Below are 57,671 nucleotides of genomic sequence, written 5' to 3'. Positions count from 1 at the left end.
GCAGGGTGTGACAATCAAAGGCCACGATGCTGCTATTCTGGCGTTGCTGAACGGTCAAGTTGATGCGGTAGCTGTTTTCCAGGATGCACGTAACACGGTGAAGAAGGAAATCCCGGATGTATTTGAAAAAACTCGCGTCATTCATTACACAGCTAAAATTCCAAATGATACCGTCAGCGTACGTTCTGATATGGATCAAGCGTGGAGAGACAAGATCAGCCAAGCCTTTATTGACATCGCCAAAGATCCTGCAGGCGGCGAAATCATTAAAGAGATTTACACCCATGTAGGTTATGAAAAGGGCGACGATAAAAACTTCGACTCTGTGCGTGAATACGCCGAAGCCGTTGGTCAAGCGGTTAAGTAATCGGAACAAACAAGGTACTTTAATGAAGTAACAGCTACGAAACAGGCTTTACGAATGACAGGGCAGCACCGTCCATGTATTCATGGCGGTGTTGTTTTCATTCCACCCCATCGGGGGAGAAAGTTGGGAGCATATGATCGAATTCCGTAACGTATCGAAAACATACCCGAATGGCACCAAAGGGTTGAACAATATTAATTTGACGATTCAGGAGGGAGAAATGGTCGTCATTGTCGGCTTATCCGGTGCAGGTAAGTCTACCCTGCTGCGTTCCATTAACCGACTGCATGACATTACGTCCGGCGACATTGTCGTGGGTGGCAGGTCTGTCACGTCTGCTGGAAGCAGCGAGCTACGGCGTATTCGCCGTGATATCGGCATGATCTTTCAAAGCTTCAATCTGGTTAAGCGTTCGACGGTGCTCCGCAATGTACTTTCCGGCCGCGTCGGCTATCATTCAACGCTGCGAACCATTCTCGGCCTCTTTCCGAAGGAAGATATCGAACTGGCACTAACAGCGCTGGAGCGCGTGAACATCCGCGAAAAAGCCTACAGCCGGGCAGATGAGCTGTCCGGTGGCCAACAGCAGCGCGTATCCATCGCCCGTGCTCTGGCGCAGGAGGCTAAAATCATTCTGGCGGACGAGCCTGTCGCATCGCTGGATCCGCTGACCACCCGCCAGGTCATGGATGACCTTCAGCGGATCAACCGTGAAATGCAGATTACGACCATCGTCAATCTGCATTTCATTGATCTCGCGCGCGAATATGCAACGCGGATCATCGGATTGCGCGCCGGGGAAGTGGTCTTTGACGGCACACCGGAGGAGGCTACGGATGAGGCCTTTGCGGAGATCTACGGCCGGGCCATCAAGCATGATGAGCTGCTGGGAGTGGGATCATGAAGCCCGACTCTACTGCCCAGCCGCTCTCTTCGACGCAACCGTCACCGCATGCTGGACCGCCTCAGCCAAGTAAGCCGCCCGCAGGGCCACCGTTGCCAGGACGTTACAAACGTTATGCCACCTGGATGATTTTTATCGTGGTGCTGGTAGCCTGCTCCATTCATACGGATGCCACACCTTACCAGTTGATCGTCGGCTTGCCGGAGATGGGCAAATTGTTGGGGGAAATGTTTCCACCCGACTGGAGCTATCTGCCTACCATCTGGAAACCGATGCTGGAAACGATCCAGATCGCCATTGTTGGCACGACACTGGGAGCCATATTGGCGATCCCTGTCGCGTTGCTGTGTGCCTATAATGTGATGCCGCGCAAACTGATTTCGCTGCCGATGCGCACGATCCTGAATCTAGTACGGACGATTCCCGATTTGCTGTTTGCCTCGATCTTTGTGGCGGTGTTCGGCATCGGGCCGTTTGCAGGGATGCTCGCCCTGCTCTTCTTCTCCTTTGGCATCATAGCCAAGCTGACCTTTGAGGCGATTGAAGCCATTGATCCCGGGCCGCTGGAAGCCATGACCGCTGTTGGCGCGAGCCGCATTCAAGTCATCGCCTTTGGTGTGGTTCCGCAGGCTCTTCCTTATTTTGTGTCGTACTTGCTGTATACCTTTGAGGTTAATGTACGCGCAGCTTCCGTTCTGGGCCTGGTCGGGGCTGGCGGTATCGGTCTGTTGCTTGACCGTTCTCTGGGGCTGTTCCGATATGATCGGGCAAGCATCATTATTCTACTGACCCTCGTCATCGTCCTTGCGATTGATTACGGCAGTAACCTGCTACGGAGGAAATTATTATGAATGATCCTACGCTTCGCAGACCTATTGGCTCCCGCCTGCGCCTATGGGCGATAGCTATTCTGCTAATCATCATTTATATTTGGGCTTTTCGCGGGATGCAGTTTGAAGGATTACAGGGGACGGCTAAAAGTGTCTCTGTCGCTATATTGGACGGCTTCCTTCATCCCGACTGGTCGTTCGTCTACATCCCTGAAGGAGAGGATTTGCTGCGCGGGTTGCTGGATACGCTGGTCATTTCAGTGCTCGGAACCTTCGTATCCGCATTTGTCTGCCTTCCGTTCGCCTTTTGGGCGTCCAGCAATATGACCCGTCTGCGTCCCTTATCGGGTAGTGGGAAATTTGTGCTTAGTGTCATCCGGGTATTTCCCGAAATGATCGTCGCCATCTTGTTTATCAAAGCCGTTGGACCCGGCTCGTTTGCGGGTGTGCTTGCCCTCGGCATTCACTCCATCGGCATGCTGGCGAAGCTTTTCTCGGAAACGATCGAAAGTGTCGATCACGGGCCACAGGAAGCTTTGATCGCGTGCGGTGCCAATCGTTGGCAGGTGATCTTCTTCGCCGTGCTACCACAGGTGATTCCACAGTTTCTTTCGTATTCGCTTTACCGTTTTGAAATTAATATCCGTTCTGCTACCACGCTCGGTCTGGTCGGTGCAGGTGGTATCGGTACTCCGCTACTATTTGCACTCCAAATGCGCAACTGGAACCGTGTAGGCGTTATTTTGCTCGGCATTGTGGTTCTGATCATTTTGACGGATCTGATTTCCGGCTGGCTGCGCAAACGGATCGTATAATTAGAACTCTAAACGCCCAAAAAGCCTCTCCTGTGTAAAAAGGGACATGTCATGCTCCCATTCACTCGGAAGAGGCTTTTGTCGTTCAACATCTCCCTGCCAATTCATCTATGACCCGTCGGACTTCCTCAGCCGTATTGTAAAAATGAGGAGCCACACGGATAACATCCTTTCGTGCTGAAACGATCATATTTTGGCTTCTCAATTTCCTCTCCACAGCCGACACGTCGGCTACTTCAACAGCGAGCAAGCTTGGTAATGTGCCTCCCCTGTAAGGTACACGTATGTGTAACCCTTTGCGCCGTCCATATTCAACGGAAAAATCCAACAACTCACTCATATAGGCCTGAATATTCGTGACTCCGATCTCTAGCAGCAGCTTTAAAGCCGCATTGGCGGCAAAAATGCTAATGAAAGAAGGCAATCCCGTCTCAAAGCGTCGGGCTCCCGCCGCCGGAACCGGGTGAGCAATATCAAACCGGGAAGCGGGCTCCTGCCCAAGCCAGCCTGTAAGACGGGGCTTGAAGCGGTCTATTCGATCCTTGCTTACATAAAGAAAAGCCACGCCCGGAATTCCCAGCATATATTTGCGGGCTCCCGCGACCAAAATATCTACGCCCATTGCCTTAACGTCCACTGGAACGATCCCTGCAGACTGATAAGCATCCACAAACAGCAACGCCTGATTTCGGTGAGCTATATCTGCAATGGATTTTAAATCCTGCTGAAATCCGTTGGTATAGTTCACTTGTGACACCATAACGAGCGCAGTTTTCTCCGTAACATGCTCCTCATACTGCTCTATCGTCACTTCTCCCTCGATGGAGGGGATACAGCAGATGTGATCATGGAACATCTCCTGTGCCTGCCAGATGTGTCCCACCGTCGGAAAGTCGGTGTCCGTATACACAATGCCTTCTTTTCCCGGTACATAAGGAAGGGCTGTAGCCACCCCAGCAATCGCCTCAGAGGCTGAGGACAGGACCGCAATTTCGTCAGGCTCCGCCCCGATGAGCTTGGCAAAATGCCCTCTGGCCTCCTCCAAACGTGCCATAGACAGATCGCCGTTATGACCGTGTTGCAGCAAACTTCGATGATATTCCTCAATGGCAGCGGAAACCGGCCTCGATACAGCCCCCTGTGAACAGCTCCCTACATGGATATGTGAGGACAGCACTGGAAACAGCTGACGGTAGGACTGAAACGGATGTTTCATTTTTCCCTTCGCTCCTCCTGGGCACACCAACGTGCCTTGATATGATCATTTTATTATCCATATAAGCCACCTTAGAACAAGGGCCTCTCTTCCCATCTTCTCGCCGTTAACAGACGATAGACGCAAAGAGAGGCCCTGAGGGATCATATACAAAATCATAAATTAATGCACGCGTTTGCGTCCAAACCAGCTTTTAAGTACCAAGGTTGCCAGAGCAAGTAACAATAACAACGAGGCCACCGCAAAAGATGCCGAGAACTGATATTCGTTATACAAAATTTCTACATGCAGCGGCAGTGTATTCGTCTCTCCACGGATATGTCCAGAAACGACGGACACTGCACCGAACTCACCCATGGCTCGCGCATTACACAAAATGATGCCATACAACAAACCCCACTTGATGTTCGGCAGCGTCACTTTCCAGAAAATGCGCCAACCGCGCGCGCCCAGCATGACAGCCGCTTCTTCCTCCTGCTGTCCCTGATCTTCCATCATTGGAATGAGTTCTCGCGCCACAAATGGAAAGGTGATGAACAGCGTCGCTAAAATAATACCAGGCAAACCAAATATAATTTTAATATCATGCTCGTCCAACCACGGTCCAAGCCAGCCCTGTGCGCCGAACACTAATACATACATCAGCCCTCCGACGACAGGAGAGATGGCAAAGGGTAAATCAATTAAGGTGACCAGCAAGCCTTTGCCGCGAAATTGAAATTTCGTGATCAGCCAAGCGGCAGCTACACCAAATACCGTATTCAGCGGTACCGTTATCGCTGCCACCAGCAGCGTCAACCGCAATGCGGACATGGCATCCGGGTCCCGTAACGCTTCGACGTATACGCCCCATCCTTGCTTGAGTGCTTCGGTAAGCACGACGATTAGCGGCAATACCAGCACCCAGAGCAAAGCTAAAAAAGCAGCACCAATCAGCGTCCACTTCACCCAAGCGGCCTCGGTCGTGACCCTGTTGGGCGGTGCAGATGAAGGCACTGGTGCAGAAGCAAGCTCCTGCCCAGTTATCGCTTGTGACATAATCTATCCCTCCTTAGAACGTGGATATCATGCGCAGCCCTTCATGTTAACATTAGATAGTCACATTAGACAGTTGCGTTTAGGCAGTTACGTTAAACTGCACGGCGCCGTGACCAGCGCTGAATGCTGTTAATCACGAGTAACAGCAAGAATGAAATTACCAACAGCATCAACGCTACTGCCGTAGCTCCTGCATAGTCATTTTGCTCCAGCTTGGACATTATGAGCAGTGGAGCAATTTCCGTCTTCATCGGCATATTGCCAGAGATGAAGACGACAGAACCGTACTCGCCTATACCACGGGCAAAGGCGAGCGCAAAACCCGTCAACAGCGGTGGCACCAGCTCCGGCACAATAACGCTGCAGAAGATACGCCACCTGCCAGCTCCCAGCGTAGCAGCGACCTCCTCCTCGTCCTTATCCAGCTCCTCCAAAACCGGCTGCACTGTCCGTACGACGAATGGAATGCCAATAAACATCAATGCTAGCGTAATTCCCGTCTGAGAGTATGCCAGCCTCCATCCAAGCGGTTCAAACAATGAACCGATCCAGCCGTTCTGCGCATACAGAGCAGTCAAAGCAACCCCCGCTACCGCAGTAGGCAAAGCAAAGGGCAGATCAATCACCGCATCAAAAATTCGTTTTCCCGGAAACTCATAACGCACCAGCACCCAGGCTATCAATAAACCGAGAAACAGGTCGATCAGCGCCGCAGCCGCAGCACACAAAAAGCTTACCTTGTAGGAAGCCAGCACCCTAACATCAGTCGCCACGTCCCAAAATTTCTCCCACGTCAGTCCAGTTGAATTCAGAAGCAGTGCCGATAAAGGCACCAGCACCACCAGACTGAGATACAGCACACTATAACCCATTGTTAACCCGAACCCGGGAAGTACGCGTTTTCGAGTGGCTTGCACTTGACTCATGTTCTGTCCATCCCTCTCTGAATCCATTCACTATGACACTTGCGGCTACCGACCCAATCCCTACACAGTCCACCTATTTTATGAACTGCCGGGTACATAAATCTGGTCAAAAATGCCCTTGTCGCTGAAATGCTTCTGCTGCGTCTCCTTCCATGTCCCGAATACATCCTTCAAGGTCACGAGCTCCAATTTAGGAAATTGATCCTTGAACTTTGCCGTCACGCTCTCCAGTGTTGGGCGATAATAATTTTCGGCAGCAATGGTCTGCCCTTCTTCACTGTACAAATATTTCAGGTATGCGTCCGCCACCTCGCGTGTACCTTTTTTATCTACCACCTTATCAACTACCGCTACCGGTGGTTCCGCCAAAATACTGATCGACGGATACACGATATCGAATTTGTCCGCACCCAGCTCCTTCACCGAGAGCAGTGCTTCATTTTCCCAAGCGATCAGTACATCGCCAATTCCACGCTCTACGAAAGTCGTTGTCGCTCCACGTGCTCCGCTATCCAGTACCGGCACATGCTTATACAGCTCCTGTACAAACTGCTGGGCCTTGGCTTCATCGTTATTGTTCTTCTTGAGCGCATAGGCCCAGGCTGCAAGATAGTTCCAACGTGCTCCACCCGAAGTTTTAGGATTCGGTGTAATAACTTGCACATCGCCACGGATTAAATCGTCCCAGTCCTTAATCCCTTTCGGGTTCCCTTTGCGTACCAGTAACACGATGGTTGAAGTGTACGGGGCGCTGTTATGCTCATATTTACTTTGCCACCCCTCTTTAACGAGTCCTTTTTCCTGTAGCGCATCAATATCATAACCCAGGGCCAGAGTTACCACGTCCGCGTCCAGTCCGTCCTGCACAGAACGACTTTGCTTGCCAGATCCTCCGTGAGATTGCTTGATCGTAACCTTCTGCCCTTTCTCCTTCTCCCAATGGGCGGCAAATGCTTTATTATATGCCTCATACAGCTCACGGGTCGGATCATAAGAAACATTGAGTAACTCCACGTCCTTGGAACCGGCAGCAGAGCTACCATCCGCCTGCGTCCCTCCCTTGCTTGCCCCGCAAGCGCTTAGCATAATCGTTAAAACCAAAGATAGTCCGAGAATAAGTCCACTTTTCCATTGCCTTTTCATCAAGACACCCCGAATTCTATGTAATTTGTATTCATTTACGCCTGTTATTGACAGACATAATCAAAAAAAGAGCGGAGAATTCCCTGATGCAGCCCTGATAGGTCAAACCTGTCACGTGGACAGTGTCTGCCTGCTGTTCCTAGAGGTTCTCCGCCAAAATGGCGAGATCATACATTAATTCTTTAATTCCTACCTGTTTAATGAGTTATATGGATATAATACGAGAGTTTAGGAGTGATGTCAAACCTTTTTTTGGTATGTATCATCTGGACTTTTCTTTCTTTAAGGGGGGGCAGTCAGAAACATTATATATGTTTCCGACCGTTTAGAGGTCATTTACACACGAAGTACGACTTAGTTGGCAACCGTTTCAAGATTAATCGAAAAGACTCCAAAAAGCTTCGGATTGTCCGTAGCTCTTCTCAACCACAGTTCACCCGATCCCACCATGACTCCCTGATAATTAACAAACAAATCATCTGTCTTTTGATTCACCAGCGCCTCGCGAATTGCGTCCGTAAAAATCTGATCATACTTGGCCATAAAATCTTTCTTATTCGGAATCGTTAGCGACTTTTCACTATCATTAACACGCAGAGGGTACAAAATATAATTGGCCACTTTTTCCTTGTCATTGTCGGCAACTGCCTTCTGCAGCGCTTTGAACGTGTTCAAAAACGCTTTAGGATCTTGAATACCTGCTACCTCAAATGGATTTTGCGATGGATTGGAGGTTGCCGGAGAAGAAGATGTATCCGATGAAGCAGATGGAGCCGAAGGAGTTGATTTTTGTGCATCAGTACCGCTGTTTTCTGCACTCTTGCTCTCTTTCGCTGTTTTGTCACTTTGGGCTGAACCGCTACGACTACCACCGGCTCCGTTCTCGATCACGCTTGTACTGCTTCCAGTATCAATGGTTTCAGCATTCTTATCCTGACCACAGCCAGTAAGTGCTACAAAGGTAAGTGTAAGTAAAATGGCTGTGAGTGACAGCCTCCGTGACATCTTTTGATTACCGAATTCATGGTTTTTGGGCACAACGGGTCATCCTTTCTGCTTTCTGCTCTGACCTATTCTGTTCATTAAGTCTTCAACCGTTCTATTGTAACATAAGTAGACTAATGACCGCATGTCGTGCCCTTTCTGGAAGGAGCTTACAGTGTAATATATGCGAAGGTTTTAACGTTTCCTTGCGATCCATCGTCCGTACTTACTTTTAAAATCATCTCTTTTAAGGAGTCATTTGCAGCTTCATCCTGTCCCTCTGGCTTTACAAACACCAGATCGTGGCGTTCTCCCAGCTGCAACGTTCGGCTGGAAAACCCGCTCGTTGACCCTTGCAAGTCTAATCCATTCGCACTATTGAGCTTGTATTGTATGGGTTGCTTACCTGTATTCTTGATACTGATGTACAACTTGCGTTCCTCTCCACCATTTGATTTCCTCCTCTTCTTATCTTTCCTTCAGTCGTCACCGTGATTGCACAGATGGAACGGCTTATCTTCTATAAGGAAGCGATCCAGCCAGGTCATTTTGTATATAAAATCGGGTGCCGATTCGATGAATCCATTCACAATGTCCAAGGAACGCAGATTTTTCAGGTTTTGTAATTCAGGAGGCAACGTACGGATTCCGCTATACTGGACATCCAGATACTCCAGTTGTTGCAGCTCTCCGATTTCAGGAGGCAAATGCCGAAATGCCAGCTCCGCCTTGGGAATCACTTTGAAATCTGGGGCCGGACGATCATAGCATCCACAGCTGATCCTCAGGTTTTTGAGATGGGTTAGCTTGGCAATGTCAGCGGGTAGCTCTTCCAAATCCGCTACTTGTATCGTCAGTGACTCCAACGATTCCAATTCGAACAAAGCGTGCGGTAGTGTTCGTATATCCTGCTCGAAAATAGTCAGATGCTTCAGGGAATACAATTCTCTAATCCGTTCCGGTATCTCCCTCAAGCCAAACCGCATAAGCTCTACTCGATCCGGTTGATGCCGAATAGCATCGTCCAGAAAAATATCTATATTCTGATGATATTCAGGTTTGTGAATAAACACACCGGGGATAAGCTTCTCCAATTCATCCGCTTCTTCTGTAGCCATGTTTAGTCCACCTATTCGTTCGTGAGCTATGTTAATGATCCAATCCCTTCCCTCCGCATTCTGGAAGCACAAATCCTCAGGTAATTGGGGATGTACCCAGGAAAACAAACTAGACGCCGCCTGCTTTAATAATCCCCCTGCCTCGGGCGCACACTGGTATCGGTAAAATGTTCCTTGTGTGTAGGCAATGGAATGGATGCCCCTAATTTCCTCATAGGAGTGTGTGGACAGCATAAAAGGATTCAATTGCTGTAACAATTCCTTGAACAGGACATCCTGGTCGATCACTCCATTCTCATCCTCTGTCGCCCATTTATGTATGCCCAGCATAAACGTGTCTGCCCGTTCCATAGCATAATCAATCAGTCTTTCATAGGCTGCTCCCCGGACATCGCTGTATAATCTGAACATGTCTCTCCCCCTCTGTGCAACCCTCGGCCTTACAATAAAAAAAGCCGAACTCATATCTATTATGAGTCCGGCTGTCATATTTTTCAAACTTGATCAAAGACACTCAACACGACTTTATAAATATGGCTTATCGCTTACTCTGTCACTGTTCCGTAGATTAGTACTGGCGCTTCCGCGTGATCCGCAATACGGATGTTGGCGTAGATTTTCTCCAGCACTTGGGCTACATCTTCACGGTTCGCATGGATAGTAACCAGTGAATCGCCTTTTTGAACAGCATCCCCGACCTTTTTGTTCAGCATCAAGCCGACAGCCAGATCAATCTCGGATTCTTTGGTCGCACGTCCTGCTCCAAGCAACATCGCTGCGGTACCGATTTCGTCAGCCACGATTTCAGCTACCACACCGTCCTGCTTCGCAGGCACCTCAATAAGATATTGCGCTTGCGGCAAGCGTTCAGGATGATCCACTACAGAAGCGTCACCGCCCTGATTTGCAATAAACTCTTTGAATTTCTCCAGTGCTTTGCCATTGCGAATGACTTCTTTGAGCTTCTCTTCGGCGTTTTCGAGGGATTCTGCTTTCCCTGCCAAAAACACCATCTGACTGCCCAAAGCCATACACAGCTCTTCCAGATCTTTTGGTCCTTCGCCACGCAGCGTATCAATCGCTTCTTTCACTTCCAGCGAGTTACCGATGGCCAGACCCAGCGGTTGACTCATATCGGAAATGACTGCCATCGTTTTTCGACCCACATTGTTACCGATGCACACCATGGCATGTGCCAGTGCTTTGGCATCATCTACGGTTTTCATAAATGCGCCTGCACCTGTTTTTACATCAAGCACGATGGCATCGGAGCCAGCAGCGATTTTCTTACTCATAATCGAGCTGGCAATCAGCGGAATCGAGTTGACCGTCGCTGTAACGTCACGCAAGGCATACAGCTTTTTGTCCGCAGGTGTCAGGTTGCCGCTTTGCCCGATGACCGCAATTTTGCTGCGATTCACCAAATCCACAAATTCGTCCTTGCTGATTTCGACGTGGAAGCCTGCAATAGCTTCCAGCTTGTCGATCGTTCCTCCGGTATGTCCGAGGCCGCGGCCTGACATTTTGGCTACCGGAATGTCCAAGGCCGCTACGAGCGGAGCCAGTACCAGCGTTGTCGTATCACCCACACCGCCAGTGGAATGCTTATCGACCTTTACACCTTCAATCGCGGACAGATCAATGGTATCACCCGAATGAACCATCGCCATTGTCAGATCAGCGCGTTCGCGTTCAGTCATATCTTTGAAGAAAATGGACATCGCCAATGCACTGACTTGATAATCAGGAATTTCACCCTGAGTGTAGCCTTGGATAATAAAATTAATTTCCTCTGTACTCAGTTCTTTTCCGTCACGTTTTTTCTCAATCAAGTCTACCATTCTCATATGTCATTTCTCCTCACTGTGCGTATGATCGTTTACAGAGATACTGCTGTATCCAGTGCAACTTCCATCATTTCTTTAAAAGTTGTTTGCCGTTCTTCTGCGGTCGTTTCTTCCCCCGTCAGCAAATGATCGCTTACCGTCAGAATCGTCAGTGCGTTTACGCCAAACTTGGCTGCCAGCGTGTACAAAGCCGAAGTTTCCATCTCTACACCCAGCACGCCGTATTCCATCAGCTTTTGTACCACTGATTTGTCATCACGGTAGAAGCTGTCTGAGCTGAATACATTGCCGACATGCATGTTCAAGCCTTTGGCAACACCGCGATCATAAGCGCCCTTCAATAGATTGAAGCTGGCAATCGGCGAGTAATCGTAGCCGCCAAAGATATGGCGGTTCATGCCGGAATCCGTACAGGATGCCTGTGCCAAAATGACGTCACGAACGTGCACATGCTCCTTCATTCCGCCGCATGTACCCACGCGGAACAGGTTTTTCACACCATATTCGCTAATCAGTTCGTTGACATAAATACTGATGGAAGGCAGCCCCATCCCAGTTCCCTGTACAGATAGGCGTTTGCCTTGGTACGTACCCGTGAATCCGAGCATTCCGCGTACCTCGTTGTAGCAGGTCACGTCCTCCAGATACGTTTCAGCAATAAACTTAGCCCGTAACGGGTCTCCTGGCAGCAAAATCGTTTCTGCAATTTCTCCGGGTTTGGCTCCAATGTGTACACTCATGTTTTTTTATTCCTCCGTCCCATTTGTCCATGCTTGTATCGTTATTTATATCGTTACTAGTAATCTTGCTTGTACTCTTGCTGGTCCTTGATTACTGAAGGTCTGCCAAAAAGCTCGTTCCGTGTTCAGGCAGTTTCACACCAAAGTTATCCGCCACGGTCGCTCCAATATCAGCAAAGGTTTTACGAACCGCAAGCTCCTTGCCCCCAGCTGTAAAACGCGGGGAATATGCCAGCAAAGGTACATATTCGCGGGTGTGATCCGTTCCCCGATACGTCGGGTCATTCCCATGGTCCGCAGTGATGATTAGCAGATCGTCATCGGTCATTTTGGCAAAAACCTCTGGCAGACGCGCATCGTAATCGTCCAAGGCTTGACCATACCCCTGCGGATCACGACGGTGACCGTATACAGCGTCAAAGTCCACCAAATTCAGAAAACTTAATCCGGTGAAATCCTCATCGAGCGTAGCCACCAGCTTATCCATGCCGTCCATATTGGACACCGTACGCACCGCCTTCGTCACACCCTCACCGTCATAAATGTCGGAGATTTTACCCAAGGCGATCACATCTAGACCTGCATCCTTCAGCTCGTTCATGGTGGTGCGACCAAACGGTTTGAGCGCATAATCATGTCGGTTGGAGGTACGAGAGAAGTTCCCTGCCTCGCCTACGAACGGACGTGCAATAATGCGACCCAGCATGTACGGATCTTCCAGCGTGATTTTACGGCAGAACTCGCAAATCTCATAGAGCTCTTTCAAAGGTACAACTTCCTCATGCGCCGCAATTTGCAGCACAGAGTCCGCCGAGGTATAGATGATGAGCGCTCCAGTTTTCACGTGTTCTTCACCCAGCTCATCCATGATTTCCGTTCCACTGGCCGGCTTATTGCCAATAACTTTGCGGCCTGTGTGCTCCTCAATGCGCTGAATCAGCTCATCCGGGAACCCATCAGGAAATACACGGAAAGGAACAGCAATATTCAAGCCCATGATTTCCCAATGACCCGTCATCGTATCCTTGCCATTGGACGCTTCCTGCATCTTAGTGTAATACGCAAGCGGCTTGTCGGCCACTTCCACACCTTCTATGGAACGAATATTGGATAGACCGAGCTTACCCATATTCGGCATCTTTAGACCACCGCGTTCGCGGGCAATATGACCGAGTGTATCTACATCGTAATCATCAAACTGGGCAGCATCCGGCGCTTCGCCGATACCAACCGAGTCCATAACCACCAAGTGAATTCGTTTGAATTTAGACATCATAAAAATCCTTTCCTAACTCGCTGTTTTTTTTACAAAAACAACCCTGCAATCGTTGCCGACAGCACGCTAACCAGCGTTGCCCCGTACAACAGCTTCAGACCAAAGCGGGCCACCACATTTCCTTGTTTTTCATGCAAACCCTTCACAGCCCCGGAAATGATACCGATGGATGAGAAGTTAGCAAAGGATACGAGGAATACCGATACGATCCCGACCGTGCGCTCCGACAAGCCTGTTTGCTTGGTCAGATCAAGCATGGCCACGAATTCGTTGGACACGAGTTTGGTAGCCATAATGCTGCCCGCCTGAACGGCTTCGTTCCACGGAATACCCATGACAAAAGCGAAAGGCGCAAACACATATCCAAGCAGCGCCTGAAAGCTGATTCCAAACAACCAAGAGAAAATCCCGTTAACCATGGCAATCAGCGCCACAAAACCGATCAGCATTGCAGCTACCGTAATAGCAACCTTGAAACCGTCCATAATATATTCCCCGAGCATTTCGAAGAAGGACTGCTTCTCTTCCTCCTGAACCTCCAGTAAATCGTCTTCCTTCTCAATCTTGTACGGATTAATAATGGAAGCGATAATAAAGCCGCCGAACAGGTTCAATACCAAAGCTGTGACCACATATTTGGGATTTAACATTTGCATGTAAGCTCCCACAATCGACATGGACACCGTAGACATCGCAGACGCACACAGTGTATACAACCGATGTTTTGGCAGCAGACCAATTTGCTTCTTAACGGAAATAAACACCTCGGATTGACCCAAGATAGCCGAAGCTACAGCGTTGTAGGATTCCAGTTTACCCATTCCGTTTACTTTGCTCAAGACAAGCCCGATATATTTAATAATAAAAGGTAACACTTTTACATATTGCAATATACCAATCAGCGCAGATATAAACACGATTGGCAGCAGTACACCGATAAAGAACGGTGCTGCTCCTTCATTCGCAATTCCGCCAAAAACAAAGTTAATCCCTTCAGTTGCATATGCCAAAAGACTATTAAAACCTTTTGCAAAGCCTTTGACCAGAAATTCGCCAATACGTGTATTTAATAGCACACAAGCAAGCGCTGCTTGCAGAACAACCATAACTATCAGCGGACGATACCTGATTTTACGCTTGTCACTGCTGGCAACGTAAGTAAGTGCAAATACAACGAGCAGTCCCACCAGAGCGATTACATATTTCATTTAATTTCCCCCTCATTACATTAAGCGCTTACATTCCCCGTAAAAAGAATGCGCTCCAAAGAGGCATTCTTTTTTTTATTTCCCCAGATCCGCAGGTCGAAAAGCACCCGGCAGTAATTGATCCACCGTCCACTCTTCCGTGTTGCCATGAAGGTTTGTCAGATAAATTTTGGTATCTTGATGAGCAAATTCGGAAATAACCTGACGACAGGCTCCACATGGAGACACAGGCCCTTCCGTATCAGCTACTATCGCAATCGAATCAATTTGACGGCAGCCTTCGGATACCATTTTGAAAATCGCTGTCCGCTCTGCACAATTGCATAAGCCGTAGGAGGCATTTTCCACATTACATCCGTGATAAATCGTGCCATCGCTTCCGAGAACCGCAGCACCCACCTGAAAATTAGAATACGGAACGTATGCCTGTTTACGCGCCTCAAGCGCTTTCTGAATCAATTGATCCTTCATCGCGAATCCCTCCATGACTTTAAAATAAACTTAGTAGGAAGATGTTGACTGCTCGCCCTCGATGATCTTCACACCGGAACTTGCACCGATCCGACTTGCGCCAGCTTCTACTAATTTTTGCACGTCTTCCAAACTGCGTACACCGCCTGAAGCCTTGACACCAATCTCAGGTCCTACCGTTTTGCGCATCAAAGCCACATCTTCCGCAGTAGCTCCACCTGTTGAGAAGCCTGTCGAGGTTTTCACAAAATTCGCTCCCGCTTTGACGGACAGCTCACATGCCAGTACCTTCTCTTCGTCTGTCAGCAGGCATGTTTCGATAATCACTTTTACCAGTGTACCGGCAGCTGCCTCCACGACCGCACGGATGTCCTGCTCGACGAGCTGTACATCACGTGCCTTCAAAGCACCTATGTTAATAACCATATCGATTTCAGTCGCACCGTTAGCAATAGCATCTTTCGTTTCAAATGCTTTCGTTGCGGACGTGCTCGCTCCCAGCGGGAAACCGATAACTGTACAGATGGCTACGCCTGTGCCTGCGAGCTGTTCTGCTGCATAAGCTACCCACGTCGGGTTCACACATACAGAAGCAAACTGATATTTTTTTGCCTCGGTAGTCAATTTCGTAAATTCATCCTTCGTCGCATCTGCACGCAACAATGTATGGTCGATTAATGCTGCAATGTTCATATCTAAAAGCTCCTTCATTAGATAAATAGTGTGAAGACAAAAGTCCTTTATTTCTCTGTGATGAGACCATCATAGCACGCCTTTGAACATATGTAAAACACATTTTGAAATTATGTTCAAGCTTATGCGCAAGGCGTCACCTACAATTCATATTACCCTGTAGGGAAACGCCATAACCGTGTATTTTGCTGGATTGAGAACGACTTGCTCTATTGTAAAAGTGCTTGTGCCGTAAACTGATCTGTCACCAAGATATTCGCATACTTTCCACGCAGCGATGCCCGAATGGCCTCCACTTTACGCTGGCCTCCAGCGACGAGAATGGACTTCTCCTTCTTTCGCAAATCAGGCAAATCAATCCCGACGGTACGGCTATTGATTTCCTGACTGCATATGTTGCCCTCAGCGTCAAAAAAGCGCGAGCAAATATCGCCCTTGCCGATTCTTTGCAGTAGCTTCTGCTCTTCCCCGTTAAAATAACCCAATCGGAACAGCAATGCATCCTCCTTGACCGTACCCACCGTAAACACAGCGATGTTCGCCTGCTTGCCAAGTTCAATGATACGCTGGATATGCCGATCCTCCTCGACCATTTTCTTAACGGCGTGACTGTCGAAAATCACAGGCAGCGGCAAATACCGTGCTATAGTATGAAAGGCTTCTGCGAACAAATTCACGGTTTCCACGGCATATGTGTTGACATGTGAATGGCTCACGCCTCCTTTGAGCTGAACCACCTCAACACCCTTGACCTGCTTTTGTTGGAGATGAAGGGCCACGGCATGCATCGTTGTTCCCCATGTCACTCCAATAATATCAGCATCCTGTACCGTTTCATGCAAATAATCGGCTGCTTTTTTGCTGATATGCTTCTTGATCTCCTGATATTCATTTAACGGCGAATAACAGACTAACACGGTATCCAGTCCGTACTTCTTCTTCACCTGCTCTCCGAGCGCGTCCATATCCTCCATCGGGTCCACAATACTGATCCGCACGTATCCCTGTTCCTTGGCAGCCTGCAGTAACCGCGATACCGTAGGACGCGAAACCCCGAGTCTGACCGCGATATCTTGCTGACTGTAGTCGTTTAGATAGTATAATCTGGCTGCCTCGATACTTAATCGCTGCTTTTCATGATCCATTCTACCTCAACCCGCTTATCTTAAAATGTAGTGCCAGCGGACACAGCTTTAGTCCCAAACATTATATATGAAGGGAAACTTGAAGCCACGCCTTGGCCGTATAGTTGTTAATTTGGAAGATTTAACTGCTCGTTTGTGATATTCTGTGATTAACTACAACTACTTTACCGCATCCTCAACTTTATCGTTCCATCTGTCAAAACGCAATAGTTAACCCATTTTACCGCTCATTCACAACCTGTGATGGCTTATCTGAATATGTAAGGAGAATTGCTATGTCTGAATTTATTGTGTGCAGTCTGGCGGACAAAAAGTTCGCGTTAAACTTTGTGGAAGTAGAAGAAGTCATGAATGCCAAAAAAGGAACGCCGCTTCCCTTTTCCGAGGCGTGGCATGAAGGAATGGTGACTATTCGTGGCAACGTATTTACGATCCTTAATTTACGCAAAAAGCTGTTTCTTCCTGTATCAAGCGATTCCGCCGAGGACAAAATGATTTTGCTCAGCCGTGCGAAGATTGCTCTACTTGTCGATCAGGTGGAGGACACGGCTTCTGCCGAGGACAGTCAGCTACAAAGCAATGAGGAAGAGTGGCAGCGCGAGTTGTTCCCTACTGTGATGGAGCATCAGGGTACCCTCATTCCGGTGATCGATATGGACGCTTTTCTTGCATCCACCAAGACAAACTAAAACGCAAAATACTCCCAAACCTTGAGCCGGCTTGCACTCATCGTTCGGGAGTATTTTCAGTTATTGGAGTCCCTGCCCCTCTTTCATGTGAACCAGCGTGTTCAGCTGCTCCAGCAACGTATTCCCGCCAGTCAGCGAAATCGTGCCAATCTTCTCGCAGATTTTTTCCATGAATTCCAGTTCTTTAAGACGAAAGAGGGTGGCATTCTCGTCCATCAGCTTGGCCGTATTGAGCAGACTACGAGTGGATGCCGTCTCTTCACGTCGTGTGATGAGGTTGGCCTGTGCCTTCTTCTCTGCCAACAGCACGGTATTCAGAATATCCTTGATATCCCCCGGCAAAATAATATCCTTCACCCCTGCTGACGTAAAAGTCACTCCATATTCGCCGCTCTGCTCATTCAGTCGAGTCAAAACATATTCCGCAATCTCCTGCTTCATTTTCAGCAAATCATCCAGCTTCATCGTGCCAACATATTCGCGCAGCAGCAGTTGAAGCATAATGTACATTTGTTCCTCGTATGCCCTGAATTCCAACGCCCGCAACGGGTCGATGATACGGTACTGACAGACGAAGTTGAGGCGCAGCGTGATTTTGTCCTCTGTCATGATTTCCTGTCCCATCAGGTCCATCTGCTGTTGTCGCATATCTATCGTTTTGATCTCTGTATTCACTGTGGACATCCAGAAATAATATTTGCCCGGTTTCAGCTCACCCTGCAACACATTATCGTAATATAAAAATCCCAATTCATAGCTGCCCACCTGAAGTGCCTTCCAGAAGCCCGGTGTCTTGGACAAGAATGCTTGCCCCAATGCCTTATCAATCGCAGGCTGCCGAGTATCTGCACGAACAAAACGATGTTTCTTGAGCATGTTCCAAAAAGCATATTTTCCTGCCGTCAGTAGCTCCACAAATCGATTATCCTCATAATGCAACACATATTCATGGTCCTCTACATCAATGACATTCAATTGCTCAAGCAATAGGGGATCTGTCAAAAACAAACGAATGTCATGATCAGGTACAAAAAATGGTTCGGCTACATTCAAAATTTCAACTGCTTCCTGCCGAAATGTTTTCAATAGGTAAGTTCCTGGGTGCAACAACTTGTGGTAGCTTCCTTTTTTGAACAGCAGCCCGCGCTCATCAGATTTAATCGTTATCTTCTTAAACATCGTATCACTCCTAGTATTTAAAATCCTCAACTTAAAAATGTACATTTCCGCGTGTAGCGGCTTCACGTTCCATTTGATCTTCCGATCGCTGTTGCAGTGGAATTCCTTCAATTACATAAAACATTCAAAGGTAGGAATTCCACTGCAAAGGCGAACGCTTCGCTTCTTCAGATTCAAATGGTCCGCTCCGCTGATTCGCATGTTATAGTAAACACACATTTTTAAAATGAGGATTTTTTATTTTTATTTGTTGTAGTAGGGTTAGTGACCCTTGCAGAGCATCCCTTCGGTGTGGACGGCGGGGTCAAGCTTAAGGAAAAAGAAAGATACCGCCTGTTTCCGTGTTCTAGGGATGGAATTCATCAGCCCAACATCGATTGTGAATCTGTATCCCCGAAGCCTCGAACCCTGTCGGCGCTTGCTCTCTCCGGTATCCGCTGGCCGCATAGCCATCGCCCCGGTACCTGTCATCGAGACCAGACATGGGATGCTCTTATCCGGGTCTTTTCATTGTTTTTATTCGATCATTCGAATACTCTACCAGAAGTCGCGTGGAAGGCGATTGGGAATTGAACCCTAATGTTGGTGGATACATCAGAATTACAGGATACCTGACCCCATCAGGGCAGGCACTGCGGGACCTTTGGAAATCCTCGCCTCGGTAATATCTTCCTGTATCAGCCTTTATCATTATCGCGCAACCTGGAACTCACGAACATGGCGAAAGTATTACGACCCTATAAAAAAACAAAAAAAGACACAGGAGAAGCGTATTTGCTTCCCTTGTGTCTTTCTTTCTATAGTTAACTGTCGCGTTCGTATCTTAGGCCTGATCCACTAGGATGTTTTTTCGAAAACGGGATCAACGCTCGGTAGTGGAAGTTGTGGAACGTCTGTCGTTGTAGAAGCAGTCTGCTGGTGTGTATAGCTGAATGAAGGGGTCTCGTATTGCAATCCCGCCTTTTCATAGGTAAACCAATAGCTGACAGCCTTCCCGATATCGAGGTCTGTAACCCGCTGCTCCCAGACACCGCCGTTGTTTGTCATTCGGTAATTGAGCTGTTGTCCACCCGTTAAAGTATAATGCACGTCAACATAGACCGAGGCTGTTTTGGGTGTAAATTGAAGCAATGCTTCATGATCGCTGACAAAGCGAGCTCCTACTTTATAATCCTCCGTTTCTCCACCACCCTCATTACCGCCAGATGCTGGGTCTGTCGTTACCCCTACCGCATTGCTTGCTGCAGATAGGTTACCAGCTGCATCGCGAGCCTTAACGGTAAAGCTGTAAGTGGAAGCTGCATTCAGCCCTGTAATTGAAGCGGAAGTACCGCTTATCTCTGCTGCCTGAGCCCCGTTCTTATAAACGATATAACCCGTAACGCCAACATTGTCTGTAGCTGCATCCCACTCCAGAGTGACTACCGAAGCCGTTTTGGTCGTAGCTCGAACATTCGCCGGGATGGATGGAGCCTCTGTATCAGGTTGCGGATTGCCACCGCCGCTTCCATTTCCGGTATTAAAGCTATTCGGCTGCACGGTAATACTGTGCCCATCTGAGAAGGTTACTGTTTTGACTTGGTTTGTAAAATTGTAGGCCACATAAGTTTTTACACCGTTTTTATGAAATACGGCATAAATAGGTGAATTAGCAGTGATGCTGCGGTCGATGTTGCCTAAAGCATCCAAATTGTAGATCCAGTGGTAGGCATTCGCCTTGGAATTTCCCGCTTCCGGTGTCATGGCCGCTACGCGTGCACTGAATTTGGCCTTGGCATCGGACGGGTCCGAGATCGCTCTGTACATATACACAATATCTTCCCATGGATTGAAATTCCCACCGCTTTTTCGCAGCAGATCGTTATAATTTTTAGCTGCATAATCTGAATACTGCGTCAGATACAAGGAAGCCGAGGTGATCGGTAGCCAGTTGATACCATGAACCTCTGCGGCATTATTGGTCCACCATGTTGCATTCCCTACCGTTTTACCACCCCAGATCATGCTTGCCGTCGCGCTTTGCATCCCTGCTGGGGTGTTTGTGCCATGCACATCAAACCAGTATTCGTTAATCGCATTCATTTCCGTTGTGTATAGATAGATGCCCAGATCACGAGTTTGAGTATTTCCCGTCGCCTCGCCCCATAAAATAAGACCTGCCCAAGCATTCATCGCTTCCGAGGAGGATTCATTGTTGTTGCCATCACCAAATTTGGCATGGCCGGAAGCCCAGGTATGCCCGGCATAGGGATCAAAATTACGCAAATACGGAAATTTCGAATCAGACCTGTCGGTATTGGCGATGTCGCGAATGAGCAGCTGTACCATCTGCCCCCATTGGGAATTGGATGCCCAGCTCTTGTCCACACGTGCAATTTCGGCTGCGGCCTTGATAAAGTATCCATAATGGAAGTGATGGTCATTTAATTCTACCGCACTGCCAAAGCTGTCGGGATAACCGATCAGTGTCCCCCAATTGTTGTTATACACAAATAGACTGGAGCTTTTCAGATTACCCGAGCTGTCACTGGCCTTAAACCAGTCCTGCAGCCGGCTTTTGATCTCATTGCGGAACTGGGTCGCTGCTGCGGTATTGCCAGCCTGGTCGGCAATCGGCGCCAGCGCTGCTAGCTTGCCCAGACGTTTTCCAGTCCAGTACGTGTCTCTATCGCCGGAGTAGACTTCCGCTTTCGCTTCGTCTATATAACTGTTGAGCGTATTTTTATCGTAGGACCCCAAGTCGGGCAGGGAAGGCAGTACCCCTGTAAACTTCATTTTCGTTTGAAAAGAAGCACCTTCTGCTGTTTTCATCAGACCGCGTACAGAATTGTACGTATAGCCTAGCAGGGGTTGTGATGAATTTTTCCACTGATGCGGGTATAAGGCAAAAATAGTACCGCTTTGCGTGCCTTCCTTCGCTGTTGTCGCAACAGTAAAGGTGGTCGTCACTTCGGAAGAGGCTTCGTTATAGCTGTACTGTGCTTTGGAGTTTGTAACGAAAGAATAGGCGTATTGCTGAAATTTGTCCAATGTCGCGGTTGTTTTGTCAGGCAAAGCCGCCACTGTAAAATAGTTTTTCCCGTTCAATTGATTGATCAGAGTACTCGTTCCGAGGCCAGACCAGGTGCTGCCGGAAGGACCAAACAGACCATAGTGTGAGCCATTAACCGTAATGCCAAGCACAGGGGAACTAGCTGACCCAGACCAAACCTCTGGCACCCCATTAAATGAAAGCTTGGGATTGCCACCGCCAAACTCAAAAAAAACATAGGGGGAGCCGTGTCCATAGGTAGCACTCATTTTATTGCTGCCGCTTTGAAATAATGATTTGACAAACCAGTCGCTGAAACCGTCCACCTTGGCATCTGGAAATGAAGCGCTTACAGAATGGCCGACGGAAAAATCGTTCACATCATCCATCCAACCTGCGATGTATCCCGGATTTACTGTAATTTTCTCACTCGGGTTAAAGATGCGTAAACCGTTTTGCTGATTTTTCAAGGCAAGGGGATGCGGATATTGAGCCTCGGAGTACGGTACCCAGGCGAGGCTGCTCCACCAGTCATTGGTAGGCATTGGGCTGGTTACATTCGCTGTTTTGTAAATCTCGTTTTGCGGTGTTGCTGCTCCGGCAGGTAGTGTGGTTGAATATGAGCCAGCGCCTTGTGTGACCTCACCCGAAAAGGCTTTAGTAGAAACCGGTGCAGCTAAAAATATCAGACTGGCACTTAACAAGCATAATAACGTTTTTTTCACAACCTACATCCTCCTTTGAATTCTATAATCCCTTTCACTGCAAGGCTTTTCCCTTCTCTTCCAAGTTGATTTCAACTTCATTGTGCTTGATCTCAATTTCCAGGTCAATCCTTTTATTTCTATATTCTAACTAAACGAGGCGAAAGTCTCTAGAAATACATAAGAAACCAGGACGAAAAACCCAAGCATGTGTAATTATGTTATCTCGAATTCACCCCATTAGACATTTACCCTATGAGTTATTCACCCCATTAATCATTCACCCTAATAAACGTTTAGTATATAAAAAAAGAATCCTCCAGGCCTTGTAGCCCTTCAGATTCTCTGTTCTTTTAAGTATATAAGCTTTTGAGCTTTTGAGCTTTTGAGCTTTTGAGCTTTTGAGTCCTTTTGCCTTTCCCATGCTCCACACCATTTCGAAAAAATGAGTGACTTTGCGGTGGGCAGTAGCGGAGCGAAGGGGTTGAATCTGGAGAAGCGTAAGCGTTCGCCTTTGCAGTGGGATTCTTACCTTTAAATGTCTTATACAATCCGAAGAATCCCACTGCAACAGCGATCGGAAGATCAACCCCTTAGTGGAGTGCCTTCTCCCCCGCAAACAACACTCATTTTTCCCGCTCAAAATACCCTTCTAGTTTCCAGTCTACACCAACCTGTGTCACGCTCAAATCATGCAATGCCACCGCATCGCTCATCGCAGACACGCCCTCTCCCCCGAGAAATCCCGGGGCTGCGCGTCCTCCAACCAGCTTTGGTGCCATGTACAGCACCAGCTTGTCTGCCAGCCCTTGCTGCACGAAGGAAGCGTTCACCTCGGCTCCGCCTTCTACGAACACTGATGACACCTCCGCTGCCCCCAGAATATCCAGCATTTGCGGCAGGTTAACCCGATCGCTGTTTTCATCCTGAGTCGGAAATATCTTTACACCTAGCTGTTCCAACTGGCTACGCTTGCCTTCATCATAAGCGCGTCCTGTGAATATCCAGGTAGGCGCCTCCCCATCTGTAATGACACGGGCATCCAATGGAATTCGAAGCTTGCTATCCAAAATGATACGAATCGGATTCCGTCCTTCTGGTAGACGAGTCGTAAGCTGAGGATTATCGTGAATCACCGTCTGTACACCGACCAGGATTCCCACATGCTCGTTACGAAGACGATGCACATCCTCCCGTGCAGCCTCAGATGTAATCCATTTGCTTTCCGAGGTCCGGGTTGCAATTTTACCGTCCAGTGTTACTGCCGATTTGATCGTAATAAAAGGACGCTTGCTCACAATATATTGATTGAACACTTCATTCATGCGGATGGATTCCTGCTCACATACTCCGACAATGACCTCAATGCCCGCATCTTTCAAAATCTGTACCCCTCTGCCGGAAACCAGCGGGTTCGGGTCCAGCGCTGCAACCACCACCCGACGAATGCCTGCCTTCACAATGGCTTCCGCGCACGGGCCTGTCCGACCGTGATGGGAACACGGCTCCAGCGTTACGTAAATTGTCGCTCCCTGAGCGTGTTCACCCGCCATACGCAACGCATGAATCTCGGCATGTGGCTCGCCGGGCTTCAGATGAGCGCCGATCCCAACGATACGACCGTTGTTGACAATGACTGATCCGACGAGCGGATTCGGTTCGGTTTGCCCTTTAGCACTTCTGGCATTTTCCAGTGCCAGGCGCATATATTTTTCGTGAGTGGTCATAGAACCTCCCTGAGATCGGAATCCCGCAAATGGCCGGATCGTTCCACTTTTGTATTCAAATACCGTTCATTATATTGCGACACATCGCCCCAGAGCGGCATGCGACCCGCCACATTCATACCCGATTTCTTCAAGGCATCCAGTTTTTTGGGATTATTTGTGATCAGGGTTACTGGTTTTTGTCTCAGGTGACGGAGCACACTAATGGCATCCGCATAGTTGCGTGTATCATCTTCAAAACCCAATTGATGATTGGCTTCTACAGTATCCATGCCTTCTTCCTGCAGAATATAAGCCATTGCTTTACTAAACAAACCGATTCCGCGGCCTTCATGGTTAGCCAGATAGAACAATGCACCCGTTCCATGTTCCACAATCATTTTCATGGACTGGTGGAGTTGAAATCCGCAATCACAACGCTTGCTACCAAAAATATCTCCAGTATGGCAAATACTATGCATGCGAACTAATGCATTTTCCGACTGTTGAAGATCGCCATACACCAAAACGCTTGACTGTTGTCCCTCTGCCAAATCCAGTGTGGACAATCGCTTCACAATCGTCTCAGCGGTGGCATTCAGTAAGTCCTGACGATCTTCCTCATCCCGTACAGGCAACCAGCAGTACCACTGAAAAACAACCGTTTCTCCTTCCATATTAACTGGCAGCTTGATCGGTCCTACTAAAATCGTCGAAGATTGCTCTCCGCGAACGGTTTGAATTTTATCGTTAAGTAGCGTAGCTACATCTTTTTGGTTCATCTCTCTGCACCATCCTTTATATAAACTCTATATATGAAAATTCCGGTAATTCATGTTGTTGTCAGGATTTATATCCTTTGATTATCGGCTTGTAAGAAATGTTCATGAAACGTGGATTCCATCGTCAGCTGCCGTTCCTGAAGCTCGGTGACAGCCTGTCGTCGTCCGTCTTCGAACGCCTTTAGGTCTCCTGCGGTATAGCTCTTCTGTCGTAAACGAAGAAGCTCACTAGCTAGCACATCGGCATCCTTTAACGCTGCATTCAAGCCAAAAGCTCCGGTAGGTGTCATGGTATGCGCCGCATCTCCAATAAGGACCAGCCCGTTCTGCGCCCAGGTGTCACTGCGACTGCTGAAAATATCCAACGGTACGAAGTCCTTCCATGAACGAATGTGATCATGCACACTATGCTTCAAATCCGGAAAAGCCTCGGTAAGCCGTTGTATAAAGGGTTCAAAGGATTGCTTAAACAGGGTTGGAAAGCTACCTTCCTCCACATTCCAGCCAATTTGAATATAGCCCTCAGCCTGCGAGAATAAAGCCAACTGCCCTCCGTTGACCCGTGCCAGACGAGTGACGGGCTCCCACCCAGCAGGTGCTGTGATTTTCGCCCATAGCAGATCATAGCCGTGTCGAATGTTTGTCACAGGCATCTGCGCCAGCTTGCGCACAGTCGAATAGCGACCGTCTGCCCCTACAATCAACGAACTGTCAATCGTGATCTCATGACCGTTCTTATCGCGGGCGGCCAAGCCCGTGTACCCCTGCTCGCTGTTACCTTCCAAGGTAGTCACAGTTGTACCCGCCAGGTAACGGAAGGACTCGTAGGTTGACGCCTGCTTGAGCAGAGCCTCCAAAAATCGAGGCTGTGGAATATGAACCCCCACATTACCATCTACTGATGCTGGCTTGACCGTCTTCACTTGCTGCTGATGCTCCCAATATTCGATTCTTGTAGAGGCGAGAACATAGTCCTTATGAATTTGTTCGAGCAGCTTATGCTTTTGGATCACTTCCTGACCCTCATCATTCAAGATTTCACCGCGGAAAGCCTTTCCCGCTATGCTCTGCCGCTCAATCAATATCGTGGATACACCATGCGCCGCCAGTAGACAGGACAACAAAGTTCCTGCGGGTCCCCCTCCAACTACGCACACTTCACATTCCAACTTCATCTGACTTCCCCCTACGCCCAAACCACACCATAACGATTAGTTCGTATCTGTTCATTTAATTACATCATTAATAATATCAAAAATAATATCAAATTAAGTTCAAATTTTAAGTATTCATATCTCAAGCTCCGTATCAAAGCCAACAAGTTACTTTATGTAACAAAGTATATTTATATCACACCATTTCGTCAAGTAATAAATTTATGTAAAGTAAAATCATTTACTTTTAACAGTGGATCGTTAATAATAGGAGCATGAGGTGATCACATGAACATTCCGCAGATGTGCCCACGGTTTGAAAAAGCTATGGAGCTACTGAGTAAGCGTTGGACGGTGTTGATCGTATTTCAACTAACTAATGGTCCGCAACGTTTCGTCGCTATTGAGAATTCAATCCCTAATTTAAGTGGAAAGGTCCTTTCCGACCGTCTAAAAGAGCTGGAGGAAGAAGGAATCATACAACGTATGGTTTATCCTGAGAAGCCTGTACGGATTGAATACTCTCTTACAGATAAGGGACGCGATTTAGCTCCTTTGTTTGACCATATCGGTACTTGGGCTACACGCTGGATTGAGGTTCTACCAGCACTTGAAAAGCAATGATCCATATGGGCTACAGCTATTTTTCCTAAACTAACATGATAAAAACACACAGACTGCTAACATGCCAAAGAACGCCTTTGCTCTAAGTACAATTTGTACTCATAGTGCAAGGCGTTCTATTTTTCATATGAAGGAACTTTATTGATTCACCTACATATCGATTCCATTATTTAAACGTTTCCCTCACCGCTGCGTTGCATTTCCTCACGAATGGATTGCACCCGTTTTTTCCCCCAGTCATACATCATCTCCACAATGGGCAAAATCGTCATCCCCAGTTCAGTCATCGAATACTCCACCTTTGGAGGTACCTCGGGATACACTTCCCGGTGCACAATACCGTCCTCCATCAACTCCCGCAGCTGATTGGTCAGCACTTTATGCGACAGCTTCGGAAACAGCCTTTGCAGGTCACTGAAACGGTGCGCCCCTTCTACACCCAGATGCCATAAAATGACGACCTTCCACTTTCCGCTTAAGACCGAAAGGGTCAGTTCCTTTTCGCAGTTATAGTCTCCGTTGACGATCTTCTCCCGTATTTCTTCTCTTAGCGTATCGGACATATATCAATTAACTCCTTCTAAATCATCATGGTCTTGCACTCTAATAGTAACCTACAGGTAACCTCCGTACTTGAAAGTGCATTCTTCACAGCCTGACGATGCCATCCTACAATAGTAGATATCGTTTCACATTCAAGGAGGAATGAAGTATGAGTAAAAAAGCTCTTTTTATTATACCCCCAGAGCGCTTTAATGAGGATGAATTGTTTAAACCAAAGGAAGCACTGGAGCAAGCAGGCGTTACTGTTACGCTAGCTAGTACAAAAACAGGCGAAATCATAGGTGACTACAACGGTAAAGCGACAGCTGATCTTGTTTTTACTGACGCTGTGCTGGCTGATTATGATGTGGTATCTGTGATCGGCGGATCAGGAACGAATGACTATCTTTGGAATAACGCGGATCTCCAAGCTCTGCTGAAACAAACTCATGAGCAAAAGAAACTATTGGCTGGCATCTGCGCAGGTTCTGTAGCCGTGGCTCAAACTGGACTGCTCTCCGGCAGAACGGCTACATGTTATCCTGTGGATGTACAAAAGGACCTGCTCCAATCGCATCAAGCCGAATATGTGGCACAGCATGTCGTTGCGCATAGCGACATTATTACAGCCGACGGTCCAGATGGTGCACAGGACTTCGGCGCAGCACTTGTCAAAGCCCTGCAATAAGCACATCTTTGAGGTTCTAGGTGGGCACTTTAAACAGCACTCCAAAAAGCCGCATCGCGTCCTTTCTTTTGTATGGGACCCGTTGCGGCTTCTTTGTGCCATTGTCATGCTTAAGTGATTAATTTAATTGTATGGTCCTGGATTTTCGTGTTAGCTTTAAAGAATCGACGTTTAGTATAGGAGGCTTATATGCCGTGTTTATGAAAGGCAAAATCCATTTACATCAGGTAACGTCCGAATCGTTGCGACTGGGCGCCTTACTATCATTAGTAGGGGGCTTTTTGGACACATATACCTTTGTTGGAAGAGGCGGTGTTTTCGCCAACGCACAGACAGGCAATATCGTGCTGCTGGCTGTTAAAGTCATTCAGGGGCACTGGATTCAGGCATTATCCTATATCCCGCCTCTGATCGCCTTTTCACTGGGGGTTTTTGTTGCTGAAGGGATTAAACGCAAATCAACCCACCGTTTAACTCCAGACTGGACCCGCGCAATTCTTTTACTGGAAATCGCGATTTTTTTCATCGTGGGATTGATTCCGCAAGGAGTTCCCAATACGGTAGTAGTGGTGATCGTCTCATTCGTCGCTTCCGTGCAAATGACTTCCTTCCGCAAGCTCATTGATGTGCCGTACACCTCCACGGTCAGCACCGGTAACCTTCGATCAGCTATCGAGGCTGTGTATGTCGCTGTAACGACCAAGGACACGAACGCTGCCATTCGAGCGATGCGTTATGGTGTCATCCTGGCTGCCTTCTTGGTAGGAGCCTTGCTGGGGGGATTTCTGACTTTGACGATTGGGGATAAAGCCGTTTGGGGCGCTGTTGTTGCACTTATTTTTTCTTTTATTTTATTTACAGAAGAGGAAAAGTGGAAGCTTCCGCTTCGTCACTAATCCTCCATTACATCAGCCCTGAATGAACTGCCGCTGGGCCGTTTCGAAGAAATTCAAGAGGTCATTGCGGGACGAAAATGCTGCCTGCGCAGATTGGTTGCTACCGCCCCCTTTGCCCTGAAACGCGCCCAGATTTTCCTTTAAATACGCTCCGCAGCTAATGGAATGGGTACCATTATGTGCCAGAATGATTTTGTTTTCGGCTGTTGTGGCAAATAAAACAAGCAGATCATGCTCAGCGGTCAGCTTGGCAGCCAATTGCTGCATCTCCTGAATGGATTTTTGTTCAAATACATGAGCAAGAACATGCCCCTGTACAGCAGACAGCAACTCTTTCGCCTGGTACGATGCATTTTCCTCTTGCAAGAACTCCACTTGCGCCTTGAGCTGCTTATGCTCCTGCTCCCACTTTTCGAATCGAGTCAAAATATCCTTTCGTCCAGTATTGAACTTCGTAGATAACACGTCCAAAATCCGAACACTCTCATTAAAGTCCTGGAGTGCGCGAGCACCACATTTGAAATGGATTCTCGCCATCCCTTTTTGCTTTTCCCATTTCAAGCATTTAATCATTCCAATTTCCCCGGTCTGAGCTACATGTGTACCGCCGCAAGCATTATATTCAATGCCCTCGATCTCGACAATCCGAATATTTTCCGTCACTTTGGGCGTTTTCACCAGCGGAATATCCTTCAATTGCTCACTGGTTACAAAAAAACTTTTTATGTTGCGATTACTATAGATTTGCTGATTTACTTCCTGTTCGATTGCCGATAGCTGCGCAGGTGTTACATCCGAACAGTTCACATCAATCGTGGCATATTCTTGTCCCAGATGAAAGCTTTCAGTACGCGCACCCAACAACTCCAGACAAACCGCTGACAGCAAATGCTGCCCGCTATGCTGCTGCATATGATCAAATCTGCGCTCCCAATCCAATTGGCAGGCTACTTTCCTATCCTCCGGCAAATGCTCTACCTGATGCCAAATATCCCCATCCTCGAGAACAACATCTAATACACGGACGCCCTGAATTGTTCCTGTATCACAAGGCTGGCCTCCGCCATGCGGATAAAAGGCCGTTTCCTCCAGCATAACCAAATATTTTCCGTCTCTTTCCATGCTCTGTGTAATATGAGTGTCCCACTCCGTAAGATTTGGAGCAGTGTAGTATAATTTTGTCGTCATTCCAGATTCCTCACTTTTAGGTTCTTTGTCTCGTACGATATCCACTTATTATCAAGCACTTCATTGTAAATATCAATGTAGGGAAAAGCTTGAACCATGGCACGAACAACTGTAGAAAGAAAATAAAGTACTAGACTGGATATGTTGGTCCCACGCGACATTTCGAATTATAAAACCGTCAGATCTCGTAAAAAAAGTATTAGACTGGCCCTAGCTATAAAAACAGCGGCAGCCGTGGACGAGAAAACCAGCTAATAGTTGTCAAGCTACAGTGTGGAAAATATTTTAAAAACTGATATACTTTTTTTTGAGCACAACAAATAATCCTTCATTGGCGTGAAGGGTTGTGGATAATTGTGGGAATTAAATGTGGTAGGGTTGGTCTTTATTAAGGATGGCGTAAACGTGATGGAGTAGCTTGTTGGCGCAAGCAATCACAACCACCTTGTAGGGCTTGCCCTCTTTTCTTTTCATATCATAATAATCCTTTAATCTGCTATTTCTTCCACCACGTAGTCCGCATTGAACGGCTAAATATAGAGCTCTTCGAAGTCTTTTGGATCCTCGCTTCGTTATCCGATTTCTAGAGGCCGTATACTTACCCGAACTGTAGACACTTGGATCAAGACCTGCGTAGGCAACAAGCTGTTTAGCACTCCTAAATTGACGGGCATCTCCGATCTCCGCTATGATCGCCGAAGCAAGTTTGTCGCCTATTCCCGGAATGGTCTTTAAAAGTTCCACTTCTGGTAATGTCGCGGAAATTTCCTCCAGGGTTTCTTCCAGCCTACTTAATTGCTTCTGGAACTCAAGTAGGAGGGATACCATCCCTACAAGGGCCATGCTTTGCGTTATGCTCCTTTTATTATTGGCCCATTCAAGTAATGCTTGTCTCAACTGATTTGCCTTCTCTCCTACCCAATCTTTCGAATGAGACTTCCCGGTTTGTTCCTGAATGATAGATTCTACCTTTTCAAACTCGTCGTTCAGACAACTCTGCAGCACTCTAAGTGCAGTAGCTGAGAAGAGATTACTGAACACCTTCTCAAACGCGGGAAATACCTGATCCAGTAAAGCTCTCGAGTTTAGCTTTGCCTGAACATACATCGAGGTTATAAACTCATGTTGTCTCGTCACATGCTGTAGCTCGGTGTACAACTCGTCCCATGTACGATGTGGCGTTACATCACCCCGATAGTACATGTCGGCCAAGTGCCATGCATCTGCAGCGTCGGTTTTTACTTTTCGCAGTTGCGTGTTTCTCGCACGTTTAGATTGAAGTGGATTGATTATAAAATACTTGTACTCCTCACGTATTAAATAGGAAACTAATCCTCGATGGTAATGGCCGGTTGCTTCCAAAATAATAACGGGCTCCCTGCCCGAGAGTACCTTCAATTCATCAAGCAATTCTCCCAATCGTTCAAAACCGCTCTCCTCGTGCGTAATACTCTCCAATATTCCGTAAGGTTCATTCCTTCCTAGAAAAGCCTGAACGACGCTGGCTCCTTTAGCCACATCTAATCCTACAACCGGCTCCATAACACACTCCCTAATTTTAAAGTTGCCGTCACTCCCGCGATGGTTCCAAACCCATAGCTTCGCTTGTGATACGAGATCCCTGTCTCAACCAGCTCAAACATGGTCATTGGGGGCAGTGAGAGAACTGTTTTCACGACGGGGTTGACCCCAATAAAGTCCACGTTCTCTCGGCTACCGCCATCATATGACGCCTAAGAAAAAAGGCCAACCAGAAATCTCTGGTTGACCTAATAATACGAAATAAAGTCCTAGACTGTCGCTGTTTTATTGAACTAAAGTTCTCCGTTAGTATAACAATGCATCATCTTTACGGTTCCCGAAGGAGTTAATGCACAATGAGGACTGGGCAACTTGATAGCTGTGAAACCTTGTGGCTGACACTTCCAAGCATCATTTCTTTTATGCCACTTAGCCCACGGCTTCCAATAATAATGAGTTGCTGCTTGGAATCTCTTGCATAATTTAATATTTCATGTGCAGGATCTCCCTTAAGATGAAGTGTTTCCGGGTTAATCCCCGCAGATTCTAATTTGGATTTGGCTTGTTGCAACTGTTCCAAACTCGCTTTCTCCATTTCGTTCAATATTTCTTCCAAGAAATGCCCTGGTAAATATGTCATGCCATTCGATACATATTCCTGGCTGACATTAACCAAGGTAACTTGAGTTTGTTTGTTTCGAGCTATTTCAACGGTTGCATCGAGGAGTTTGTTCGTTATTTCAGCTTTATCAATTGCCACAATAATTTTGTCAAACATATTTATCGTCCTTTCCGTGGCAGCTCGTAACTATTTCGGCTACCTACAAAACGGTTTCTTGCTGCTCCTATACCGACTAAAAAGAGTAAGACCGAAGCGCCAAGCAGAATGAAAAGTGGCAGATTCCAACTATTTGTCGCATCATGCAGAAATCCTATAAGGGCAGGACCGATTGCGGCAAGAAGATATCCGATCGATTGCGCCATGCCAGACAGTTCCGCTGCTTGATGCGCATTTTCAGTACGTAAACCGAAAAACATCATGGACAAACTAAAGGCGCAGCCTCCACCAATTCCGAGTATTATAATCCACAACAGAATGATATTGGAGCTTCCGTATAGAAGTCCGAGCGTTCCCGTTAAAAGCAAAATGATTGTGATGACCACTAACAAACGTTGGCTAGACATGCGCCCAGCAATAACGGGGACAATAAAGGTAAATGGAAGCAGAGCTAACTGCATTATCGAGAGGTACCATCCTGATTGGTTTGAGCCAATTCCTTGCTGCTTTAAAATTTCAGGCAACCATGCGATCAACACATAGAAAACCATGGACTGTATACCCATAAACAAGGTTACTTGCCAGGCAAGAGGGGATCGCCAAACATTCACATCGTTGCTGGCCATCTGTTGACTCGTCGTGGTTGTTTGCTTCGTTTGATTTCTTAATTGGGGTAACCAACAGAGAATCGATACAAAGCTTAGAATCCCCCATATTCCCAATGCTCCCTGCCATTTTAGACCTGCGTTCACGGCTAGCGGTACACTGATTCCCGATGCGATTGCTCCAAATAAACTCATTGAAATTGAGTAAACACCTGTCATGGAGCCAATTTTATTTGGGATATCCCTTTTGATTAAACTTGGCAATAATACATTACATACGGCAATTGCGAATCCAAGAATTGCTGTCCCAATATATAGATTAGCTGCGCCAGATAAAGAACGTATTACAATGCCAACAGTCAGAACGATTAGGGCAATCAAAATGATACGTTCAATCCCATACCTTCGTCCAAATTTGGGTACTAGAGGTGATAATAAAGCAAAGGCAAGCAGAGGTAGCGTTGTTATCAGGCCTGCTACTGTATTTGAAATACGAACGTCATCCCTTATGAGACTCACTAAAGGACCGACTGAGGTTAAGGGAGCACGTAAATTAGCTGCAATAATAATAATGCCGAGAATTATCAGTCCTATAGAGGATGGTACGGCTTTTATATTTTGTTTGTTCGACATTCTTCATTTCTCCTTACTAAATTCATACGTAAAATTTGTTTCCTGCTGATTGAAAAACTATGAAATAACATCCGCGCGAACAATAAAAGTATATTATAATATATTATTTTTAACAATAATTATTTTGTAATATATTATTTTTAACAATAAGTATTTTATAACACACATTAACTCATCTAAAAACAAAAATACAACTCTGAATTCCCGTCATGGAATTCGGAGTTGTATTTAATAAGTGGAATTTTCGACTTTTAGAAACCATACTTTAAGGATATATGGAGCACTGTTTCGCTATTCGTACGATTGGTATAAGAGTGAGGACAATCTGCACGAAAACTGATCGTATCATATTGATTCAATGTGTAAATCTCTCCATTGACTTGAATTTCAATGGAACCAGTCATTACTGTCGCAATTTCAGTTGTATTCACATGATGACCTTCAGGGTGATACGAGCTATTCGGCTGTAAGTAAGCCCGACACATTTCAATATCGTTGCTTGCGTTTTTAAAGACCGGTTCAATGATCCAATTTTTTTGATCATTAGAAAACCGCAGTCCTTCGCCTGCTCGATACAAACTAACAGGGTCTTCTGATTTCAACAAAGCTAATAGCGGTAAAGATATGCCTTTTGAAATTTTCCATATAATCGCCAAAGTTGGATTTGTATCGCCACGTTCGATATTCCCCAGAGTAAGTTTGCTTACACCCGTTAATTCCGCTAAGTCGTCTAAGCTCATGTTTTTTTCTTTTCTGTACTTTTTCAAGACACCGCCGATTTGTAATACAATTTGTTTTGATTCATCGATTTCATCCATTTGATATGCACCTCAACAAAAAACAATTATAGCTAGTATACTGTTTATCTAGACTCTTTTCCATACAATTAGTATGGGATGGTGGACTACACTCCTATGCAAAATTCTGACGTCTATGTAACTAATCTGCCAGTTAGCTTAATGAAGCATCGTCAGTCTAACACTTTATTTTCCTTTGACAACAACCTCCATATAGTGAAAAATCTACATGACGATTAACAAAATTTAGCTTGAAATTCATTTTTGAATAGATTAAGATTAGTCGGCTAACTAATTTGTTGATTGGAACATACTGTAAGAAGAAAGGAGAACCCTATGGATTTTGATTTACGGGACTTGCCCACTCGTGAGGCGCTGCAAGAATTTTCTAAGCGTATCCCCGAGATTGATGTAAGAGCGACAGAAGCTATGCTATTTTTTATGCGAGTATCTTCCAGTGTTTTTAAAGTCAGTTTTGAGGGCTTTGAGAAGTTCGGTATATCTCATGGAAAATTTTCAATATTAATTCTCCTGTACCGCAACATCCAAACAGGATTGCTGGCTACAGAGCTTGCGGAGAAAGTAGGAGTTAGCAAGCCTACCGTTACCGGTCTGCTTGACCGCCTGGAACGCGATGGGCTTACTATGAGATCCGTACACCCTTCCGACCGCCGTATGAGCATTGTTAAACTGACCGAACAAGGAACAGAAATGATGGAAAGACTGCTGCCTACACATTTCACAAGCACTTCCACACTGATGAGCCACCTATCCACCGATGAAAAAGAGCTGCTCCTGACATTACTCCAAAAAATAGAAAGCGGCATCCCTCAAGCAAAAGAGATATATAAAGCAGCAAAACCAGAATAAGTTTTAATTTTGCGTTTTAGTTAGCCGACTAACTTTTAAATTATTAAATAAAAGAATAAATAAAATGTACATACCAGGATATTTATTCGAGTCTATGTTTAACTCATTTTATGAATGTAAGGAGCGTATTACTCATGAATCGCACACAAGTCGCCAGCCTCATCATCCCTGTCATTTCTATTGCCTGCCTTATCGGCGGGGGGTTCCTGCTTCAGACTAACGGACAAGATCAAGTCAATGCTTCTCGATCTGTTAAAGGCACAACACTAAATGCGGATAGCATTCATGTATCGTTTGAACAAGTAGGAGGCAAAATCCTGAACATCCCGGTAACAGAAGAAACTAAGGTGAAAAAAGGAACTGTCCTTATGACTTTGGATTCCAAAGATGTGGATCTGCAAATTGAGCAGCTGCGGACACAAATCGCCCAGTTCAATACGCAGATCAGCCAACAACAACAATCCATCCATTTAGGGTATACACGAGCAGCAACTCAGGAAAAACAGGCACAGCTAGATATCGCGCAAGCTCAAGTGACTGAGAGTAAAAGTCAGGCCGCATTGCAGCGGGCACAAGCGGCTGAGCGTCAAGCCACTGCTGCGGAACAACAGGTCAATAACGGGGCTCGGGATGAAGATGTTCAGCAGCAACGAATTGCCGTAGCCTCAGCCACCAAAAACGTTCAGACAGCGCAAACCAACTATAAGCGTAATAAAGCACTCTATGATGCAGGAAGTGCATCCAAAGCAGCGTTGGATGATGCCGAATCCTCTTTGACTTTAGCGACAAATCAGTTGAGCCAGCAAAAAGAGTCTCTTCAAAAGCTACTTCATGGTGCCACTTCTGAAGAACGTATGCAGGCCAGTGAACAGACGACACAAGCAGCCGTTTCGGTAAAACAAGCCGAGGAAGAAATTCGCGGTGCTCAATTGTCCGTCGATCGTTCCAAGACCCAACTGGAAACCATTCAGCAGAGTCGTCAACAGTTGGCAGATCAGAAGCTGGCTATTGACCTCTTAAAGCAACAAAAAGACACACAGGAAGTTCAGCTTAAAACGTTGCTGCTCAAAAAAGAACGCCTGGTGTTAAAAGCACCACAGGATGGCAAGGTTACTTCGATTAGTACCAAAGTCGGCGAAAATGTGGCGCAAGGGGCTCCTGTGATTACCCTGGAAACCAATGATTTATATTACGATCTCTATGTGAATGAAGAACAAGCGGGGAAATTCAAGGCCAATCAAGAAATTAAAACTCATATCTCTGGTCTCAATAAGGACCTGAAAGGTACGGTACGCTATGTAACTGCTGCACCACAATTCGCTAATGTGAAGATGTCCCGTGAAAAAGGAGAAGCAGATACCGCTACATTCCAGGTACGTGTATATGTAACAAGAGAAGCAGCTTTGCTACCAGGCATGACAGTTGAGGTGAATACAAATGAAATCTCTTCGTGATGAATGGTCGTATCTGGTTCACTCCAAGTATCCGATCATAGCTATCATCTTCCCGTTGATTGCCGTACTGGGGTATTCACTGTTGCTCCCAAGCAGCCAAATTAACGACGCTAACGTGGTAGTGGTGGATCAAGATAACACAGCTTACAGCCGTGAGTTCATTCAGAAAATAGATGCTTCCCCGTATATGAACGTAGCTGAGATTGTTTCGTATACGGACAACCCTGAACAGTATTTTTATCATGAGCAATATTTGGCTGTTATTTCCCTGCCGCATGGTTTAGAGGATAATCACAATCGTTCCCTTTCCAGCCGCGTGGGTCTCATTCTCGATAATACCAATGTTCAATCTATTACTTCGATTCGTACAGCTATGCAGGAAATTAGCGTTTCCGAGAATATGGAACTGTCTGTTCCAGCTATGTTGAAAACCGGGATGAACGCAGAACAGGCCCAAGGGGCCCTCAATGGTATCGCCTTGGAAGTGCGTTCCCTGTTTAATCCAACGAATGACTATCAGAATACGACGATACTTGCATTCACTTGTATGTTCTCTTTTATGATACTCAATATAAATAGCTTACCTCTGGTCGCTAGACTCCGGGTTTCCAAGAGGCTGGCTGCTGAGCTGCAAAATCCGTTCAACATACTACTGCGTGTGCTTCCTTATACGCTGTTTTCGACGGCTGGCTTAATCTTCTCTCTCGGGATGCTTAAAGTGTTTGGAGGAGGCCGTTTCGAGGCCAATCCGATTCTCTTTATAATTCCGGTTGTCCTGTATGTATTCGGTACCGTTTGTATCAATGTCCTGGTTGCATGGGGCGCTGCACATCCAGGAATAGCCATCGGCAGAATGGTGATGATACTCATGCCTGCTTTTGTTTTATCAGGGGCTGTTCTTTCCAGATCACTGTTTCCACCTTTAGCGATTCAAATCGGTGATTTCTTCCCCTTTGTATGGATGTACAAATTCCTTCGTACCATGGGTCTGCGTGGTGCACCTTTGCAAGAGATGCTTCCCGAACTCGGTTCTCTGTTACTATATGTGGGTGTACTCTCCATGCTGGTGATCGCCAGAGCACTGTGGGAAAAACAAAAGCTGGCCAAGCAAACTGCTGGCAATGCTTCTGAAAAGGGATCACCACATCCCGTTGTTCCAGCAAGCTCAACTGGCGGCGGGTTATCTATGCAAGGGGCACCATCAGCACCTATGCATGAGCCTATAAAAGGATAGAGTCTCGTCTATAAAATAAAAAAGGGTTAAGTGCCGTCTAACGAGCCTTAACCCTTTTTCAATAATCAGGATTTTGCAAAATTCTCAATAATATTAAATTGTCATTGTTATCAGAATAAAATTCACTTATATGCCCGACCTAATTGATAAGCGTGCTCCAGTAAACCTTCAATGTATTCTTTCGATTCGGACAAAGTATCATAGAAGAACTCCACCTTGGACTCTCTTACTCTTGCGTAACCAGCAATGGCTTTATTCAAATAATTAGTAACTAAATCGTGATATTCATACTTGATCAGATGTTCTTTCGTTCCTCCCGCCAAGCACAGCCACAAGACCTGTTTTGTCTTGAACTCCTCAAGTAAACCTATGTTCCACACTTTATCCAGGTACCCTTTTAGCATGGAAGGAACACTGTACCACCATAGAGGAAACACAAAGACCAGAGCATCCGCAGCAGCAATTCTGTCCATCTCTCTCCGTGTTTCAGGAGCATATTGTTTATGAGGCGTATTCCAATCCAGCTCATCTGCCGCGCTATATACCGGATTAAACCCATCCCGATACAAGTCCAAAATATCTACCTCGTGCTTATTCTCTTTCAATCCCTCTACAAAACGATTCATGACCGCAAGGGTAAGTGAATCTTCTCTAGGATGCGTGACGACCAATAGAACTTTCATGTATCCGTAACCTTCTTTCTCCTCGTGATTGGTGTACCCTGTTTACAGATGCTATTATGGTTGATATATATAAAAGTGTGAAGTACGCACTTCATTGTACCGTAGGTACTTTAAGGTTCCTTAGTGCTTTTAGAACTACAAATTGGAGGGGGAAAGTTTATGGAAGACAACGCCAAAACCTATATGCTCGGGATCGAGGCAACTTTGGAGGTCATCAGTGGAAAGTGGAAAGGCATCATCCTACACCATTTAATCAGCGGCAGAAAACGTACATACGAACTTCGTCAACTCATTCCCAAAATCACCCAAAAAGTGCTCACCCAACAGCTTAGAGAGCTTGAAAAGGATGGAATCATCCACCGTATCATTTATAACCAGGTTCCACCCAAAGTGGAGTACGAGCTTAGTGAATATGGATGGGATTTTAAAGATCTGCTTGATCGTTTTTGCTTATGGGGAGAAGATCATTTGGATAGGATCTATGGAGATAAAACAAAGGTGCTGGAAGAGTATACTGTGAGGGAAAAAAACGCCAAACAAGCACCACCTCTTTAAGGAAGCGTGCTTGTTTGAAATACTATAGCCCTATGAAATGACTAACCACAGGTATAAGCCGAGTAGGGTCATAAAAAGTGTAGGAATGGTTAAGACAATGCCTGTCTTAAAATAAGCCCCCCAAGAAATTTTCACGTTTTTCGAACGAAGCACATGCAGCCACAACAACGTGGCTAATGAACCAATCGGAGTTATCTTCGGCCCGAGATCCGACCCAATGACGTTAGCATAAATCAGCGCCTCTTTGACTATACCGGTTGCATGGGTGGCATCAATGGCAAGCGCATTAATCATGACCGTAGGCATGTTATTCATGACCGACGAGATAATCGCCGCAATAAAACCCATGCCCATGGTGGCCACAAACATACCTTGATCGGCAGCCGCTTGAATCACATGGGCCAGCAGATCCGTCAAACCGGCATTACGCAGACCATACACCACAACATACATTCCGATGGAGAAAAATACGATAGCCCATGGAGCGCCCTTGATGACTTCTTTCATCGGCACTGCAGGGCTTCTACGCGCCATCAATAAGAAAAAGATAGCAATAATACCGGCCACCACCGAAACGGGAATATTAAAAAATTCGCATGCAAAGTAGCCAATGAACAAAACCGCGAGAACGATCCAGGACATACGGAACATCTTTGGATCTTTAATCGCTTCCGCAGGCCTGATTAATTGTGTCGCATCAAACGTTTTCGGAATCCTTTTACGAAAAAAGAGATACAGTACTCCTATACTGGCTGCTAAAGAAAATAAATTAGGTATAATCATGCGACTCGCATATTCCATAAAGGTGATCCCAAAGAAATCGGCTGACACAATATTAACCAAGTTGCTGACCACAAGCGGAAGCGACGTCGTGTCTGAAATAAAACCGCTCGCTATGATAAAAGGAAAAACCATTTTCTCATCCAATTTAAGTGCCCGAACCATCGCCAGTACAATCGGTGTCAGTATTAAGGCCGCACCGTCATTCGCAAAAAAAGCAGCAACAATGGCGCCAAGAATGGTCACATAAACAAACATCCGGGTTCCGCTTCCTCGCGCAGCTCGTGCCATGTGAAGCGCCGCCCATTCGAAGAAGCCGATTTTATCAAGCACCAACGAAATCAGAATAATGGCTACAAAAGCCAGTGTCGCATTCCAGACAATATGAGTAACTTCCCAAACATCATGCAAATCGACGACACCCACCAGCAAGGCGAGTATGGCACCGCCGCAGGCAGACCATCCGATGGACAAATTTTTAGGCTGCCAGATCACCAACACTAAAGTGGCTAAGAATATAATGCATGCCAACAAAATCAATGTTTTAAACCTCCATTACATCACCTTATAAACATATACTTATATTAAAAACATCTTTATCCCTGCAAGGAGTTAAACGGAGCAGCCTTTAGGATGAGCAGCAAGCCGATGAATCCGGTCCACAAGATGCGATCGGCTCCTCTTTATTCAGCCATTTTAAAATCTGCTTAGAGTCTGGCATACTCTCAAGAACAGCTTGAATATGCGGCTTGTCGTCTACATTTAAGGAATAGTATACCCACTGACTTCGTCGTTCTTCTTTTACAATCCCTTGCGACTTTAATTTTCTCAAATGTTGGCTAATTGCTGGCTGCGACATATCAAAGATATCTACAAATTCGCAAACACACCATTCTCTCTCTCTTAGCAGGGAAAGCATGGCCAGCCGAGTTTTATCCCCCAATAGCTTTAAATGATCGGCTACATAACCAAGTTGATCCAAGGTGTGCCCCCCTTCCACTTATATAACTATATGCTTATATACTAATGGAGTACGGTTTTAATATCAAGCACGAATAATACTTATTCGTTCACCAATTGCATAATCCAGTCTTTTATATCCACGATTCGCAGTGTTTTGGGACGTGTATTCGTTCCGGAAATAATTAATGGGACAAGGGAATCTTTTTCATGCAGCGATCCATGAGCTCCCCCTCCGATGTGAGTAGGGGAACTTTCGCCGACGAGTTCATATCCAGGTTGGACCGTGACGACAACATATCTTCCTTCATGTGAATTCATTGCCCCGTGTAGCCTCGCCAAAACGTCTGGATATTTTCCATATTGGATCCGGTTGTTATTCACCGTAATATCCACAAGGTCCTCTTCGCCCGACAAGGTCCACGATTGCCCATATTCATCGATGAATTTTCCACCGGGATGATACGAAAACAGCTTATCCTTTTTTCCCTTTGTAACATGAATATTGTTTTTACCATCTTTCATAGCGATAATGTCGAGCTTGTCCTCATGCTGTAAAAGCTTCGCCACGTTGGACAGCTCTACGTTATCGTTTATCGCATAGATATAGGCCATCCGTTCATTAGCGGCAATCACGATTTGGTCATCACTTCTTACAGGTTGATTTAATTTTGCAATACGGTAATGATTCAAAAGCGACTTTAAATCAACAGCGGCAACCTGTCGATCATCATAAACAGCGCTTTGCGCACTGTCACCCATGACAACCCATATCGCATTGTTTACAGCTTGTTCCCACGAACCATATGCATTCAACACAGTTTGCAGTGCTTGATCTGCTTTTTCGATTCCCTCCAGTTGAGTCGGGCCCTTTCTATGCGCTAAATTATCATTCTCTGGAAAGTATGTGATGGTTACGTCTGGAAGTTTCTTCTGGCTTATTAGAAAAGCGGTATCTTTTGCGGAAAATTCGTCGTTCATCCCAAATTTTTTCCACAAAGGAGTATTCCAGCTATTTTTCGGATTCAATTGTGCCAAAGCTGCATAAGATAACCATTTAGGCCCTGTTACTATCATTTTTTCTGGCACCCTGCTGCTATTCGCTATGAAGTCAGGCACTTTTAAGGCATGTTTCGTTTTCCCTCTGAAGACAATAGCATTGATGGACGCGGATTCTTTTCCTTTGTCAGCCAATTCCTCATGTATGGTTTTCGTTTTTTTATTCAAATGAACTTGGTTTAATTGGTAAATTGCGTCTAAGAATACTTGCAGTTGGTCTATCTTCAAGGCTTCTTTGGCACCATTGCCGTAGAGAATCATGCGTTTCTTTTGGTCGCTGTACCAAACGAGTCCGGGCACATGATGTTGGTTTGCATACGTTCCCGTTAATAATGTACTGTCGATTGTCACAGACATCGTGGGAAATGAACTCACTACTTGCGGGAAATATTGCCCTTGATGAAGGAGATATTGCATCGCGGGTGCACGGCCTTCTTGAATCGCATCTCGCAAAGGCTTATCCATTAATGAATCAATCAAGATCACAATGACAGGTTTTTTGCCCATTTGATTTACTATGATAGGTGACTTCACACTTTGTTGTTTTAGCTGTTGACTGGAGTCCGCTCTACAGCCCAAGATCATCAACAATAAACTTAGCACTAGTGCTATGGTAACTTTATTTTTCATGCCCATGTATGTGTCCCTTTCTTAGAAAAACTTGATCCTCTTATTTTTTTCTTGTACTAAAAATATTATTCCTGTATTGGATCATTGGGACAAAGGTATTTCATACAAGCAATTAAAGTTACGCCTCCATGAATTTTTTGGATCTAATAGGCCAAATTTAAGATCAAACCATTCAGGGAGGGAGCATAACCATGGCTACTACAAACATAAACGAATACTCTATGCATTACATGGATTCTGGTGAAGGAATGGCCATCCTATTCATTCACCCTCCAGTACTCACAAGCTTAAATTTTACATACCAATTCCAAGAGTTATCATCCGATTTTCGAACTATAGCTTTTGATATCAGAGGACACGGTAAAAGTCAGCCTTCCGAACAAACGGTTACTTATCCTCTCATCGCCCTGGATATTAAACATTTGATGGACCGGATGAGCTTAGATAAAGTATTTTTGTGTGGATATTCTACCGGAGGCTCGATAGTACTTGAGTTCCTCTTGACTTATCCAGATCGGGCATGGGGAGGAATTGTTATCAGTGGAATGTCGGAAGTAAACGAATGGCGACTAAGAAACAAAATTTCTTTGGGCATTGCTCTTTCCAAAATCGGCGCAGTCGGTACGCTTGCCCTTTCTATTGCTTGGTCACAAACGAAACAGCTATCTTTGTTCCGTAAGTTATTCAACGATGCGAAGCAGGGAAATCCCAGGAATGTCGAACAATATTACCGTTACAGCTTGAAGTACAACTGCACCTCTCGGCTCACGGAAATCCAGCTTCCTGTCCTGCTCGTTTATGGTGAAGAAGATAAGCACTTTCATCCCTATGCCAAAATATTGCATCAACAGTTACCAAATAGTGAGCTGGTTTTCCTTAAGAAAGCTGACCATCGCCTTCCTACGAAGGCCGCCAGATTATTGAATGAACTGATCAAGCAGTTCGTAGATCGCTTCAGTCTTTAAGGTAAATCCTACAGGAAAATTCCACATACATATCTACATCCCACTCCTGTTACGTAAGCGTCAAGTAGCCCCCACCTGTTCAACTAAATGAGGGCTAAGTTATGCTGAATTATGATTTAACAAGTTAGCGGAAGTGATGCTGACCGAGGTGTTTCGGTCAATCTCGCCTTTGAACCCTTCCATAAACGAAGCAAGAAGCTGAGTTCTGAAAATCATTTTATCGGAGATTGGAGATTGAGCTGTCTTCACAATTGTGAAACAAACAGCCCCGGCCGAAAGGCAGGAATCAGCACATTACATGCCGTTTTCTGCGCCATCGTCGCGCAACCTTACAAGAGTGTTAGGCAATTGTCATCTAGATCAATGGTATCAACCTAGCTGCTCCTCTATACTAATCCATTGATAGGATTATTTTTAAGGGGGAGTTGGCGTGAGGTTTTTTGAAATGCTGCTATTCTTTTCAAGTGCTTGTTTGTTGGCACTCCTGTTCATTATCAATCAACGTATTCGAAAACCAGCTTTGCTCCTGACAAGCGGAGCAGGCTCCATTTTTTTAGTGATACATTTGCTTGTCGAAGGATACAGGGTTCAGCTTTTATTTTTATACGGATTTACGATCCTGATGCTTATGCTCTCACTTATAGACGTTTTCATAACGCTGAAAGTCGTTCGGACTGCCTCGCGAATCCGTAGGGTGCTGGGCCGCCTTTTTATCGTGATTGGGCTAATCGCAACGGGGTGCTTCCTCTATGTGTTTCCCGTATTCGACTTTCCGGCGCCAACCGGCGAGTTGAAGGTAGGTACGCAAGTCTTTCATTTCATCGATCCAAGCCGGGAGGAGACATTTGGCAAAACCACGACAGGCAAAAGGGAATTGATGGTTCAGGTATGGTATCCAACTCAAGCTGGCATAGGCAAGTATGCTCCCTTTATTCCCGAAACCCAGATTTTACGTTATATGGCCGCGGACTATGGCCTTCCCGGGTTTACTTTTCAACACCTGAAGTACGTACCCAGTCATGCTTATTCGGGGGCCGAAGTCTCTTGGGCACAGACTTCATACCCGCTGATCCTTGCGAATCCCGGCAACGGCTCTTCCAGGTACCTCCACACGTCGCAAGCCGAAAATCTCGCGAGTCATGGATATATCGTGGCAGTGATCGACCACACCTACAATACATTTGCAACCGAGTTTCCGGACGGGCGAATCACGACCAGCACAACCAACGACTTATTCTCGCCCGACCATGATTACCAGACGAGTAGAGGAAATCGCGACAAATTGGGACAAGTTTTAACCGGCGATGTGGCGTTTGCGCTGGACCAATTCGAGCTCATCCAATCGGGACAGATTCCAAGTCATCTAAAAGGGAGAATTGATCTTGGTCATGTCGGGGTGTTCGGTCATTCCATCGGCGGAGCGACGGCCTATGACGCTTCTTACGATCCGCGAATCGCGGTTGGAATAGACCTTGATGGAGGGCTTTATCGACTGCGTGACAGAGAGGGTCTGCGAAAGCCGTTTTTGTTCATCAACTCGGAAAGCTATTTCGAAAAATTAAAAATGGTGATGGATAACCGGGTCTACACGGATGCAGAGCTTAACCATATGGGCTCAACAAGAGAGTGGGAGGATCAAGTAACGGAAGATAAAAAGTTGGAGCTTGAACGGATGCGCGAAACGGTCGACGAAGGAGGACAAGTCCTCTATATCGAAAATACGGAGCATTTGAATTTTGCCGACGTACAGTTCATTTCTCCGATTTTCAAAATGCTGGGCATTACAGGAAAGATTGCGCCCGAAAGAGCGAACTCCGTTATCAATGCCTATATGCTGGATTTCTTCGATAGGTATCTGAAAAATCAAGGCGGAATCTTAATGAAAGGACCGGATAGCCGCTTTCCGGAGGTGAAGTTCGTAACCTCGCTATTATAAATTACGGAACAGGCTACCGATTTTGATATGCTCCCCTTCAAGTAGACAGGTTTAATAAATAAACCGCTACTTGAAGGGGAGTTTTCCTTTGTCTAAGAAGAACGAATACAATGCGATTGAGAAACTAGCCATCATACAGGAGTTAAAAGCAGGACAGAGCAGCCGTGTGGAAGTAGCAAAAAACATAACATCAGCGTTACCACCTTAGTAAAATGGCTACTACTTCTTCCTTGCCTGTAGGCCATTGAAATCTGCCACGTTCTAGGCTGCGATAGTAAAGCCAGAACCCATTGTGATCCCAATATAGAATTTTGAGCTTGTTGCATGCCCGGTTACAGAATACGAATAAGCGGAGGAGAACGGATTCAGACCAAAGCTTTCCTGAACGATGGCAGCAAGTCCGTCGATCGACTTGCGCAGATCGGTGGAACCACAAGCAAGAAACACACGCTGATGCTTGGAAAGGTCAGCATGGTGAAGTAAGCGCGTGAATCACTTCGCGCAAAAGCATTGGGTCAAAGCGGGAATGAAGCTCGATACTGGCTTCACCGATATGAAGGATTAGAGAAGGAGAAACGCTGCCAGGTGGATCTACAGTGGCAAGAGGTACAAACTGTACGGGAGAAGTCTTTGGATCTGGAGTAGCTGAGGATGATACCGCTTTATTTTGTACAGCAATATTTCAATTGTTCGACAGAACAATGATTTGCGGAGCACCAAGCTTTCATCGTGAGGCCACTTGCCCGATAGGCTGCGATACGTGTGTGCCAATCTTGTCTGCGTTGTTCTTTGGCATTCATGAGTTACCCTCCGTATTCAGGTTAATCTCATGATCTCATAGCTAGGTTAGTAGTTGAAGGTATGGAGAGTTTGACTCTTAGCCTGTTACTGTATCTTTGCCTGTATATTGACCTGGTCCTCAAAGTGAAAAATAATATATAATATTTCACACCATGTAAATATACATTTTATACTAAAATCATATATAGTTTAGGAAGGATAGAAATGTTTCTGCTACTAAATCCGAAGGGGTGTAAAAAAGAAATGCTAAAGCGTATTCAAAATCTTTTCGTTATCCCTAACTACCCATTGTTCATGATCTGCATGTTATTGCAAGGCATGGCTATATCCATCAGCGCACCTTTTTTAGCTGTATATTTTACAAGTACACTTGGCGTATCTGTGGGAACCTTTGGTGTGTTTACAGCGGTGACTTTGATTTGTGGCATATGGATAAGCTCTCTGATTGCCAAACGTTCTGATACCGGATTAGATCGTAAACAAATTTTGGTGATTTGTACGTTATTTAATGCCGTAGCATTTGCAGGATATCTTGTAATCCAAAATTTTTATGTACTTTTTGTTTATATGACGATCTTTACGGCCATTGGTGCTCCTGGGATGCCGCAGTTATTTGCCAGTGCACGTGAAGCAGTAGATCGCAGTAAATCTGCGGATCACGCCTTTGCTAATTCAACGCTTCGGTCTATGTTTTCTCTTGGCTTTATTACCGGGCCGCTTTTTGGTTCCTTTTTGATTGCACATACGGGCTTTAAGGGTATCTTTATGGGAACGACCTCTATTTTTGTTCTTATTGCTGTTCTTTTATTCTTTTTTATCCAGCAGCCTCCCGCTCAGCTTAAACATAAGAATCAACTTTCACTTCATAACATTACATTACATAAAAATATTGAGATTCTGATCCCCTTTTTAGTTCTTACTCTGCTCTATACGTCTCACTGGATGAACAGTTTAAATATTTCTTTGTTCATCATTCACAATTTAAAAGGTGACACGAGTGACGTTGCTCTAGTATCCAGTATTTGTGCGATTTTGGAAATCCCATTGATGCTCATGCTAGGCGTACTAGCAGCTAAATACTCCAACCGTTTGCTTGTATTTTTAGGGGCATTAACAGGAGTTGTCTATTATATCCTTGTTATTATGTCTACGGAGATGTGGCAGCTATTCGTGGGGCAACTTCTTCTAGCCTTCTTTGTTGCAGTGATTTCTGCCATTGGCATTAGTTACATGCAGGATTTGTTGCCCTCTCTTCCAGGGTACGCATCGACGCTATATTCCAATGCGACAACCATCGGAAGACTGGTAGGGAGCTTGATGGGCGGATTAACCGCTCAATGGATTGGTTACCGAAACACCTATTGGGTATGTTTGGCCCTAATCATCTGCTCCCTTGGTCTCCTGGCAATTTCGAAGAAATTAGAGTTTGAAAAATCTGCTGCTTTAAAAGAAAGGAATCACAGTATATAGACTGCGCTTATTTTTCTATGGTGGAGAAATGACTCATAATTGTATCTGCAGCATGTCTATACCCACCAGCCTGGCGTAATGATTCGCCGATCACATGAGCCTGTTCTTTATAGGTTGGATGACTCAATACCTCTAATAAGGCAGCTCTCAAACTAGCGGGTGTAAGCTCATTTTTATCCACAACAACACCCGCTCCCAGTTCCTGCACCCGACTGGCTACGATCGGCTGATCCGATGTTAAAGGAATCATGACCTGCGGTACATTGTAATATAGGGCTTCACTTGTACTGTTCATCCCCGCATGTGTAACAAAAGCGTCCACATGCTGAAGCATTTCCAATTGCGGAATATAAGGCTTGATTATAAAATTGTCAGGGATACACGGGGCCAATGGCTCCATGTCTGTATAATTGCCTGAAGACAGCACAAACTGCACAGGCAAATCGCGAAATGCTGCAAAACAAAGCTTATAAAATTCTAAGTCTTTATTCAATATAGTACCCATTGAAATGTAAACCGCCTGTGGATGCAGAACACGAAGTTGTTCGAACGGGAAAGATGGAGCATCTTTACGCGGTACAATAGAAGGACCTGTAAAAATAAAACTGTGATCCAGTTTTTCGGCTTGCGGTTGAAAATAGCGGCTTGTATAAACTATTCTTAAGCGCCCGCCATGAGGAGCAATCTCTTCTATAGCCGGAGCGTCAACCTGAAGCTCATTAGCTAGTTGATGCGTTATTTGCATCGTAGCCGTGTACAACTTTTTTACCTCCGGATCATTGTCATTCATGCCTTGCCCCGATCCCAATGGCTCTACGAAAGCAAAAGAAGCGATAGAGCACACAGCAGGGATTCCTAGCTTCTCTGCAATAATCGTGCCTCCCCAGCCCATCAAAGAATCATAGATTAAATAATCATAGGTTCTGTTTTCAATAACTCTCAAAACCTCTGGAATAATCGGAAGAATCATACCTTTTACCATCATGTACACAAATTGATAATGATGTTTGTATTCTGCTGGCTTTAAATCAGAGTCTTTAGAAAAAGCATCATCAATAAAAGGGTAGGTGATCATCTGTGCTCCTGTCTGTTGAATTCTCGTACGATATTCTTCCGTACACACATAGTCAACATCCTCCCCACTGTCTACCAACCTTTTCACTAATCCTAGTGTCGGATTAACATGGCCTTCAGCAGGCGTGATCACTACTAACACACGTGCCATACCTTACACCTCCAAATCAATAATAAATTACAATTTGAAATAAATGCACTTTTAACATAGCAAACATTTACCATATAAACAAGTATTTTCAACACCGAAAATTAAGTATGTATCCTCTACTCAAACTATAGAAATAAGCGAGGCTGAACGCTAGAAGCGCTTGCCCCGCTTAACCATTGAACATCAAATTTAAAGACGCCAATCCCAATGGTCTGTCCCGCTCAGAACAGCTTCAACGGTGTACTGGCTTGCTTCATCGGCGGTAAGCTGTTTGGCCCAAGGTACACGCCCGCTACTTTCCGCACCTGGCCCAAAGTTGTCAAACTCTCCAAATCTTGCGGTCTGCTCATTGGATTCCTTACCCCAATTGTTCCAGCCGCCCGGCTTGATATGGTCATCCATATAGGTCTTCAAAAAAGTAACATGAGCATAAGGGCGCCATGGCCGTCCGAGATCCACCTTGCCTGTCAAGCCATTTTCTGTTGTCAGACGACATTGAATAAATACAAAGCCCGGCTTGTTCTCTTCTGTTGAAGCTGCTGTCACATATCCAGCACGCAGGCTGTGTATGATCGAATTATCAAACACGGCAGGTGCATTGCCAAATATAAAATCTACACTGCCACTGATGTAGCTGTCCTTGAAATACTGTCTGCCACGGTTCACAAGCAACGTATCCTGTAGGCCGGTAATTTTGACATTGTGATACTTACCACGATCGCCTTCGGCATATAACGCTACAGCCTGCACCTGCCCAGTTCCTTCTGTATTGGCAACCGTGACATTCTCCAACACAAAATCGGGACTTTGCACACGCATTGTATAGCTGTTGCTTGTTCCTAATTCTTTTCCGTCCACCACGGTTTTGGCCGTATCATCAAAAGAAATGATCGTTTTGTCGCGATCTTCTCCGATAATGCTCAGATTTTTTTTGGAGGAATTCACCTTTATTTTTTCACGATACGTACCGTTTTTGAGATGGATAACTGTCCTTGTGTTGCTGTCGTCAGGGACTGCGTCAATAGCTGCCTGAAGAGATCTAAAGTCAGCAGGGCCATAGGTTGCTACCACCACACTAGTGGGATGAGTTCCTCCTGAGTCTGTCAGGTTGCGGATGGTGACATTGCTGAATTCCGAAGTATTGTAATTCCATACATCGTTTTGTTGTTTGGATGCATCGGTAGCCAACCCGATCAATAGCGGCTGATTATCCGGCACATCTATAACAGTTTCACCAACCTTCTCCCAGTTCGCCACACCATCTGCGGATACCCAGCCGGTAACCTTTTGTCCTTGTCGTACAAGACGAACCGAATATGGCGTTGTAATAAAAGCCTCCATTGACGCACGTTTCGTCTTACCATCCGTTTGATCACGACTGATAAGAATACCCTGTTTGCCATATTTAACAAATGCTAAAGACATAAAAGCCATTTTTGATCCAGGCTTCAGCGATTCACGAATCATTACACCCGCTTCGGCATTATCATCCACCGGGGTAATTTGTTCCACACGGGCTGTGATCTCAGTGTCACCTTCCCATTTTTGATAAGCATAATGGAAAATATCTGCCTTACCGTCAACGTCTCCCGCTGACTTCAGTCGTATGCTCCTACCGCTTGCATCTTCTTTTAAGACCTGAGTATGCCCTTTTATATAACCATCGTTGCCCTCAGAGCCAATCTCTTCGCTGAGCCAACTTCCCGATGGCGCAGTCGTATTGACGTGAATGGTAACAGGATTGGAAAATACAGCAGTCCCCTTGCGGTCGGTCACCCGTACAATAATATTGTGGGTACCGTCTGTTACATGATTCCAATCGAGATGATAAGGTGCGGTCTCTACTTTACCAACAAGTTTGCCATCAATGATAAATTCAACGTGAGCAATACCATCTTTATCCTTGGCTGTTGCTGTTATGGTCGCATCCCGGCCTGCTTCCAAAATATCGTTATGCTTTAGTGAACGTCCGTTTGCATCCGACACCTGAACGACGGCCTCTGGATTATCCACCTCATTTCCATTCGCTAGCTTCTCAATAAGATCATTTAAATAGACCTCAAGATTCGTATAACCCTTGGCAAAATGAGCATACGCCCCTGTACCGGCAAGCCCCTGACCGTTACGGTCATCTGCATTATTGGGGTCCAGCCCATTGGCACGTTCCCATTCATCCGGCATTCCATCATGGTCACTGTCAGAAAGCTCCGTCGTCGTTACGTTATAATCGTCATAAATCCACCCTGCTTCACGCGGAGAGTTAATAAACGCACCCGTTCCATTCTTCACATCATTCATAATTCGGGCGTCCACCGCATCTCTTCTTGGCAGCGTGGCTCCTGAGCCGGCAAGCACCTCAGTATATGCGGTTTGTGCATCTGTCGCTTGATATGGACCATACGCATCTGGTGAGATTCCGTTGTCGTATTCCCCTCTAACTTCAATCGGCTCCGCCAAACGGGTGGAAGGATCAATAATTGACCCAATGGATGTTCCAAGCTGCCAGTTGTCTTTCGTAACCGAGTCATTGCCGTACATGTAGTTACCACCAATAAAGATGCGTGTTTTATATTTTTTACTACCCACGTCCACAAAGATTTGACCGCGAACGTCCTGATATGTGTTGGGGCCATACTTATAATAGTTATTTAGCACATTATACGATCCTTCACCGCCGCCGTACGAAGAGAAAAATCCCCAGTTATAAATGACATTATTGGTCATTTCCACAGCGTCGATTTGTTTTTTATCGGTTGGAAAACGCGGATTACGGCTTGCATTGTGAGCCAACAAGTTATGATGATAGGTGGAATTTCGTCCGCCCCATATGCCGCCATAGCCGTGGCGACCTTTCTGGTGAGTGGTCATTAGCATACTTTCTGACGCAATGGACCATTGTACCGTTGTATTGACGTTGTCATACAGGCTCAGTATCTCATCCACCGACCAGCTAAAGGAACAGTGATCAATCATTATGTTTTTATGGTATCTGGCTCCTAACGCGTCATCCTCACTGGGGTAACGGTCGGTCAATCGGAAACGCAGGTAACGGAGAATGACGTTATCTGCATCAATCCCTGTTGTGTAATCGCTTACAGTTATACCGTCGCCAGGAGCTGTCTGACCAGCAACCGTCAGGTTGTTTCCCAAGATTTTAAGTGGCTCCTTGAGGTGAATCGTTCCACCCACCCGGAATACGACCGTCCGATTATCGGAGCTGACCGCTGCGCGAAGAGATCCGGGTATTATCTGTTCCCCTTTGCCGTAGTCTGCCAGCGTGGTAACCTCATACACTTCACCTCCGCGTCCACCGGTAACATATTTACCGCCACCCTCAGCCCCCGGAAACGCCGGAATATCCGTCGCTACTTTCGACACCTTTGCATTCTCTGTTCCTACCGCAGTCTCCGCTTGGATTAGTGGTGGGCACAAGGTCAACAACAATGAACCCACAACCACATTACATAGCACCTTTTTCCATGTACGCTGCTTGCTCATATTCTGTTTCCTCCCTAAGATTTTCTTCCACATCAGCGCATATTTTTATAAAAACACGATTCGAGACGTTCAGAAGCGCCTTCACCTCCTTTCATCAATCTTTTCTGCTTTTATCATTGGCAGGTTGTCATATATACTGTTGGTATATGAATGCGCTTACTTATCTTAATTTGTAAAGGAAGAAGCACATGAATGAAATGAAAGAAGATAAATATGTCATTGGCGAACAACAATTTTCCATTCATCACATCTATCGTACCGGTTTCACAGTCATGCCCCGGCCTCATGTCCATGAGAACTATGAGCTGTATCTCTTACTGCGAGGCGAACGCATCTATTTTATGAATGGCAAGGTATACACCGCTCGCAAGGGGGATCTGATATTCATCCTTCCTCATGACTTGCACTCTACCGCCAGTACGCAATTGCAGGAAACAGAGCGCATCTTGATTCATTTTTCTCCGACGTTTCTCCCACAGCAGGATCATGACATTCTTGACCTGCCGCCGTATCAGCAATCCGCGTTGCTTCGCTTACCTGCGAGAGAGCAAGTGGAAGTTGAACGTTTATTCCTACAGATGAATACCGAATGCAGGAATAAGCAGCCTCTGCATGACCGTTGCGTACAGCATCTACTGCTGGAAATGCTGATCCTGGTGCACCGATCGGAAGCGATCGAGCGTAGTGAACCTGTTTCCTCTCATCCCATGCATCAGAAAATCACGGAAATTTCTTCTTTTATTCAGGATCATTACAATGAACCGTTAACTCTCGAACAAGTGGCCGCCTGCTTTTTCATTAGTCCAGCGTACCTAAGCCGTATCTTTCTAAAGTTGACTGGTTTTCATTTCAGCGAATACATCCGCGTAGTGAGGGTCAGGGCGGCCCAAACCAGACTTCGAACCACCAAGGACAAAATCCAGCATATTGCAGAGGATGTCGGGTTCGGTCATGCTTCCCACTTTAATAAAATCTTCAAAAAAATAACTGGGCTCTCCCCTCTTCAGTACCGCAAGCAGGTTCGGTAGATATTCAGTGTAAAGAATTAGACGCCGATTTTATACCTCCGCTCTTGTCTTGTTTTTCCATTTTTATATCCACTTGCTCTTTCATGGAACTAAAGACAAGCCACTTTGGAATAAGTAAAATGCACAAAAAAAACCATACTTCGCTGCAATGCATGCAACGAAGTATGGCTATTACATAGTCATTCTACATCTTTAAAATTATAAATTACTCTTTCTATGACCTTTATCGCAATGCTTTAATATCCTGAATTAGCAATTCAACATTTTCTTTCTTCGTTGCCCAACTGGTACAGAATCGAACAGCACTATGTGCATCATCAACCTTTTCCCAAAAGGAGTAAGTATATTTTTCACTCAATGCCTTTAGTATACGATCTGGTAAAATCGGAAACTGCTGATTGGTTGTAGAACGGTATTGAAAAGAAAACCCTTGCTCAGATAATCCGTTTTGAAGCAGCATGGCCATATCTATAGCGTGTTTGGAAATTTCAACGTATAAACCGTCTTCAAACAAAGTTTCGAATTGAATGCCCAACATTCTTCCCTTAGCCAGCAGCCCTCCTTTTTGCTTGATCATATATCGAAAATCTTTTTTCAATGTACCATTTAGAATGACTACTGCTTCTCCCATCAAGGCTCCAATTTTGGTCCCACCAATATAAAATACATCGCATAGCTTCGCTATATCTGCTAAAGATACATCGCTATCTTCGGCCACCAAGCCATAACCTAATCGGGCTCCATCTATAAACAGTGGTAAACCACACTCTCGACAGACTCTACTTAATGCCTCCAGCTCTGATTTACTATAGATCGTTCCATTTTCAGTAGGTTGGGAAATATAAACCATACCGGGCTGTACACTATGCTCAGGAGCGGCATCATTCCAGTGAGCGTCATACAAATCTTGTACCTGCTCGGCCCGGATCTTCCCATCCCCGCTTGGCAAAGTAAGTATTTTATGTCCAGTAGCTTCAATCGCTCCGGTTTCATGAACAGCAACATGTCCAGAAACTGCCGCAACGACGCCTTGATGTGGACGCAGAATAGAAGAAATGACGGTGGTATTGGTCTGTGTACCTCCAACCAAAAAGTGTACATCCGCATTTGGGGAGTCACATGCTTCTTTAATATATGCTCTGGCTTTTTCACAATGATCGTCCACACCATAACCTGGAGTTTGTTCATCATTAGTCTCCAGTAGTCGCTTTAATATGCGCTCATGGGCACCTTCGGTATAGTCGCATTCAAATCGTATCATTCTGTATCCTCTCCAAATTATCCAATTTCTTCTGAATTAACAACATAGAAGCATGTAATTCCTTTATCTCTTCTTCTGAAAGTCCTTGAACTAATTTTAGAATTTGTTCATCAGACCTTTCATTCAGTTGGTTATAGAACTCCTTTCCTTTAGGAGTCAAACGAATCAGATTTGTTCTATTATCCAACGTTGAATTTTCCTTAACAAGAAAGCCCTCTTTGCAAAATTTAGCAATGATCCTACTCATATAGCTGCGATCAATTTTAAGAGATTCGACAAGAGTATTCGCAATACATGGCTCGATCAACCCGATCTCTATAATGACACGGGCCTCGGTAAAGGAATATCCGCTATCCAGCACATGTCTATCTAAAACCCCCAGTATATTCGTATAGAACCGATTAAAACGCCTCATATCCGCTATGATATTAGCATCTATATTGATCATAACTCCCCCAATTTAGTGGACTTTTGCAACAATTATAGTAATGATTTTTGTGGACTATGTCAATGAAATAATAATCACAAAAGAAAAATCGTACATTAAGACACTCGTCTAATGTACGATTTCATAATAATAAGGAAATAATGAAGTATATTCTTTTCTATATTTACTTACAAGGTCATTGAGCTATCGCTATTTATAGCCTTTTCCTTCTTATGCTTCCGTTTCAGCTTCAGATGAGCTACGACCATATAAAGAGTCGGAACTACAAACAACGTTAAAATGGTTGAAAAAATCAGTCCGAATATAATGGTCGCTGCCAATGGCTTGAATAGAATTTCTCCCATCGTAGCAATCGGTATCATTCCGACGATCGCAGTTAGCGAGGTGAGCAAGATCGGACGGAAACGGGCAGAGCATGCCATTAAGATGGCTTCTGTTAATTCTGCGCCTTCACGCCGCGCATCTTCAATAAACTCGATCAATACAATACCATTGCGCACGACGATACCGGCAAGTGAAATGATACCCATAATACTCATAAAACCAATTGGCATACCTGTAATAAAGCTACCAAGCACTCCTCCTGCTGCTGCCAGGTACACAGTCGTCATTATAATGATCGGTGTGGAAACCGAGTAAAACTGCATGGTGATCAAGAGCAGAATGAGAAAAACAACGATAACGGCTAATTTGCCTAAATCCTTAAACAAATCGGTCTGCGTAGATGTTTCCCCGTCCATTTCCCAAGTGTACCCCGAATCGAAATGTGTACTTGTAAGCTTGCTACGGATGTCCTGGGTGAGCTCCGTAGCCGTACGCCCTTTTGCATTGGCGGAGATCGTTACCGTCCGTTCCAAATCATAGCGGTGGATTTGCTGAATGGAAAAGTCCGGTTTCATCGTTGCTAACTGGGATAACGGGATCTGCTCTCCTCCCGCATTAGTGACACTTAGCTGTTGGAATAACACCTCAGGATCATGGTTAGGTTTATCCATGTACATATTGATATCCAGCAGTTCCTTACCCGTGTCAAAATCCGTGACCTTCACTCCGTCACCCATTAGCAACAAAGTGCGGGTTAAGTTGGAATAGTTGACCTGATATTTATCCAAGGCCTGCTGGTTGACTTGAAAATTCAAATTATAGCTTTGCATCCCCATATTATCGGTCACATCTACAGCTCCAGAAGTTCCCGCAACAATTTCTTTTATTTTTGTGGTCATCGTTTGCAACTTTCCAAGGTCTTCTCCTTTAATACGGACAGATACTGCACTACCGACTGGGATGCCTAATTGAGGAACACGTATACTTATTAATGCTGCTGGATATTTGGCTTGCAGCGTACTTGTCCAGCTGTCCACTGTTTTTTTGATATCAAAGACTCCCTCTTTACCAACAACAGTAAGTTGTCCGTGTACCGCTCCCACGGAGCCACTACCAGCTACTATATCGCTGTACATTTGAGGTGCTCCACCACCTGCCGTTGCTGCCAAATGTTCGGTTTCTGGCTGCTTTTTAACCCAGTTCTCAATCTCGGTTATAACCTGATTGGTTGCCTGCAACGACGTTCCTTCTGGCATCGTTACGTTGATTGTGGCATCCGGTTGGTCCGATTCAGGAAATAATTGAATGGGCACAATAGCAAGCAGTCCATAAGCTGCCGTACCAATCATAAGACCAATAAGCGCAGTGAAAAGTGGTCGACGCAGTATTCTCGGCATCCAGTTTTTAGCGTATACATTAGAGAGGGACTGAATTTGATTGCCAAGAAGCCCTGGAGGCTTGGTCGGTTTGCTACGTTCTTTACCTTTATGACGGTTATCGTACCATTGACGGAAAATAGGAATGATCGTAAGCGACATAATCATGGAGGCCAGCATCGTTAACGAAATAACGGTAGGGATCGGTTTAATAAAGTCTCCCATATTGCCCGGTAGAAATAAAAGCGGGGCAAATGCTGCAACCGTAGCCAGCGTGGCTGTAATGATCGATAAGGATACTTCTTTCGTTCCTTTAATTGCCGCCTCCGTAGCATCTTCCCCAAATTCAGAGCGTCGGCGTTCAATGTTGTCGTTTACCACAACGGCATCATCAACCAGTATCCCCAGTACGATGATTAATCCGATGACTGAAATTTGATTCAGCGTCGTTCCTGTCATCGGCAAGACAATAAAACCGATGGCAATAGAAACAGGGATAGCCAAGGCCACAAATGCAGAGGTCAGCAAGTTCAAACCTAATGTACAAATCACAATAACCGATGCAATAGCAATCATCATCTCTTTGGAGAGATTACCAAATATTTCACTTACACGGTCATTTTGAGCGAAAAGTAGTTCAAAATGTACATCCTTAGGTAAACTACTCGCAAGTTCGTTGATTTTGGCTGTTGCCGCTTTGGATACCGTTGGTACGTCTGTGCCTTTATCTCCACTCAAACTGATTGAAATAGCAGGCTTGGTATTCACATACGTATAACTCCCCGTTTTTTTTAAAACAAGCGAGGCTGAACCTATATCCTTCAAGGATATAGGGAACCCTTCTTCGTTGCTTGAAATCTGAACATTATTTAAAA

51 protein-coding genes and 1 pseudogene (2 of these 52 only partly in view) are annotated in these 57,671 nt (G+C 45.6%); 16 read left to right on the top strand and 36 right to left on the bottom strand.

Going from position 1 to position 57,671, the window contains the following annotated elements:
• From MHB54_RS17260 to phnE (MHB54_RS17245), 4 genes are all read left to right on the top strand, one after another.
• A protein-coding gene (locus MHB54_RS17260) for a phosphate/phosphite/phosphonate ABC transporter substrate-binding protein (RefSeq protein ID WP_025722520.1) crosses the window boundary here: on the top strand, window positions 1-367 show its 3' end. It extends 602 nt beyond the left edge of the window; only the last 367 of its 969 coding nucleotides appear in the window; the start codon falls outside the window, past its left edge; its stop codon occupies window positions 365-367.
• Window positions 368-500: 133 nt separating this feature from the next.
• On the top strand, window positions 501-1,271 hold the full coding sequence (phnC, locus tag MHB54_RS17255; protein ID WP_023990372.1) for a phosphonate ABC transporter ATP-binding protein: 771 nt from the start codon (window positions 501-503) through the stop codon (window positions 1,269-1,271).
• Window positions 1,268-2,122 carry a phosphonate ABC transporter, permease protein PhnE gene (phnE, locus tag MHB54_RS17250; RefSeq protein WP_028541790.1) on the top strand — a complete coding sequence of 285 codons (855 nt, stop codon included), beginning with the start codon at window positions 1,268-1,270 and terminating at the stop codon, window positions 2,120-2,122. Before phnC ends, phnE (MHB54_RS17250) begins: the two co-directional genes overlap by 4 nt.
• Window positions 2,119-2,916, top strand: a complete 798-nt coding sequence (phnE, locus tag MHB54_RS17245) for a phosphonate ABC transporter, permease protein PhnE (RefSeq protein ID WP_013312028.1) — start codon at window positions 2,119-2,121, stop codon at window positions 2,914-2,916. The genes phnE (MHB54_RS17250) and phnE (MHB54_RS17245) overlap by 4 nt, the downstream gene beginning before the upstream one ends.
• Window positions 2,917-3,001: 85 nt before the next feature.
• Here phnE (MHB54_RS17245) and MHB54_RS17240 read toward each other — a convergent pair whose 3' ends face one another.
• The 14 genes from MHB54_RS17240 to MHB54_RS17175 form a co-directional block, all read right to left on the bottom strand.
• The gene (locus MHB54_RS17240) at window positions 3,002-4,132 is read right to left on the bottom strand and encodes an aminotransferase class V-fold PLP-dependent enzyme (protein ID WP_264454513.1); all 1,131 of its coding nucleotides are present in this window, start codon (window positions 4,130-4,132) and stop codon (window positions 3,002-3,004) included.
• Between the two features lie 162 nt (window positions 4,133-4,294).
• Complete coding sequence (cysW, locus tag MHB54_RS17235; protein ID WP_264454512.1) at window positions 4,295-5,170, bottom strand: sulfate ABC transporter permease subunit CysW; 876 nt, start codon at window positions 5,168-5,170, stop codon at window positions 4,295-4,297.
• A gap of 92 nt (window positions 5,171-5,262) precedes the next feature.
• Window positions 5,263-6,096 (bottom strand): sulfate ABC transporter permease subunit CysT, encoded by an 834-nt coding sequence (cysT, locus tag MHB54_RS17230; RefSeq protein WP_264454511.1) that lies wholly within the window; start codon window positions 6,094-6,096, stop codon window positions 5,263-5,265.
• A gap of 78 nt (window positions 6,097-6,174) precedes the next feature.
• Entirely contained in the window at window positions 6,175-7,239 is a 1,065-nt protein-coding gene (locus MHB54_RS17225; protein WP_023990376.1) for a sulfate ABC transporter substrate-binding protein, read from the bottom strand.
• A 354-nt stretch (window positions 7,240-7,593) separates the two neighbouring features.
• The gene (locus tag MHB54_RS17220) at window positions 7,594-8,277 is read right to left on the bottom strand and encodes a hypothetical protein (RefSeq protein ID WP_053326131.1); all 684 of its coding nucleotides are present in this window, start codon (window positions 8,275-8,277) and stop codon (window positions 7,594-7,596) included.
• A 116-nt stretch (window positions 8,278-8,393) separates the two neighbouring features.
• Complete coding sequence (locus MHB54_RS17215; protein ID WP_264454510.1) at window positions 8,394-8,654, bottom strand: hypothetical protein; 261 nt, start codon at window positions 8,652-8,654, stop codon at window positions 8,394-8,396.
• Window positions 8,655-8,702: 48 nt separating this feature from the next.
• Entirely contained in the window at window positions 8,703-9,752 is a 1,050-nt protein-coding gene (locus tag MHB54_RS17210; RefSeq protein WP_076264974.1) for a leucine-rich repeat domain-containing protein, read from the bottom strand.
• A 134-nt stretch (window positions 9,753-9,886) separates the two neighbouring features.
• Window positions 9,887-11,188: a pyrimidine-nucleoside phosphorylase gene (locus MHB54_RS17205; RefSeq protein WP_264454509.1), complete on the bottom strand. Its 1,302-nt coding sequence runs from the start codon at window positions 11,186-11,188 to the stop codon at window positions 9,887-9,889.
• Window positions 11,189-11,220: 32 nt separating this feature from the next.
• Complete coding sequence (deoD, locus tag MHB54_RS17200; RefSeq protein WP_023990381.1) at window positions 11,221-11,928, bottom strand: purine-nucleoside phosphorylase; 708 nt, start codon at window positions 11,926-11,928, stop codon at window positions 11,221-11,223.
• Window positions 11,929-12,019: 91 nt separating this feature from the next.
• Window positions 12,020-13,204 (bottom strand): phosphopentomutase, encoded by a 1,185-nt coding sequence (gene deoB / locus MHB54_RS17195; protein WP_264454508.1) that lies wholly within the window; start codon window positions 13,202-13,204, stop codon window positions 12,020-12,022.
• A 29-nt stretch (window positions 13,205-13,233) separates the two neighbouring features.
• Complete coding sequence (locus tag MHB54_RS17190) at window positions 13,234-14,412, bottom strand: NupC/NupG family nucleoside CNT transporter (RefSeq protein ID WP_068938278.1); 1,179 nt, start codon at window positions 14,410-14,412, stop codon at window positions 13,234-13,236.
• Window positions 14,413-14,487: 75 nt separating this feature from the next.
• Complete coding sequence (locus MHB54_RS17185) at window positions 14,488-14,883, bottom strand: cytidine deaminase (RefSeq protein WP_023990384.1); 396 nt, start codon at window positions 14,881-14,883, stop codon at window positions 14,488-14,490.
• A 30-nt stretch (window positions 14,884-14,913) separates the two neighbouring features.
• Window positions 14,914-15,576 (bottom strand): deoxyribose-phosphate aldolase, encoded by a 663-nt coding sequence (deoC, locus tag MHB54_RS17180; protein ID WP_023990385.1) that lies wholly within the window; start codon window positions 15,574-15,576, stop codon window positions 14,914-14,916.
• 209 nt (window positions 15,577-15,785) lie between these two features.
• The gene (locus tag MHB54_RS17175) at window positions 15,786-16,721 is read right to left on the bottom strand and encodes a sugar-binding transcriptional regulator (RefSeq protein ID WP_023990386.1); all 936 of its coding nucleotides are present in this window, start codon (window positions 16,719-16,721) and stop codon (window positions 15,786-15,788) included.
• Between the two features lie 275 nt (window positions 16,722-16,996).
• Between MHB54_RS17175 and MHB54_RS17170 the strand changes: the two genes are divergently transcribed.
• Entirely contained in the window at window positions 16,997-17,410 is a 414-nt protein-coding gene (locus MHB54_RS17170) for a chemotaxis protein CheW (RefSeq protein ID WP_264454507.1), read from the top strand.
• A gap of 60 nt (window positions 17,411-17,470) precedes the next feature.
• Here MHB54_RS17170 and MHB54_RS17165 read toward each other — a convergent pair whose 3' ends face one another.
• The 5 genes from MHB54_RS17165 to MHB54_RS17145 form a co-directional block, all read right to left on the bottom strand.
• Complete coding sequence (locus tag MHB54_RS17165) at window positions 17,471-18,589, bottom strand: slipin family protein (RefSeq protein WP_069080674.1); 1,119 nt, start codon at window positions 18,587-18,589, stop codon at window positions 17,471-17,473.
• An 837-nt stretch (window positions 18,590-19,426) separates the two neighbouring features.
• Window positions 19,427-22,345 (bottom strand): glycosyl hydrolase, encoded by a 2,919-nt coding sequence (locus MHB54_RS17160; RefSeq protein WP_264454506.1) that lies wholly within the window; start codon window positions 22,343-22,345, stop codon window positions 19,427-19,429.
• Between the two features lie 605 nt (window positions 22,346-22,950).
• Window positions 22,951-24,051: a bifunctional diaminohydroxyphosphoribosylaminopyrimidine deaminase/5-amino-6-(5-phosphoribosylamino)uracil reductase RibD gene (gene ribD / locus MHB54_RS17155; RefSeq protein ID WP_068938282.1), complete on the bottom strand. Its 1,101-nt coding sequence runs from the start codon at window positions 24,049-24,051 to the stop codon at window positions 22,951-22,953.
• Complete coding sequence (locus MHB54_RS17150; protein WP_025722502.1) at window positions 24,048-24,812, bottom strand: GTP cyclohydrolase II; 765 nt, start codon at window positions 24,810-24,812, stop codon at window positions 24,048-24,050. The genes ribD and MHB54_RS17150 overlap by 4 nt, the downstream gene beginning before the upstream one ends.
• A gap of 68 nt (window positions 24,813-24,880) precedes the next feature.
• Entirely contained in the window at window positions 24,881-25,987 is a 1,107-nt protein-coding gene (locus MHB54_RS17145) for an FAD-dependent monooxygenase (protein ID WP_264454505.1), read from the bottom strand.
• Between the two features lie 267 nt (window positions 25,988-26,254).
• On the opposite strand from MHB54_RS17145, the gene MHB54_RS17140 reads away from it, so the two are divergent.
• Window positions 26,255-26,590: a winged helix-turn-helix transcriptional regulator gene (locus tag MHB54_RS17140; protein ID WP_023990392.1), complete on the top strand. Its 336-nt coding sequence runs from the start codon at window positions 26,255-26,257 to the stop codon at window positions 26,588-26,590.
• 170 nt (window positions 26,591-26,760) lie between these two features.
• Here MHB54_RS17140 and MHB54_RS17135 read toward each other — a convergent pair whose 3' ends face one another.
• Window positions 26,761-27,153: a winged helix-turn-helix transcriptional regulator gene (locus MHB54_RS17135; RefSeq protein WP_013312050.1), complete on the bottom strand. Its 393-nt coding sequence runs from the start codon at window positions 27,151-27,153 to the stop codon at window positions 26,761-26,763.
• A 149-nt stretch (window positions 27,154-27,302) separates the two neighbouring features.
• On the opposite strand from MHB54_RS17135, the gene MHB54_RS17130 reads away from it, so the two are divergent.
• Complete coding sequence (locus MHB54_RS17130; protein WP_023990393.1) at window positions 27,303-27,821, top strand: DJ-1/PfpI family protein; 519 nt, start codon at window positions 27,303-27,305, stop codon at window positions 27,819-27,821.
• A 194-nt stretch (window positions 27,822-28,015) separates the two neighbouring features.
• Window positions 28,016-28,717, top strand: coding sequence for a YoaK family protein (locus tag MHB54_RS17125; protein ID WP_023990394.1), 702 nt, complete (start codon window positions 28,016-28,018; stop codon window positions 28,715-28,717).
• A 12-nt stretch (window positions 28,718-28,729) separates the two neighbouring features.
• Here MHB54_RS17125 and MHB54_RS17120 read toward each other — a convergent pair whose 3' ends face one another.
• The 5 genes from MHB54_RS17120 to MHB54_RS17100 all read right to left on the bottom strand — a co-directional run bounded on the left by MHB54_RS17120 (window position 28,730) and on the right by MHB54_RS17100 (window position 34,260).
• Window positions 28,730-29,905 (bottom strand): alanyl-tRNA editing protein, encoded by a 1,176-nt coding sequence (locus MHB54_RS17120; protein ID WP_023990395.1) that lies wholly within the window; start codon window positions 29,903-29,905, stop codon window positions 28,730-28,732.
• 363 nt (window positions 29,906-30,268) lie between these two features.
• Window positions 30,269-31,447, bottom strand: coding sequence for an IS110 family transposase (locus tag MHB54_RS17115; RefSeq protein WP_023989181.1), 1,179 nt, complete (start codon window positions 31,445-31,447; stop codon window positions 30,269-30,271).
• 325 nt (window positions 31,448-31,772) lie between these two features.
• The gene (locus MHB54_RS17110) at window positions 31,773-32,204 is read right to left on the bottom strand and encodes a universal stress protein (protein ID WP_023990396.1); all 432 of its coding nucleotides are present in this window, start codon (window positions 32,202-32,204) and stop codon (window positions 31,773-31,775) included.
• A gap of 2 nt (window positions 32,205-32,206) precedes the next feature.
• Window positions 32,207-33,442 carry a CynX/NimT family MFS transporter gene (locus MHB54_RS17105; protein WP_028541778.1) on the bottom strand — a complete coding sequence of 412 codons (1,236 nt, stop codon included), beginning with the start codon at window positions 33,440-33,442 and terminating at the stop codon, window positions 32,207-32,209.
• Between the two features lie 251 nt (window positions 33,443-33,693).
• On the bottom strand, window positions 33,694-34,260 hold the full coding sequence (locus MHB54_RS17100) for a helix-turn-helix domain-containing protein (RefSeq protein ID WP_023990398.1): 567 nt from the start codon (window positions 34,258-34,260) through the stop codon (window positions 33,694-33,696).
• Window positions 34,261-34,575: 315 nt separating this feature from the next.
• On the opposite strand from MHB54_RS17100, the gene MHB54_RS17095 reads away from it, so the two are divergent.
• The 3 genes from MHB54_RS17095 to MHB54_RS17085 all read left to right on the top strand — a co-directional run bounded on the left by MHB54_RS17095 (window position 34,576) and on the right by MHB54_RS17085 (window position 37,797).
• Window positions 34,576-35,109, top strand: a complete 534-nt coding sequence (locus tag MHB54_RS17095) for a MarR family winged helix-turn-helix transcriptional regulator (protein WP_023990399.1) — start codon at window positions 34,576-34,578, stop codon at window positions 35,107-35,109.
• 134 nt (window positions 35,110-35,243) lie between these two features.
• Complete coding sequence (locus MHB54_RS17090; protein WP_023990400.1) at window positions 35,244-36,563, top strand: HlyD family secretion protein; 1,320 nt, start codon at window positions 35,244-35,246, stop codon at window positions 36,561-36,563.
• Complete coding sequence (locus MHB54_RS17085) at window positions 36,547-37,797, top strand: ABC transporter permease (RefSeq protein WP_028541777.1); 1,251 nt, start codon at window positions 36,547-36,549, stop codon at window positions 37,795-37,797. The genes MHB54_RS17090 and MHB54_RS17085 overlap by 17 nt, the downstream gene beginning before the upstream one ends.
• 122 nt (window positions 37,798-37,919) lie before the next feature.
• On the opposite strand, the gene MHB54_RS17080 is transcribed toward MHB54_RS17085, so the two are convergent.
• Window positions 37,920-38,480, bottom strand: coding sequence for an NAD(P)H oxidoreductase (locus MHB54_RS17080; protein ID WP_028541776.1), 561 nt, complete (start codon window positions 38,478-38,480; stop codon window positions 37,920-37,922).
• 159 nt (window positions 38,481-38,639) lie between these two features.
• Here MHB54_RS17080 and MHB54_RS17075 point away from each other — a divergent pair, with 159 nt between their 5' ends.
• Window positions 38,640-39,035, top strand: a complete 396-nt coding sequence (locus tag MHB54_RS17075) for a winged helix-turn-helix transcriptional regulator (protein ID WP_023990403.1) — start codon at window positions 38,640-38,642, stop codon at window positions 39,033-39,035.
• 30 nt (window positions 39,036-39,065) lie between these two features.
• Here MHB54_RS17075 and MHB54_RS17070 read toward each other — a convergent pair whose 3' ends face one another.
• The 3 genes from MHB54_RS17070 to MHB54_RS17060 all read right to left on the bottom strand — a co-directional run bounded on the left by MHB54_RS17070 (window position 39,066) and on the right by MHB54_RS17060 (window position 42,470).
• Window positions 39,066-40,355 (bottom strand): arsenic transporter, encoded by a 1,290-nt coding sequence (locus tag MHB54_RS17070; protein WP_319640933.1) that lies wholly within the window; start codon window positions 40,353-40,355, stop codon window positions 39,066-39,068.
• An 88-nt stretch (window positions 40,356-40,443) separates the two neighbouring features.
• Window positions 40,444-40,797 (bottom strand): ArsR/SmtB family transcription factor, encoded by a 354-nt coding sequence (locus MHB54_RS17065; RefSeq protein WP_023990405.1) that lies wholly within the window; start codon window positions 40,795-40,797, stop codon window positions 40,444-40,446.
• Window positions 40,798-40,877: 80 nt separating this feature from the next.
• Window positions 40,878-42,470, bottom strand: coding sequence for an alkaline phosphatase family protein (locus MHB54_RS17060; RefSeq protein WP_264454504.1), 1,593 nt, complete (start codon window positions 42,468-42,470; stop codon window positions 40,878-40,880).
• Window positions 42,471-42,655: 185 nt separating this feature from the next.
• Here MHB54_RS17060 and MHB54_RS17055 point away from each other — a divergent pair, with 185 nt between their 5' ends.
• A complete protein-coding gene (locus MHB54_RS17055) occupies window positions 42,656-43,429 on the top strand; it encodes an alpha/beta fold hydrolase (protein ID WP_264454503.1) in 774 nt (257 codons plus the stop codon).
• A gap of 430 nt (window positions 43,430-43,859) precedes the next feature.
• Complete coding sequence (locus tag MHB54_RS17050) at window positions 43,860-45,365, top strand: alpha/beta hydrolase family protein (protein WP_264454502.1); 1,506 nt, start codon at window positions 43,860-43,862, stop codon at window positions 45,363-45,365.
• 196 nt (window positions 45,366-45,561) lie between these two features.
• Here MHB54_RS17050 and tnpB read toward each other — a convergent pair.
• Together tnpB and tnpA are read right to left on the bottom strand one after the other, a co-directional pair.
• Window positions 45,562-45,812 (bottom strand): annotated as a pseudogene (gene tnpB, locus MHB54_RS28745) (IS66 family insertion sequence element accessory protein TnpB).
• 215 nt (window positions 45,813-46,027) lie between these two features.
• On the bottom strand, window positions 46,028-46,165 hold the full coding sequence (gene tnpA / locus MHB54_RS28740; protein ID WP_397344732.1) for an IS66 family insertion sequence element accessory protein TnpA: 138 nt from the start codon (window positions 46,163-46,165) through the stop codon (window positions 46,028-46,030).
• Window positions 46,166-46,409: 244 nt separating this feature from the next.
• On the opposite strand from tnpA, the gene MHB54_RS17040 reads away from it, so the two are divergent.
• Complete coding sequence (locus tag MHB54_RS17040) at window positions 46,410-47,636, top strand: sugar efflux transporter (protein ID WP_023990409.1); 1,227 nt, start codon at window positions 46,410-46,412, stop codon at window positions 47,634-47,636.
• A gap of 7 nt (window positions 47,637-47,643) precedes the next feature.
• Here MHB54_RS17040 and MHB54_RS17035 read toward each other — a convergent pair whose 3' ends face one another.
• Window positions 47,644-48,861, bottom strand: a complete 1,218-nt coding sequence (locus MHB54_RS17035; protein ID WP_068938292.1) for a macrolide family glycosyltransferase — start codon at window positions 48,859-48,861, stop codon at window positions 47,644-47,646.
• Window positions 48,862-49,050: 189 nt separating this feature from the next.
• Window positions 49,051-52,359 carry a pectinesterase family protein gene (locus MHB54_RS17030; protein ID WP_264454501.1) on the bottom strand — a complete coding sequence of 1,103 codons (3,309 nt, stop codon included), beginning with the start codon at window positions 52,357-52,359 and terminating at the stop codon, window positions 49,051-49,053.
• Window positions 52,360-52,547: 188 nt separating this feature from the next.
• On the opposite strand from MHB54_RS17030, the gene MHB54_RS17025 reads away from it, so the two are divergent.
• Complete coding sequence (locus MHB54_RS17025; RefSeq protein ID WP_023990412.1) at window positions 52,548-53,387, top strand: helix-turn-helix transcriptional regulator; 840 nt, start codon at window positions 52,548-52,550, stop codon at window positions 53,385-53,387.
• Window positions 53,388-53,610: 223 nt separating this feature from the next.
• Here the strand turns inward: MHB54_RS17025 and MHB54_RS17020 are convergent, their stop codons facing one another.
• The 3 genes from MHB54_RS17020 to MHB54_RS17010 form a co-directional block, all read right to left on the bottom strand.
• A complete protein-coding gene (locus MHB54_RS17020; RefSeq protein WP_028541770.1) occupies window positions 53,611-54,648 on the bottom strand; it encodes a threonine aldolase family protein in 1,038 nt (345 codons plus the stop codon).
• Entirely contained in the window at window positions 54,635-55,096 is a 462-nt protein-coding gene (locus MHB54_RS17015) for a MarR family winged helix-turn-helix transcriptional regulator (RefSeq protein ID WP_076161044.1), read from the bottom strand. Before MHB54_RS17015 ends, MHB54_RS17020 begins: the two co-directional genes overlap by 14 nt.
• Window positions 55,097-55,263: 167 nt before the next feature.
• Window positions 55,264-57,671, bottom strand: the 3' portion of a protein-coding gene (locus tag MHB54_RS17010) for an efflux RND transporter permease subunit (RefSeq protein WP_023990415.1). The gene runs 703 nt beyond the window's last position; only the last 2,408 of its 3,111 coding nucleotides appear in the window; the start codon falls outside the window, past its right edge — the gene reads right to left on this strand; its stop codon occupies window positions 55,264-55,266.

It is taken from the genome of Paenibacillus sp. FSL M7-0802, from assembly GCF_038004945.1.
In the GTDB taxonomy this organism is placed as follows: domain Bacteria; phylum Bacillota; class Bacilli; order Paenibacillales; family Paenibacillaceae; genus Paenibacillus; species Paenibacillus polymyxa_B.
This window is presented reverse-complemented; position numbering and strand designations above follow the sequence as displayed.

Excerpts from the sequence above, each read along its gene's own strand:
- phnC (WP_023990372.1), top strand. The coding sequence starts at position 501 with ATGATCGAATTCCGTAACGTATCGAAAACATACCCGAATGGCACCAAA.
- phnE (WP_028541790.1), top strand. The coding sequence starts at position 1,268 with ATGAAGCCCGACTCTACTGCCCAGCCGCTCTCTTCGACGCAACCGTCA.
- phnE (WP_013312028.1), top strand. The coding sequence starts at position 2,119 with ATGAATGATCCTACGCTTCGCAGACCTATTGGCTCCCGCCTGCGCCTA.
- MHB54_RS17240 (WP_264454513.1), bottom strand. The coding sequence starts at position 4,132 with ATGAAACATCCGTTTCAGTCCTACCGTCAGCTGTTTCCAGTGCTGTCC.
- cysW (WP_264454512.1), bottom strand. The coding sequence starts at position 5,170 with ATGTCACAAGCGATAACTGGGCAGGAGCTTGCTTCTGCACCAGTGCCT.
- cysT (WP_264454511.1), bottom strand. The coding sequence starts at position 6,096 with ATGAGTCAAGTGCAAGCCACTCGAAAACGCGTACTTCCCGGGTTCGGG.
- MHB54_RS17225 (WP_023990376.1), bottom strand. The coding sequence starts at position 7,239 with ATGAAAAGGCAATGGAAAAGTGGACTTATTCTCGGACTATCTTTGGTT.
- MHB54_RS17210 (WP_076264974.1), bottom strand. The coding sequence starts at position 9,752 with ATGTTCAGATTATACAGCGATGTCCGGGGAGCAGCCTATGAAAGACTG.
- MHB54_RS17205 (WP_264454509.1), bottom strand. The coding sequence starts at position 11,188 with ATGAGAATGGTAGACTTGATTGAGAAAAAACGTGACGGAAAAGAACTG.
- deoD (WP_023990381.1), bottom strand. The coding sequence starts at position 11,928 with ATGAGTGTACACATTGGAGCCAAACCCGGAGAAATTGCAGAAACGATT.
- deoB (WP_264454508.1), bottom strand. The coding sequence starts at position 13,204 with ATGATGTCTAAATTCAAACGAATTCACTTGGTGGTTATGGACTCGGTT.
- MHB54_RS17190 (WP_068938278.1), bottom strand. The coding sequence starts at position 14,412 with ATGAAATATGTAATCGCTCTGGTGGGACTGCTCGTTGTATTTGCACTT.
- MHB54_RS17185 (WP_023990384.1), bottom strand. The coding sequence starts at position 14,883 with ATGAAGGATCAATTGATTCAGAAAGCGCTTGAGGCGCGTAAACAGGCA.
- deoC (WP_023990385.1), bottom strand. The coding sequence starts at position 15,576 with ATGAACATTGCAGCATTAATCGACCATACATTGTTGCGTGCAGATGCG.
- MHB54_RS17175 (WP_023990386.1), bottom strand. The coding sequence starts at position 16,721 with ATGGATCATGAAAAGCAGCGATTAAGTATCGAGGCAGCCAGATTATAC.
- MHB54_RS17170 (WP_264454507.1), top strand. The coding sequence starts at position 16,997 with ATGTCTGAATTTATTGTGTGCAGTCTGGCGGACAAAAAGTTCGCGTTA.
- MHB54_RS17165 (WP_069080674.1), bottom strand. The coding sequence starts at position 18,589 with ATGTTTAAGAAGATAACGATTAAATCTGATGAGCGCGGGCTGCTGTTC.
- ribD (WP_068938282.1), bottom strand. The coding sequence starts at position 24,051 with ATGACCACTCACGAAAAATATATGCGCCTGGCACTGGAAAATGCCAGA.
- MHB54_RS17150 (WP_025722502.1), bottom strand. The coding sequence starts at position 24,812 with ATGAACCAAAAAGATGTAGCTACGCTACTTAACGATAAAATTCAAACC.
- MHB54_RS17145 (WP_264454505.1), bottom strand. The coding sequence starts at position 25,987 with ATGAAGTTGGAATGTGAAGTGTGCGTAGTTGGAGGGGGACCCGCAGGA.
- MHB54_RS17140 (WP_023990392.1), top strand. The coding sequence starts at position 26,255 with ATGAACATTCCGCAGATGTGCCCACGGTTTGAAAAAGCTATGGAGCTA.
- MHB54_RS17135 (WP_013312050.1), bottom strand. The coding sequence starts at position 27,153 with ATGTCCGATACGCTAAGAGAAGAAATACGGGAGAAGATCGTCAACGGA.
- MHB54_RS17130 (WP_023990393.1), top strand. The coding sequence starts at position 27,303 with ATGAGTAAAAAAGCTCTTTTTATTATACCCCCAGAGCGCTTTAATGAG.
- MHB54_RS17120 (WP_023990395.1), bottom strand. The coding sequence starts at position 29,905 with ATGACGACAAAATTATACTACACTGCTCCAAATCTTACGGAGTGGGAC.
- MHB54_RS17115 (WP_023989181.1), bottom strand. The coding sequence starts at position 31,447 with ATGGAGCCGGTTGTAGGATTAGATGTGGCTAAAGGAGCCAGCGTCGTT.
- MHB54_RS17110 (WP_023990396.1), bottom strand. The coding sequence starts at position 32,204 with ATGTTTGACAAAATTATTGTGGCAATTGATAAAGCTGAAATAACGAAC.
- MHB54_RS17105 (WP_028541778.1), bottom strand. The coding sequence starts at position 33,442 with ATGTCGAACAAACAAAATATAAAAGCCGTACCATCCTCTATAGGACTG.
- MHB54_RS17100 (WP_023990398.1), bottom strand. The coding sequence starts at position 34,260 with ATGGATGAAATCGATGAATCAAAACAAATTGTATTACAAATCGGCGGT.
- MHB54_RS17095 (WP_023990399.1), top strand. The coding sequence starts at position 34,576 with ATGGATTTTGATTTACGGGACTTGCCCACTCGTGAGGCGCTGCAAGAA.
- MHB54_RS17090 (WP_023990400.1), top strand. The coding sequence starts at position 35,244 with ATGAATCGCACACAAGTCGCCAGCCTCATCATCCCTGTCATTTCTATT.
- MHB54_RS17085 (WP_028541777.1), top strand. The coding sequence starts at position 36,547 with ATGAAATCTCTTCGTGATGAATGGTCGTATCTGGTTCACTCCAAGTAT.
- MHB54_RS17080 (WP_028541776.1), bottom strand. The coding sequence starts at position 38,480 with ATGAAAGTTCTATTGGTCGTCACGCATCCTAGAGAAGATTCACTTACC.
- MHB54_RS17075 (WP_023990403.1), top strand. The coding sequence starts at position 38,640 with ATGGAAGACAACGCCAAAACCTATATGCTCGGGATCGAGGCAACTTTG.
- MHB54_RS17060 (WP_264454504.1), bottom strand. The coding sequence starts at position 42,470 with ATGGGCATGAAAAATAAAGTTACCATAGCACTAGTGCTAAGTTTATTG.
- MHB54_RS17055 (WP_264454503.1), top strand. The coding sequence starts at position 42,656 with ATGGCTACTACAAACATAAACGAATACTCTATGCATTACATGGATTCT.
- tnpA (WP_397344732.1), bottom strand. The coding sequence starts at position 46,165 with ATGAATGCCAAAGAACAACGCAGACAAGATTGGCACACACGTATCGCA.
- MHB54_RS17040 (WP_023990409.1), top strand. The coding sequence starts at position 46,410 with ATGCTAAAGCGTATTCAAAATCTTTTCGTTATCCCTAACTACCCATTG.
- MHB54_RS17035 (WP_068938292.1), bottom strand. The coding sequence starts at position 48,861 with ATGGCACGTGTGTTAGTAGTGATCACGCCTGCTGAAGGCCATGTTAAT.
- MHB54_RS17030 (WP_264454501.1), bottom strand. The coding sequence starts at position 52,359 with ATGAGCAAGCAGCGTACATGGAAAAAGGTGCTATGTAATGTGGTTGTG.
- MHB54_RS17025 (WP_023990412.1), top strand. The coding sequence starts at position 52,548 with ATGAATGAAATGAAAGAAGATAAATATGTCATTGGCGAACAACAATTT.
- MHB54_RS17020 (WP_028541770.1), bottom strand. The coding sequence starts at position 54,648 with ATGATACGATTTGAATGCGACTATACCGAAGGTGCCCATGAGCGCATA.
- MHB54_RS17015 (WP_076161044.1), bottom strand. The coding sequence starts at position 55,096 with ATGATCAATATAGATGCTAATATCATAGCGGATATGAGGCGTTTTAAT.